Source organism: Alistipes sp. AF48-12 (assembly GCF_003477565.1).
Lineage (GTDB): Bacteria > Bacteroidota > Bacteroidia > Bacteroidales > Rikenellaceae > Alistipes_A > Alistipes_A hominis.
This window is the reverse complement of record NZ_QUDJ01000004.1, coordinates 1-57,671: the sequence shown is the minus strand read 5'-3', so window position 1 is coordinate 57,671 and position 57,671 is coordinate 1. Positions and strand designations below refer to the sequence as shown.

Sequence of the window (57,671 nt, the reverse complement as noted above, 5' to 3'; positions counted from 1 at the left end):
ATAATATAATACTGTAAGAACAAGAATTTATCATCAGTCTTACACCACGGAACTTACTAATGACCCGATTGTACCCGCATTCGTAATGTCCCCGGATACAGGCTCGTACTTCCGGTCGCACATCACAGGGGAATATAAATATGTCTGGATAGTTCCCGACAACACTTAAACACACGGAGTTATAAATAAAGCATTATATTTGCAGCCAGAAACAAGTGAAAAATATGGAAACAACAAAAATAAAGTCGTTGCGTACGTTGCAACCAACAGTGAAAATGAAAACTGTAGTAAGGAACTATGGTGATGGTCGGATTGCCGAATTCTCTGAGGCGCCCGATTTTGAGGGGCCTCGTATTCATTTGTCGGGAGCAAATAGCACTGAATTCTGGGAAAAATATCCTAATAATGGATACCGGATGCAGATGGAAATGGCTTCAAGAGAATTATACAGCAAGTGTACGGATGATCCGAAATTGTGTGAGGATCACAATCTCTCGCAGAAAGATATCGACGATCTTCGAAGGGGAAGGACTCCAGAGGGTCGTACTTGGCATCATGACCATAGTCCGAAGGACGACTGCAATATGGTATTGACAGACAAAAAAGTACATGACGAGAATAAACATTGTGGAGGAAGTCTTACGTCGAACAACGACAGAATGAAGACCCTAATTCCCAGGCAGAAGTCTTCGTTGGTACGCATAAAAAACACAACTGAATTTGTTATGCATAAGCATCCAATGGCTGTGAGTGTTGCTTCAGGGGTGGCAACAGCAGGTGTTACTACGGCATTGTACTATTATGGATGCAAAAAAACAGGGCATAAACCCTCCAAATGGGGATATGGTATGTGCGCGATAATAGGCTGTGTGGTTTCGGTACTGGTTCACACAAAACTGAATGATGGGAAAATATACCTTTAATACACGAAACAATTAACAAGAAAATAAAAAACGAAACACATGGAAATCGAACTTACGGCATAAGGGAAAAGTCTTCTTAGATGATAACTGTTCGTTTACCATTTTTGTGTTGATATAAGAGATGAAAATAAGTGAAACGTAAACAACGGTCAGATGTCCTATTTTCAGATTTTCAACATCTTTTTGTCCGTTCGAACGGATAGTCCGCATCCAGTGTACGGGTCTGAGCCACTGGATAAATCGCGTAAATGACATACTCTTATGCCGAAACAGCGCCGCATACAAACAGGCGGCCGCAAAACTCCGTACCCGTCTTTGCGGGAACCGGAAAATCGTGATATGAAGGGAAGACACGAATCAGAAATAGTCCATGTCGGGGAAAGGAAATGGACTATTTGCTTCGGTCCATGCACCTGTCTGCACACCGGTCGCTGTAGGCAAATAAACGATCCATAATTTTAAATTCGTGACTACTGATTCAACGTTGTAAACGATCTGATTTGCATTCTTCTATATTAGTAACATCCGACAAAAGAATGACAAAGGTAATAAAACAGGTACATCCTAACTTTTGTGTCTTAACACCTGCCGACTATCTAAACTACTTATAACAGTTTGTCTCAAATAAAATGGCACATGGGAAATCGATCTCCCGTGTGCCATTAATATTGCTCAACATATGCAAGCAGAATTGTCCACCTATGTGGCTTCCACCTCGATGATGCCTACGAGTTGGTCTGTGATTGTCACAGCAGTAACATTTACCTTAGTTTTACTCCCCCAACACGGGAATCTGCACCTTTGCTTCGTCCCAGTCGCTGACCGTAACGGTAATTTCGGAGGATGTGACGTCGATGTGGATCGGAATTATCACCTCTTTACCGCAGAGATAATCGATCCGTTCGCCGTACCGGGCCAGGTAGTCGGACAAAGAAATTTCTCCGACAGTCTCTTCTTTCGATCGCAGGGTCATCCGCACCTTGTTCTGCCGTCCGAAACAGAATACGTCGAATATGCCTTTCATCGTTCCCGTTTCGTCCTTTTCCAGCAGCGGCGTGAACCGTATCGTTTCCTGCAAAGGTTCTCCCCGGTAGTCGATCCCCGCAGGGATTCCGTCGAACAGCACCCGGAAATCGTCCGCGCTTCCGGAGAGCTTATCGGCGCCGGTTACGCTCAGTTCGATACGGAAATATTTCTTGTTAAGATCTATCCGGCGCACCTGCGGCCGGCCCCGCTGTACGGTAAAGCGCGTGAGAGCGTGGAAAAGACGCACGGCGGTGCGGTTGTCCCCCGTGTCTTTCTTTTTGCACAGCAACTCCGTAATTCCCGACACTCCGGGCGTTAGTACGGGACGTTCCATGCCGTCCGCGTTGGCGAACGACACGACCGTATATTCTCCGGCGGGAACGCCGCTGAGCAGGGTCATCGAGTCTGTAAAGCGTTCCCCGAAAGCGGTTATTTCCCGCAGAAACACTCCCGCAGGGTCGAACAGCAGGGAGGCCGTATGCCCGACCTCTTCATGCGTCGTGTTATTTCCCTTTTTATCGGTGTACCGGTATTCCACCACGAGGGTCGGTTTGGGATTGATCTCGATGTCGGTATCCTCTTTCAGCGAACAGCCGCACACCATAAACCCCAACAGGGGCATTATCAGCATTTTCTTCATAGTATAAGAGCGTTAGTCGTCGTTAAACATTCCTGCGAACTCGGGATCGAGTTTCGCTCTGTACTTCATTCTGGGTTCGGCCGCCGCGGCCCGGCGGTAGTACCTGTCCGCTTCTTCCCGTTTTCCCAGACGCAGTGCGGATACGGCACGCAGGTAATCGTTTTCCGCCCCTTCGGGCAGATGTTTCAGCGTTTCGTAAGCCAACGTGTCGTATCCGAGCGAAAGCAGAGCGATCGCGCTGTTACGGTCCTTGTATTCATCCAGATAATAGAGCGCCTTCGAGTAGCGTCTGTTTTTCAGCAATTCCAATCCGCGGGCATAGAGCGTGTCGGGTTCCAATGTATGTACGGTATCTTTTATCATTCCCACCCTACGGAGCGAATAGGTGAAATCCACCGTGCGGAGCAACGGATACAGTTTGCGGCGCATCAGTGCATAGTCTTCCGGATAACGCTCCCTGATCCGGGTTTCCGTCCGGTCGGGATCTCGCATTTGCCCGATCGTCTCGATGATGGCTTCCCGGTTTCCGATGCTATCCTCTTCGGCCACCAGTCCCGAGAGTTCGCTCCATCTTTCCGCAATCCATCGTACATGGAGCATCGTATCGATCCCCCGTCCGAAACGACTCTCCAGATAGTCGCTCAGGGCATGGGCCCGTCCCCGTGATAGGCGATCGTTCAGCGAGAACCGCCCCTCGGGAGAAGCTCCGGCGCACAGGGCGATGCTGTCGATGTAAAATTCATTCTGATTCAAAAGGCTGTCCATCAGTCCGGTAATCCGTTCCAACTGCCGGCGGTTGTCGCCCAGAGTGTCGATAATAGCCGTGCCGTTCACTTTGAAACGGATGTAATTCCGGTCTTTGACCTCGACGAATTTGTCGATCACCTTAACCATATACCGGGTGGTCGTATCGACGAATGTCAGCATCGAAGAGATCGTATATCCGATCGTATCCGAGGCCGGCAGTTCGTAACTGCTCCCGTCGAGCGCCTGCACCCTTCCCCGAAGCGTTACGTTCAATCGTTTGCCGCTTTCTTCCGTATTCACATCCTGCGTATAATAGTAGATCAACCGTTCTTTGTTTTTAACGATGGAATCCAGCCGCGCCCCGGAGGTATGTGGAAAGCGGATGATCCGGCGGTAAGCCCTGCCGAGCACGGATTCACGAACGGAGTCCGGCATATTTTGCATCAGGGCCGTCATGCGCTCCCGGAATCTGTCGTATTGCCATAAATCCCGGTCCTGTACCCTGCTGTAGAATCCGCCCCGGATAACCATATCCTCAAGGGCTGTCGTTTTTCCGTTATTCTCCAGCCAGGGCGTTATGACGATACCCAGACAATTCCCCTGAAGTTGCTCGGGTACTGTGATTTGGAAATCTATCGTCACCTTTCCCATACGTTCTACCACGACTTTGCTGCGTGCCACGACCTCGACCTCCTGCAAATCGATCGACATGATTCGTTTGCCCCGATCGTCGGTCACGGTTTCGCCCCAGCATACGGAGTCTCCATGAGCGGGACGTTTGACCCACTGGTAATTCGGCTTGTACGGTTCGGACAGAGTCGTATCGGCGCTTTTACGGATCAGTGCGATTCCCGCCGCCGCTCCCCGGCGCTCCATCCTGCGGGTCAGCGTGCAGGAGAGCGCCGAGACCGACAGCACGGTCAGAAATAATATATTACGGATTTTCATAACGTAACGTTTTTAAAACAGACAGGAAAAACCAATTTCGGCTTTCGAGGGCAGAAGCATCAGTCGCCGGCTGCGGCGGATGATCTCGTCCTCGCTCCACGGGGTGAAGTATTCCCTGCGGGTATCCCTCACGTAATAGAGCCCTGCTCCGATCTCGGCGATCAGGCTCCAGCGCCTGCCGAGCATCCAACTATATCCGTAGGATGCGCCTGCTCCGGCCAGAATGCCTTTGTGATGCCGGCGACGGTTTCCCATATCGTAGCGTCCGGCTGCGGCGTAAGCGCCGAAGAACGGTCCGGCGTGGGGTTCGAAACGCCAGAAACGCACACCGGCCTGACCGATCAGCAGCTTGGAGCGGAAGGCGTCGAATTTCATCGGATTCCAATAGAGGGAGGCATCCAGCGAGAGCTTTTTATCGAGCGTAAAGTCCACGCCTGCGTGAAGCGTTCCGGTCATCAGGGCTAAGGCATCGATCCGCACGGCCTGAAATTGGGCCGAAAGGGGCGTCGTCGAAGACGCGAGCAGTACGGCAAAAAATATAATAATCCGGTTCATAGTCTATGTAATGTTTTTTATTACAGGGAACACCTCCCTTGGAAATCCGATTCCCTTTGTTTTACCAAATGGTCGCGATCAATAAACACGCTTGCTTATTTATTTGGGAGGATCATTTATAATGTATTCGATGGAACGGTCCGTATCGCTCGTAATCCGGCATGTGGTGATTGCAGCATCCTGCTCGTGTTCGTTCGGACCGTAATTATTTTTCCGGAGCACATAATAACCCGGATAAATGATCTTGGAACCCATGCCCGCATTGTAACCGATACAGCTTGCCGGATAAGTCGTAAGATCGGCGCTTCCTGTCCGGTTTCCAATTTCAATAGTTACGTCGCCTGTTTCGGTACGTGTGGACACTGTAGGAACCGGCGAAGTTTCGTACCGACCGAGCCGGTATTGCAAAGTAATGCCAAGAGTAACCGGCTTTACGAGTTCCCTGTTTGCGGAGACGAGCAGTCGAAGTGTGAAATTTTTGTAATAGATGCCCGAATACCCGTCGGATGAAACGATCGTTCCAGCCGGACGAATTTCGGCGAAATCCGGTGTCAGGAATACTTGATACGGTATAATGCGGTCGATTTCTTTTTCAACGACGGAGGTTTGTCCGTCGGTTCCGATGAAGGTCAGGCGAATGCGTGCGGTACCGATGTCTGTCGGCGTAAAACGGAACGGACATTCCCGGCCGGTGTCGGGATCGCTCGCTCCGGTGCGGATGGTCGTTCCCGGCGCGACCGGCGTCCCGTCGTAAAACATCTCTGCGGAGCCTTGCAGCAGTTCGTAACGGACGGTAAAACCTGCGGTATTGTCCTGCTGTGCGGCATGGATGGAGAATTCGAGCGGCGTGTGGGCCTCTCTGTCCCACGGTTGTTCGGAATAGGAGGTTATGACCGGATAACTCTTTTCCACAAAGAGCGCGGTCGCCTCGCGCGAAAGCGAATATCCGTAGCTGTCGCCGAGCGTAAAACGTATCCGTCCCTGTCCGGGATCATCCTGCAATAAAGCCACGCGGGCCGTACGGCTTTCGTTTCCCGTACAGAACAGGATCGGTGTGCCTTCGGGGTACGTTATTCCGTCGATTTGCAGCGTCCCGCCCCCTTCGGGAACGCTTGGGGTCAGATACAGCAGATTATCCGGATCGTTCGTCGCTGTGACTTTGAGTTCCGTATATGCCGGGGCGGAGACTTCGTATTCCGTCTCGGGGAACGGAGTCAGTTCCATCTCGACGGTCGATACCCGGGTATCCACATCGTTGTCGCCCATGATCCGGACGTCCATAATGTAGCGTCCGTTGCGGCGGACGTTGAAATCCGAGGTGGTATTTTCTCCCAGGTAGATAAAATAGTCCGCCTTGCCGTTCAGTCCGGAACCCTGCACATGCAGGTATGTGGCGGCTTTAGGCGCGTTCTGCCGGTTTTTGTCTTTCGGATCGGTAATGGAACCGTTCACGCCCTGCATGTTTTCCGCCGTATAAAAACTGTAAGAGAGGGCATTTCCCGTAATACCGGTTCGGGAATAATTGCACAGAGCCTCCGTTGCAGGCCGGTTTTCGGAAAAGGCGCTAACCGAAGCGGGCGCGTTTATGAGTTGTAAGGATTCGAGCGTAAAACGGTCCGAAAACCCGGCATCGACCGAAAGATTCAGATCGATTCGTGCCACGCAGCGGATCAGTCCGATCCGGATGTCCGTATTACCCCGTACCGATATGCTTTGCGAAGCGGACATAGGCAGATGGTTTTCTGGATTTTCCGCTTCCGTTGCCGAGAATGTAAAACGGTACTTTTCGAGATCGGTTTTGTCCTGTTCGCCCAGATCGCGCCCCGCATTGGCCAACGCATACAAATCGTAGTCTCCGGAAAAGAGCGACACCACGACCTGATCGGTCGAGCCTTTGCTGTAAATATGCCGGGCGATGTCGAGCGTCTTGTGATAAAAATAGATATTGAGGTCGGCGATGCGCTTCTCCTGCGAGGGATCGAGCGCCCGGGTACGCAGTTCCATTTCGGGACAGGTTACGTGCAGGGATACTATGTATTCGCCTTGACTGTTTCCGCCCGTCGCCTCCCGTTCCTTTACGGGAGCGATGCAGGAGCCGAAACACACGAGCCCGACAATTGCGGTGTGAATCAAAAAACGTTTCATAATGAATTTTTGCAGAATAAATGAAACAGAGAATGCCTTGCAGAAGCATTACAGGCAGGCGGATCGGTCCTGCCCGTAACACCGCTGCACCGACAGGCTACGCTCCGAGATTTACGCTTTGCGTAAGGGGTGTTTCCCAATCGGCGACCGATACGCTGACCGAAGCGTCGCTTCCGGTCAGACCGTCTAGCCCCACCTGAATGCGGTAATATCCGTTACGGAGGATCTGTCCCGATCCGCCGCCGCTGAGTTCGATCTCGTAGGTTACTTCCGCCTGATCGGATTCCGTGGCAAAATTCCCGTCCCGGTCGTAGGTGCCCTTGAGCGTCAGCAACACCCTGCTGCCCGAAGTGAGATTCCCGTTCTCGAATCCGTAAAACAGATTATCGAATTTTCCCGACGTTTCCGATGCCGCCTGCGTATGGGTAAAGGTCATGGGCCCCGTGTTCGGGGCCTGCTGTGCGATCAGGTTGCTCCGGGAGGCGGCTTTCGAGAGCACGGCTGTGTTAATCCGTATCTTCCCCTGATAACGCTGGGAAAATTCGGCCGTAGCGGACGTCTGCACGGCGATTTTGGCGACAGTGCGTTTGAGCGTTACGGAGACGTCCGTTCGCTGCCCCTGCGCGGCGATGGCTTTGGTAGCCGAACCCGTCATGACGAAACCTCCGGAACGACGGGCCGAAGCGGATACCTGGCGAAGGTGCCGTTATAATCCGCAGGCGAGTTTTCCAGCAGATTCAAAAGCTGCGTTTTGGTGTCGATTCCCGTAACCGGTCTGTTGGCTACCACATAAAATTCGCAAGTATTTCCCGCCAGTGAATTGGGTATGGCGAACGTGGCTTTTTTGGCCGACAGTTCCGACGGGGTAAAATCCCGTTGTACGAGCAATCCGCCGTCCGCATTAAAAACAAGGGCGCTTACCGAGGTTAACGATTTCTCCCATGCTTCGGCAGTGGCTGTCGGGTCGAAAAAGGTTTTGGTCGCATCCTGCGTTTTCGCTTCTCCGAACGAGAGAACGACGGCGGATGTATTCTCTGTAACCGGCCCCTCCGGTTCTACGGTCTGGAAATTGTCTTTGTCGCAAGAGCAAAGCAGGGCTGCGGCGGCAGCCGTAAAAAACAATGTTTTCATCGTGATAAATTTTAATGGATTATGCCTTTGCAGGCAGTGTCGATCATTTTAATACAGGCATTCCCCGATATGCCTGCGGACGACCCCGATCAGATCGAGAATCAGGTGGTTGTATTCCGGGCTCGCGAGCAGGCTGTCGCCGAGGTCGTAGCGCATGAACGTCTCCTTGCACAGAGGGAGCAGCCGCACCACGCACTCATGCCGTTCGGATTCGGGAACTTCGGGAAACTCCGCGGCGAGAACGCACCTGAGCGTATCGTACCCGGAGAAGAGCAGTCCTTTATAAAGCACGCTGTCCGCTTTTTGCAGGGCCGTGCGCACGCTGTCGCCCGATTGCAGGGCGTCCCATGCCGAGACCCACGCCCTGCGGCTCCGCTCACGGACCATTTCCTCGGTCTTTTCGAGCAGGGGGTGATGTTCCCGCAGGAATGCCCCGAGCCTTCGGGCGAAGTACGCCGGATCGGGAATCTTCTTTCTGGCAGCCATCGTTAGACGCTCATCCCCTGCGATCGGGTCTTTTCCTCGAATACGGCCTGCTGGCGTTCCGCCGTCTGCTCCTGCGCTTTGGCCTGTTCCTGCTCCTTATTCTGCTCCTGAGAACGGTTGATGCGGGAGTAATAGGGCGCATTGGTCGAACGGTCGATTCCCATGATCGAAAGGCTGCGGCCGGTAGAGGATTTGACGTTGCGGGCGTCGATCTCCTCGTAACGCTTCAACGCTTCGATCTGCTGTTCGGTCAACTGCTCGGCGATCCGGGGCGGAATGTACGGCTTGGCATAACTGGGATTGATCGGCACGAAATCCATCCGCGTGACGTCGAACTGGAACACGGAGCTGAACTCGTTGTCCTTGTCCCTGAGCTTGCAGTGTTCGAGCCGGATACCGCGGCCCAGCGCCAGTTCGTTCTGCTGGGTCTGACTGATCCGGTTGCCGTAGATGAACTCGGGTTTGGCGACGGCCCGCACGGGTACGGTAATCATCCGGTTGGTGTCGGTGCGGAATCCTGCGTAGCACCACTCCTGCTTGCCGTGGTTATCGACCATAATGGCGCGGGGCAGAGCCCGGCCGTAGGCGATCCGGGCCTCGTCGTCGGCGCTGATGTGCATCTTGTACTTTTCGTCCTTGTACTCCGGATGCGGCAGAGGGCCTTTGACGTCGAGCCGGGGACGGTCGTCCAGATCGCGGTACATTTGCAGCGAGCATTTGTCCGCCGAGATTTGCGTGTCCTGTCCTACTTTGTAAACGACGTCGAACAGCGCAGGGGTCTCTCCTCCTTCGCGGAGCCGCTGAATATCCTGCGCGGAGAGCTGGTTGCGGTCGATCCCGATCGAAGCGAGTTCGCCCCACGGAATGTCGTACAGGTTATAGCGGAGCCGGTCGAGCTGGTTGGAACCGGTGCGGCACTCGGCGAGGATGGCGGCGCTGATCTCGTCTTTGGGATCGTTGCGAAGCGCATAGTAGGCATTCACGACCTCGGGAACGCGCTCCACCGGACAGAGGAAAAACTCACGCTCCACGGCCGGCGTCTCGGGATTGTCGCGGTGGGTCACGAAATCCTGATAGCGCAGATCGGAGATCGCTTTGGCCGCATCGCTGCCGAACATCAGCGTATAGTAGGACGCGCGGTTTTTGGTTTCGGGCGTGACGGTAACTACCGAAATCCGGTTGTTGTCGTTCGGGTCGCGCCGGAACTCGCTGATAACGTCCAGCCGGCCGTTGGCTTTGTCGGCCATCAGAATGGTTTCACGGTTGGGGTCGGGGCGGTACGCTTCCGTTCCCGCATTCTCTTTTTTTGCCATAATTGAAATAGAATTAAGAAGTTGAACAATGATTACAGGACGAATATACAGAGCCGTTCGACGCCTGATACCGGGCGGCCGCCGCAGGCCGCGCATGGCCGGCGATACGCTGTGGACAGCGGCGTTTTTACGGTGGATCGGGATGTTCTACCGTTTCATGCCGGCTCGCTGCTTCGGCAGACCGGGCTCTTCGGACAGCGACGGGTTCCGCCCGTTCGAAACGCCCCGGTATCCGGAAAATGCATGATCGAGGATTTCTCCCGCAAGGGTCTTCATCTTTTCGTCGATTCCGGCGCACTGTTCCGGGCTCTTGCCCGCTTTGGCGGCATCGAGCCGGTCGAATTCTTCCTGACGGAAAAACGGTCGAGACAGATCGGCGTAGAATCCTCCGCGAGGGCAGCCGTTTTGTCGAATGAGAAGCAGCGCGGCGATGTCGTAATTTTCGTCCGATAAGGTCGGGCTGTTCCAATAGTCGAGATGAACGAATCTGTCGAAATTCTCCAGCGTCGGATGCATATCGTAACGCTCGTTGCAAAATCCGTAACGGGTCGTCTCCGGCGGGCAATATATTTCGGCAGGTACGGGCTGAAAATCGTTGCAGTCCGTATGATGTTCATAATTCATTTCAGCAAAACGGTCGATCTGCCGAGAGGGAATTTCGGGTAAATGAAGCAGACTGTGCACTCGCAGAAAGGTCGTCCCGTTCTGCGCCTTGAAAAACTGATCTGCCTGGTACTGGAGGTAATCGGCCTGTGCCGTTCGTCCTTTTTCCGTATTGCTGAACAGCAGTACCCCGCGGTCCGTTTCAAAGCCCGTTATCTTCGGGAAAGAAGGATTGAGTCTCCGCAGCCGGTAAATCTGCGGAATGTATCCTATGGTTTTGCAAAGGTTTTCGTGTTCCGATTCTTTCGTAAGCAGACCGATGCGGTTCCGTTTGCAGTACGCCACATCGAGCAGCGATACGATTTTCTTCGGATACGCCTGTTGTTCGGTCGTCACGGCCGTCAGTTCGTGCAGGTAGGCCGAGTTGTCGTCCCGCCTCAGAGGGGGAATTTTCGAGGCGTCCGGAAAGTCGTAGCGGATCATGTAGTTGTCCGGTACGCTTTTGGAGTCGTCCAGATCGTCGTAATTGTTGTGCAGGAACCGTAAAAATCCCTGCGGATCGGTCGGAATGTCGATGCAGATGTGGCGGATCTGCATCGCGGGCGTCAGCGTCAGATATACGCTGCCCCGGAAGGTTCGTTCGATTTTCATGGAAAGGATTTATGTTGATTCGGTTATATCGAATGACGTTTTACGGACCGTACCGGTAGCGTATCGGAAAGACGCTCCGCGCGGAGCGACTGCCGCGGCGCCGTATCTTCGGCGGAGGGCTTCCTGCGGTCGGGATAGCGGCTTTCGAGCAGGGCCCGGGCCCGCCGCCGCGCTTCACGCTCCAATAATACATCCGGCCTCCGGGGATCGTACCGGGCCGCTATGTCGGCGAAGTCCCTGAGGCTCCCCGCTTTCCGTTTCCACATTTCGGGGACATCTTTCACCGGATAGCCTTGTCCTGCGATCCGCAGCAGAACGGTCATGTCGTAATTGGGCGACCACGCCTCCGGGTGCAGCTCCTCCCGCCCGCAAAAGCGCAGGTAGTTGTCCGCCGTCGGACGCATGTCGTAGCTCCGCAGGGGAACTCCTTCGAGAATCGAAGAGCGGTCGAGGATATACGCTCCGGGAAGGGAGGTGATAAGAAAATCCCGGTTGCGGTAGCCGCAGTGGAAGTTCAGCGCCCCGGCCCGGCCTTCGAGCAGGAACTCCGCGCTGAGCCGGGGAATGTCGTACACGCCGAGCCGATCGAGGGAGAGCCCCGGATCGTAAAAGCGGTCGCAGCAGTGCTGCATCAAAGCCTTGAAAGCGTCCCCTCCGAGAAGGCGTTCCGTATCGAATAGCAGTACCCCGTCGGGCAGTTCTACGGCACGGACGCTGCGGAACGCATCGGGGCCGCCGGGTCTTCCGAATCCCTGAGCCGCGCAGTACGGTCCGTACCCGTCGAGCCGGATCAGCCGCTCGTGCGTCCCCTGCGGGGAGAGCGGATCGATCCCGGACTCCGCGCAGAACATCAGATCGCGCAGCGGTATGATACAACAGGGACGGATGCGGCTTTCATGCGCCCGGCGCAGAAGCGAGCGTGCATAATCTTCCGTGCGGTTCTCCCCGATCCGGGGAATCTTCCGCTGGTCAGCAAAGTCGTAACGCACGATCCATGCGTCCTGAGGTCCGTCGGGATCGTTTCGCGCGTCGGAAATATCGGCGGCGGCATACCGGTCGAAATCCTTCCGGGTAAAACCGTCCGTGTAGATCTGCACGCGGCTCGCCGTCTGGTCCGGAGCGAGGGTCAGCAGGACCGTCGCCGGAATGGGATGTGTATTCATAGGCGTTTATCGTTTTCGTATCCGGAGCGTTCTCTCTTCGCTGTCGCCCATAAAAGAGCGGCTTTCCACGCATTCGGGACCGGCCGGTTCCTTCGGTCTCCCGCCCTCCCGGAACCGCTCCCACAGTTCCCGGAAGGAGCGGTCGGCAAGTCTCTTTTTCTTTTCCCCGGCCGGTTCGTCCCGCAGCAAAAAGGCGTAATAGTTTTCCGTCGAGCGGCGCATGTCGAACTCCCGGCGGAGGTTTCCCTGCCGGAGTAGTTCCCGGTCGGCGTACGCCTCCGCGAAACGGTTTCTGCGCTCCTGTCCGTCCTCCGCTTCGGCAAAGCACCGGTCCGTTATCGGGACCATATCCGCAGGCCGGGCGATCACGTCGTAGATCTTCAGCGAGGGCGTCCGCTGCTCCGGATTGAAAAAGTTCGACGCATGGTAGTCCATGTATTTTTCGAACTGCATCTTCCCGTGCTGCGTATCGCTGAAAAATACGACGCCGGGAGCCGTCTCGACAGCGGTATAGGCCCTGTATTCCGGAATGTCGATCCCCGGAGAGGGCAGTTCCACGCCGAGGTGCCGAGCGGATCGGGGTAGTCCGTCCGCAGGGCCAGCTTTGCGGGATCGGCCTCGGGCGTCAGCGGAACGATGCTGTGCCGCAGGCAGTAGAGCATATCAGTCATGGCGATCTGGTGCTCGGCCCGTATGCCGGCGGAACGTGCCGCACGGGAAAGGCGTTCCAGATAGTCGTCGTTGCTCTGCGGACGGATTTCGGGAATCTGCCTGCGGTCCGGAAATCGGTAATGGCACATCCACAGGTTCGGATCGTAGCCCTGTCGCAGCACTTCGGCCGTATCTTCCCGCATAAAGGCGAGAAAGCCGGACAGCCCGCTCTCTTTGATGCTGATATGCACCGGGCGTTTCATGCTGTCGTAGGTAACGTACAGGCTCGCGCCTTCCTTTTTTCTTTCTTGCATATTCTCCGGTATTTAACTATCCGCAGGCTAAGATACCCGGCTTCGGAGCGGATGATACCGCACGGCCGTCCGGGGCCGGGTATGGCCGTCAGTAAGCAGTGAAACGGAGCTATTTCGCAGCCTGCTGCTTAGGTTTTGGGATCAGCTTGCGTAGTTCCGGATCGTCCTCGATGCGTTTCATCTCCGTTTTGACGATCCGCTCCACGTCGGCTCTGATCCGTTCGTAATTGGCCTGAATGATCTCTTTCATGTGATCTTGTCCGTCCGCTCCCATAAAGGAGGATATTTCGGGAATCGGAACGTAGGCGGCCGTTTCGCGCTTTACCCGTTCGTTGTCCACGACGATCTGGGCATGGAAGATCTTCTGCTCTATTTTTTCATCGAAGTTGTCGGCTACGGCCCCCACGAACATACCCTGAGAGAGGTTGCCGATCTTCGATGGCGGGATCAGCGAATCCATCTGCGTATTGGTCGAAAGGGTCGTGCTTCCCTGAGCGAACGATACGGATTTGCGCTGTTGGAGAATCTTGCCGAAGCGTTTGGAAAGCGTCTCGGCCGTGTCGCCTACGACCTGTCCGGAAAAGATATTGCCTACGGTATTCTGGATCACCTTGCTTTCCTTATCTCCGTAGTCCCGCGTCAGTTGGCTGAAGTCCTGAAAGCCGAGGCAGACGGCCACCTTGTTCGAGCGGGCCGTGGCGATCAGGTTGTCCAGTCCGCGGAAGTAGATCGTGGGCAGTTCGTCGATGATGACCGCCGATTTGAGCTTGCCCTTCTTGTTTATCAGGCGCACGATGCGGGAGTTGTAGAGCCCGAGGGCTGCCGAGTAGATGTTCTGCCGGTCGGGGTTGTTCCCCACGCAGAGGATCTTGGGCGCATCGGGGTTGTTGATGTCGAGGGTGAAGTCGTCCCCGGTCATCACCCAGTAGAGCTGCGGGGAGATCATGCGCGAAAGGGGAATCTTGGCCGAGGCGATCTGTCCCTGCAACTGGTCCTGCGCCCCGCCTTTCCATGCGTCCATAAAGGGACTGAGGTAGTTTTCGAGCTCCGGGTGGGAGGTCAGGATGACGAAGACGTCGGCATATCTTTTATTTAGCAGCTCGATGGCGTGCGGAAAGGTGCAGTAGCGGCCTCCGTCGTAGATCTTCAGGAACCAGATGATCGCGGCCAGCAGGATGATGGGACTTTCTACGAAGAAATCGCCCTGTTTGGTGATCCACGTCTTATTGAGGTTTAGCATGATCGTATAAGCGGACTCGTAAGCGTCCGAGATGTCGGTCATAAAATCCCGGTGGATCGGGTTGCAGCGATGCGAGCGGCGCGGGTCGTCGAAGTTGATGACGTAGAATTTAGGCGGAACCTTATAGCCCTGCATGTGGGTACGCAGGTGGTTGTAGGCGATGACGGAGAGGTCGTCGAACTTGAAGTCGTAGATATACATCGAAAATCCCTTCTCGATCTGCTGCTTGATGAACTGATTGACTACGGCATAGGATTTTCCCGAACCGGGCGTTCCCAGCACGACCGTCGCGCGGAAGGGATTGACGACGTTGATCCAACCCGGATGCCATTGTCTTTTGTAATAGAACAGCGTAGGTAAGTTTACCGAGTAGTCGTTGGTCATCAGGCGGGTCTCCTGCATGAAGGATTCGTTTTCGTCGTTGAACGGGTCCTCGAAGACGCGCTCTTTGATCAGCCGTCCGAGCCAGACCCCGGCGGCCAGCATCAGGCAATAGCCGGCCAGCAGCGTCAGACCGTAGAGCGGGCCGAGAGTTCGTACCGGCAGGGGAAGGCGCAGCAGCCAGCCGCCGCAAAAGAACAGCAGTATGCCGGCGGCTCCGCAAAGCGCGATCCGGCGGCGGGAGATCTTCTCGCTGCGGACGCTTCGCGTACCGAGGCACGAGAGGGCCAGAAACAACAGACAGAACAGTTTGGTGTAAAGGGGCGACGAGAAGAGTCCCGACGTCCGCTGGAAGTTCATCAGGATCTTATCGACGAGGGCCGTGTTCCAACCTACGGCCGTAATCCACGAATAGGCGTACCAGTAAAAATGAATGAGCGCGAACAGCAGGCTGAGCGCCCGCATGAACTGCATGACTTTGGCGAGACCCCGCAGGTCGTCTTCCTGTTGCATGGTTTTCCGGGTTTACGTTCGTCCGTCCAACGGAAAATCCTGCGGGATATGTCGGTGCGGCCGTCCGGGGCCGGGTATGGCCGGAAAAAAGAGCGCAATGAGCCGATTTTTCGAAAAAACAATATGATCGTCAACTTCAAGAAAATCCGTATCGATTGAGATTTTCAAAGTATCTTTGGGTTCAGATAATAGAAATCCGTAATTTTATCGTTGAAAATAAATAAATTCAATGAACAGGGTTATCGTCATAGGCAACGGCTTCGATAAAGCACATGGTCTGAAAACCGGCTACAGGGATTTTATCGATGGTTATTGGGATCAGGTCGCTTTGAGCATATACAATGGGTATAAACTACACTTATTACAACAATGGGGCGTATGGAACGATCCTGCTCCCTATGAAGATGAATTTGTTAAATCGTATGTGACTTATTCGAGAACCTCTGAAAAAGGTTGTCAAGAACAAATCGAGCGTCCCTATGGCAATGATTCGTACAGCGATTTATGCGATTTCGTTATCAAATTCAATAGCAATAACCTTACGGGGAACACCCTCCATGTAACTTTTAAAAACGAATTTTTCAAACATATATCCGAGCGATGTTCCTTAATGAACTGGTTAGATATCGAGAATGAGTATTACGCTCAGTTGAAGGAATTGCTTGCAGAGAACAATGCGATGCTCCGCCATGAAAAGGTCCGGAAATTGAACCTCGATTTCGATGCTGTAAAGAAACGGCTCGTGAGTTATTTGTCGGAGATCGTCCCTGAAATAGAATTAAAGCCTTTCCCTTCGATACAAGACGTTTTTTCCAGTCAAATACAGCCCATAGAGGTCGCTTGCGGAAAACAACGACTTTTTATCGACTCCATCATCAGCGGTATAATTCAGTTAGGAAAAGGAGATGATGGCATAGTTAAAACAGACGTTGTTTCCGAAGATAAAAAAGAAGATCCGGACTATTTATTCTGTCGTTCAAAAGAAGAAGAAAACAGACTTTATGTCCTAAAACGATTGAAGGACGATTATTTAAGACGTGACCATTGCACACCGGTCCATACCCTAATACTGAATTTCAATTACACACGAACGGCAGAAAAACTCTATGCCAGAAAAAAGGATGAGATAATCAACATCCACGGAGAGCTCGATAACCCCCGTAATCCGATCATTTTCGGCTATGGCGATGAGCTGGACGAAGACTATAAACGGATCGAAAAATTGCAGGATAACGATTTTTTAGAGAACATCAAATCCGTCCGTTATCACGAAACGAGCAATTATAAAAAGTTATTGGATTTTATCGAATCCGATCCGTATCAGGTAATTACGATGGGACATTCGTGCGGGAACTCGGACCGTACCCTGCTCAATACGCTATTTGAGCATCCGAACTGCATTTCCGTAAAAGTCTATTACCACCAGCGTGAGGACGGTACGGACGATTACACCGATCTGATCCGAAACCTTTCGCGTAATTTCAACGACAAAGCCGCCATGCGCGATAAAGTTGTCAGTAAAGAAAAATGTTCTCCGTTGGTTCCTCTTTTATAAATAAAGAATGGAACCGGCCCGCAAATTGCGCGCATCGGACAATTATGTGGATTAGCAAACCGTTCTTTATAAGAAATTTGCTACTTTTGTAATATGGATGTCCGGAATCAAATAATAGACAAACTGATAAAGGCCGGCGGGTTTTGGTCATACGACGAACGATCCGTCCGCCGGGCTGTTTCGGATGACCAGTTGATCGAAGCCACGCTCATAAAACTGGATCTCGACGACATAGACCGGCTTTTCGAGATCTTTTCTGTCCGGAAAATAAAGAGTGTCTGGTTGAAATCGATGGTCGTACAGGGAGACTATTACTACTCCCTGAACCGGTTTTTCGCATGGTATTATTTCGACATCCGCTGTCCCGATCGCTATCTTAAGTCAATGGTAACACGCCATCTTTCCCGACTGAACGCATGAAAGGAATCGCACGACATACGGAAGCGATCATCGGGCCTGTTTCCCGTCTCGACTGCCTGAACGGTTGGGTACTGGCCGGAGGCACTGCTCTTGCGGTTCAACTGGGTCACAGGCTGAGCGAGGACTTGGATTTCATGCGCTGGCAAACCTATAAAAATGAGCGTATGGATGTGGATTGGCCGGTAATTCGCAGACAGTTGGAAACGGTCGGAGAGATACAGTCGATGGATATTCTCGATCATAATCATGTCGAGTTCGTCGTATCGGGCGTGAAACTTTCTTTTTATGCCCGGGAAAGCAAAGCCCCTGTTATGAGGACGATTCCGTTTATGAACCATATCGTATTGGCGGATATGGGATCGATTGCGGCCATGAAAATGGAAGTGATGCTGCGGCGCAGTAAGTTCCGGGACTATTACGATCTGTATTGTATCTTCCGGAACGATGGCGACGTCATGAAATTTGTCAAAGCGGCCGGAGATTATTCCGGACATCTGCTTAAAAGTAAAAATATTCTTGCTATGCTAACCGATCACAGGCGTTTCGGCGAGGATCGTAATTTCGATCAGTTGGAGCCGGTCTATACCGTTACCCCGGAAGAGATTGAGACATACATCAAAAAATTATTGAAAAAATAAAAAGCTGCATACTTCTATTCCCCCCAAAAGAGCCTAAATAAAATCGTCCTGCAAAAATCATATTTACTTGCAGGACGATTTTGTTTTGCCTGTTTTTTTACTTAACCTGGGCAGAGAAACTTTTGGAAGGTTTGAAAGCCGGAATTTTGTGGGCGGGGACGATAAGGGTCGTGTTGGCCGAAATATTACGTGCGGTCTTTTCTGCCCGTTGTTTAAGTAAAAAAGTTCCGAATCCTCTCAAATAAACGGATTCCCCTTCTATCAGGGAGTTCCTGACCTGTTCCATGAAATTCTCCACTACTTCAAGAGCGGTGCTCTTATCTATGCCGGTCTGCTCAGAGATCCGACTAACGAGTTCTGCTTTCGTCATATCGCTTGTAATTTATATGTTTCGAATATTTCGTATCGTTCATATTTTCATTCAAATATACTCAATTATTTCATCTCGCTGACAACTATCGGGAAAATCAGTTTTCTCACCTCTTTTTCGGTTGTTTATATTTTGAGGATAACTTTTCCGGATATTCATCTCTTTACATATTATCATTCAATATCTTATAATATATAAATCATGTTTATACAGCATTAACCATCCGGAACTTTAATGGCTCCGGACTTTTTATTTAATCTAAAACCAACTGCTATGTACACATTACTGAAGACAGGCTTGTTGCTGTTCTTTCGTGAAAGTGACCTGCCGACCGGAACCGTTTCCGAAGCGCATCTCTCGGAACTGTTCGAAGAATTTATCCAAGAACTTACAGCTTATTCTTCCGATGACCGCAGAAGCATTATCGAGCGTTTGCGTTGCATGAGTTTTACACTCGGGCAGGTTTCCCTGCTCGAAAAACGAAAAAACAGAATTTCCGAATCTTTACTAACCGACTATATGGTAAGAACCTTGTTTCTGATCGACACGGAAGTCCGGTTGCTTCATCTCCGTCTGCGATACCCTCAATCCGGCATCGTGCCGGAAGTGAAAATCGAGTCCCCGTTGTATTTGTCGAAAGACTTGACCGTTACGGATCTGGTCGAACTGCTGTACGCTTTGCACCTGATCGGGGCTTTTCGTAAAAGCGACGGTTCGCGGATCGAGTTCTCGGTCGTTATCCACACCTTCGAAGAGGTGCTGCATATCCGGATAAAGAATTATGAGCGTTTCAAAAACGCAGCCGTCAACCGTAAAATTCGTCTTACCGGTTTTCTCGATCAACTCAAAGCGGCACTGACCGAGCGCAGCCAGCGATAGCATCGGTCCGCGTCTATAATCTACAAAACGAGGATCATAGAGATCTTCGTTTTTTCCGGCGCTTTCTCTCCGGACGGAAATCTTCCTCATAAGGTTCCGGATATTGCCCTTCCTCCAACGCCGTAGAGAAAATATCCAACGTATCGACAGCCTGCCCGATCAGCCGGGATTCGGCCTCCGTATCCATCGGATTCGGTTTCGGTATTTCCGTCGGCGAATCGGTTGCAGAAGACTCCGAAGATTCGCTGTCTGCAACGGGCCGTTCGTCGTTTTGTCCGGATACTTCCCGTTCCAGTTCATCGGCCGTATGCGCCCCGAACAGTTCATGGAAACGGTTTGCAGCGAACTCTTTGTTCCGTCCCAGTTTGGAGCCGTTAACGATCAATCCCCCGTTGTGTCGATGAACGTAATCCCGTAGATATGCCCTTGCGTATTTTGCCGGACGATGACCTGTACGCCCTCGGCCGATAGCGCCGCCGCAAATTCCGGCAGGCTCCGGGATTGTCGCATGGCGTCCCGGACGATCCCGCGCAGTCCTTCCATCCCGTCCGTATTCTTTTTGAGCCATTCGGCGCTTTTCGCATAGTGTTTTTCGATAGACCCGATTCCCGTATCGCGTCCGATCGCGCTCGATTTGATCGGTACTCCGACTTTGTCGCCGTTCTCGTCCAACGCGCTGTAAAGCATTCCGGCATACGGACGGCCGCCGATCTCGCCGCGCACTTCCTCCGCTTCGACTCGAAATAATTGCAATATATTGTTGTACTCCTTCAGAGTGCAAAACTTATAGCGGTCCGTAACGTTGCGGACGACGGATGCGATCTGGGCCTTCAGGCCGCTGCGCCGGTACTCCACTTTTCTCAGCGGTACGGTTCCTTCCCGTTCCTGCCGCTTCGTAGCACGACGCAGCCCGTATTCCTTTTCGATGGAACGGGTAATCGCTTTCGAGCGATACCGCTCGTTGCCGTCGTCGATCTTCTGTCCGTCCGGCCCGACGCGCACCGATACGATATGCAGGTGGGCCCGTGCGATGTCCCGGTGCAGGTAAACCACATAGGGCTGGTCGCCGTAGCCCATCCGCTGCATGTACTCCTCGGCGATGTCGGCCAACTGCTGTTCCGAAAGCCGGTCCTCGGGATGCGGGTTCAGCGAAGCGTGGAAGATCGTCTCCACGAAACGGCTGTTCTTTTTCGCATCGAGCCATGTCTGCATGACCCGTCTGCAATGTGCGGCGGTAAGCCGGGCGGGGTCTCCTCCCGGCGGAAGCATCCGGTTGCAGAAGATCACGCGGGCCCGCCCTCCGTCTATCTTGAGACGGTTGTACGCCAGTACGCCGTAAAGCGATTTTCCGGATGTTATTCGTCCGACCATCGTTTCTCGAACTCTTCGGCGAGTGTCAGAATTTGCTGCTGTAACTCCGTCATTTTCCTTGTTTCCTGCTCCAGCCGCCACAGCATACGGGCCGCAGAAGCGGCATCGTAGTTGTGATGGATGGCCTTCACGACCTGATTGTAATTGAGCCCGACTTTACGGATTTGGAAATGCAGATCGCCCAGCCGGGCGCAGAAATCCTGCGTCGCGGGATCGGTCTTTACGACCCGGAGCTCTCACCCGAAAAGCCGGGAGAGGATGAATCTGGATTTGTTGTCCGTACATCCCGACCGCTCCAGCATGTCCAGAAACCGTTTGTTCTGTGCCTCGTTGAGCTTGAAATTGTAGTGATACCTGCATGGATCGGCACTGCGGGGCCGTCCTTTGATCTTCTTTGCCATCGCATTTTTGATTTTGAGGTTTGACGACTTCGGAGTCGAACCCATCCCGGCCTCGTAGAAAGGGCGGAGGTTTCGGGGGCCGGATTTTCCGGCATACCGAAACACACCTTGCTATCGGCAGGCGCCGATAAAATCCGCCGGATGGCGGATTTGCCCGCGCGAGACCGACAGTCTCGCTTCCACGAAAGCGGCAGTAGGTTCGACCCGTGCAATGTTAGGCAGATTATCGGAGCCGGACAAGGATTCCGATCCGGCCATAGACGGCCTGCAACGGCCTCTACGAAGAACCTTTCGGGATTTCCGTTTTCTTCGCGTGCATGGCACGGATGCCATAACTGCCAGTCATGGTATGCATGACAGTCATGGTATGCAGTGCGGTCATGGAATACATGGCTGCCACGGTATAGATGGTATGCGTGGCAGCGAAGGCGTCTATGCCGAATATGGTATTGGTGGCATAGATGCTATGGATGGCAGAAACAACACCTCCGGCATAAACGGCGTATCCGGTATGGATGGTATTATTGGCATATCTGCTGTTTCCGGCACGGATGGCAGAACTGCCGGAGAAGGAAACGACATTCTTTTAACCGATCATAGTTATGGAACGGAAACCTGTTTTTATCTCCGTCTGCAATCAGAAAGGCGGAATCGGCAAATCGACCTTTACGGTACTGCTCGCCGACATCTTGCATTACATGGAAGGATACCGCGTATTGGTAGCCGACTGCGACTATCCTCAGAAAAGCATTTTCGACCAGCGCAAAAGGGAACTGGCCCTGCTCGACCGAAGCCCTCGTTACAAATCGTTGCTTGTCCGTCAGTTCGGAGTGACACACAGAGAGATCTGGCCGGTGATCGCCTCCGCCTCGGAAAGGGCTCTTACGGATGTGGACAGGCAGCTCGGTATGCTGAGAGAGCCGGTCGATTTCGTACTGTTCGACCTTCCGGGTACGGTCGGCACCCCGGGCGTCCTGCGGACGCTCTCCGCCATCGACCGGATATTCGTGCCGATGAAGGCGGACCGCTACGTGATGGAAAGCACGCTCGCGTTCGCCAAATCGGTCAATGACCATCTGGTCCGCAATTCGGACGTGCAGACCGCAGGCGTCCACCTGTTTTGGACGATGATCGACCGAAGGGAGCGGACTCCGCTGTACGACCTTTATGACAAGGCGTTGGAGAAACTCGGACTGCACCGGATGGAGACCCATATTCCCTACAGAAGCCGGTTCAGCAAGGAGCTCTCGGCGGAGGAAGGACCCGTCTTCCGTTCGACGATCCTGCTCCCTGAGAAAAGCTTTATCCGGGAATGCTGTCTCGACAGCCTGACCCATGAAATCGTCGAACTATCAGAACATAGCGCACATGGAAAGCAGGAAAAGAAATAGGAATTTTCCCGTCATAGACGAAGATATGCTGCGGGAAGCGGTCGGCGGACAGAGCGCCGAAGGCTCCATGCTGGAGATAGCGGAGCGAATACCTGCCGGGAATGAGGAACAGCCGGAGCTTCCTGCGATTCGCAGGCGGAGAATGACCCTGCCCGATTACGAAGCGACGTTTCTGAAACCGGTCCGGGTAAAAGTCCGGTCAGCACTGTATATCAGCGAAGAGACGCGCTGCAAGATCTCGGAGGTGGCACGGAAGATCGGCACGGGCAGAGTGTCCGTAATCGGATATGTGGAAAACATCCTCCGCAACCATCTGGAACTTTACAAAGAGGAGATCAACCGGCTGCACAGGGAAATAAACAAAGACGATCTTCTGTAGAAAAGGTGATACAAGATTAGATAACGGAAACGTTGGTCAATCGAATGACATCATGAACAGTGCAAGGTTAAGGCAGATTCGAAATTACGTTGTAAATTAATTATTTTTGTATTATCAGATTTCAGTATAAATTCGATATGAACGTACATGCTTTAATAATAGGAAATAATGAAATTATATTGCGCCTGCGGACTGTCCGTTAGCGGCCGAGATCGGAGTAACTGCACACATTATTTTTTAAGTTAAAGAAATTATTGACATATTTAACAAGTCAAAATGTTCTGTTAAAATTATTATTTTAGAACGCTTTATTAAAAACTGTAGTGTTCGGCATTTGCGGTTAAACGTTCTAATTGTTTTTTTCTGATGGATTGGCTCAGCCATGCATGTGCGTATTCGTTGTATATGTTCGTTGCAAAAATGCCCGCATCGTCACTTCCGATAATAACGTCCAGACCCTCATCAAGCCATTTTCGTAAATGGTGCTCAGCATGATTTTTATAGATGCCGATCCGTACGTTGCTGGTAGGGAGTGTCTCCAATGCTATCTTCCGATCCCTAACGATCTGTTTAAGGCTGTTCTGTATAAAATCGACAATCCCGTAAAAGCCCTCGTCCAAATCTACGAGGATATGTTTGTCATAATAATTGCTTCCCGAACGACTCTCCCGCTGTATCCAATAGTCCTCCATGATATCTGTGACAGTAGGGGGAATGTTCGCATTTTGGAAATTCTCCCATTCATCCGCATCGAAAGTCTCTTTTCCAGATAGGTCGCTAAACGAAGAATTTTGAATAAAAATGGGGTTCCATTTCCGATTCAACCATGCTGCAACGGCATCGTCTATATTGAGTTTTCTTCGGGGATAGACTTTCGAGAAATATTTGTTTAAGTCTGTTGCGATATTGGCTGGTATTTCCCGATGGTCTTCTCGGTATAAATGATAAATAAATAGCAGATTATCCAACCATTCTCCCTGTTTTATCCATATTTGGTTGCCTATACGTTCGCGCCATAAGGCATAATCCACACCCAACGCCACCGCATGTCCGATCCGGTCTTTATCGTTTAATGTTAAAAATTGAATGGCTTCATAAATGGCTCGCAAGCCACTGATAATATGGGAAAAATCCTCTCCGGCATGGAATGTAAAATGGCATTTATCAGGCAATGTTCTGCAAATTTTTCCATATGCAGACGCGAATACTTCCGGCGGAGCATCAAATTCACTGGCGGCAGCATCGATGCCTACCAACTTCTGCAAGTATAATGATTGATCTAAAGATTCTCCTGAATGTTCGCAAACCGGGCATCGTTGCCATATTGAATCCTTCCAAAGGCTCAATAGAGCTTGGGTTTGTCTCCATAATTTGTTTCGCAAAGATTCGTGGTAAAACGAATCGTCTTTATTTATCGGTTTTTTAATAAAATGTGCCACCAAACGCAATTCAGGATTGTGAGCCCTTTCTATCTTCCCGTCCTGCGTGAATAGCTGCCATCCCGTTCTGATTTTCCCGATCAACCGATTGATCTCTTTAGGAGTCTTTTTCGGAGCGAAACGTCCTTCCAGAATCTTGAAATGAGGTTCCCCGAGACGATTGCCGCATAGTTGGAAAAATCGTTGACGATAATCCGATTCCGAAAGTTTCCGTAAGTCGTTGTCTGCAATTTTTTGAAATTGCTGGAATCCGTTTTGCCGGATCTGCTGTACCAGAAAACGGTTCATGGTGCCTAAAATCAGCAGATAATGATGAAAACCCTGTGCCAGTTGCGGATATTTTTCTGCACTCTGTTTATTAGCTAACAGATTCAGTATTCGGACATACAACTGACATTCGTATTCTGTATCCGTATACTGTGTATCCCTACATGGCGCCAATGGGTGTTGTCCTCGAATAAGGTTCGATTCGTATTGTTCGATCCGAATATCAGAATCAGGATGAGACGGCTTTCTGGTAGCTTTATGATCGTGGTGAGCGATAATTTGGGTGAAATAATAACGCAATGCCCGGGCCTGCCTTAACAGTTGCGATAATTCATCTGCATTCCTGAATACGGATTCCTGCTCATTTTGCTCTTTGACAAGCACATGTTTAAGCGATTGCTTATAATGTTTTCGAAAAGCGTGAGGATCATTCAGAGCATCTTGCCAGACGATATCCGTTTCCGTCGATCCGTTCAGATGAATATGCAAGTCATTGAATCCTCCCGACCGTTTCTTTTGCTCGCGTAATTCCGATATGTCCGGCGATAGTAAAGCTGTATATTTGACATTTTGGAAACAAGAAGACGGAATAGCTATACCTTTATATTTGTTCCAAAGGAAGGCTGCAATTAACGGTAAAGGCGGACAAAAGGTGAGCAACTCCTGCCATTGGCCGAAACACTCGCTTGCGATATACATTTTAGAGTTTTTTTCCTGTATATAAATGGACGCAAGATTGCCGAGTCCTTGGGTCAACAGTTTGGGAAGCGAGTCGATCCCGCGCTCATCCAACTGTGCATCGAGCGCAGCCCGATACAGATGATCAGGCAATGTCGGATTGACTTCACGTTCATTCAGCAGCAAACGACGACGAATATCCGCCCATGACACAGAAGACCGTTCCTCGTAGTCACGGAGAGTCAACTTATCCATCAGGATCTGTCGTAAACACAAATCTACCATTTGTTACTGTTTTTTACTGCATTCAACACATCCGTAACGACCCGGTCGTATACCATCTTATTTGTGAAAATCTTTTTGATAGCCCTTTTTGTCTGTTCGAAATCCAGCTGGTCTTTGGTTAATCCTGTATGTTGGAAATATTGTATTAAAGCGTCGATATGTCCCTGATTATTAGCCCGAACACGGGTCTCAATCCTAATGGTGTTCTTGGTTTTCTTGGTTTCGCTGACACCTAAAATATTGAGTTGTTGAAGGTCGTTATATACGGAATATGCCGGTTGTATTCCTATTTGTTCCAATAAAGCAGGATCGAGATAGGCTTGGATGAAGGGGCAAGCCAACATAAACTCAAACAACGGACAGGATGTCGTTGTTTCAATATAGTTGTCAAAGAATATCTTGTCTGACCCGGTAGGGTTAGTCAGTGTTATGTGGGTTGTCGCATCTCGTTCCATGACTTCTTCCACCAATACGGCATTAAGGAAAACGACCAGTAATCTGTGAAATAGTTCAGCGACTTTCTGATTGGACTGGGGTTGGATGCGCATAAAGGAATAAGCGGTTCTGACCATGATTCTACCCAGCAAATAGGGCGGCAAAATATTTTTTTCACGACTATGCCAATTCCCTTTCCACCGGCTTATCAGAGATACAAATTCCCCGATTGTATTGTCTCTGCCCATATGCTCAGGGTCATCGTAATCTCCATCATCCGTAATGTCGTCGCGATTATTCTGATTGTGAGCCATGGGAAATTCCCGTAATTGGGCCAGACGGATCAATTCGTTTTGCATATCCTGCTCATTCTCACACTGGATAATCTCACCGATAGCTCCGATAAGATTGTAAAAAGAATAGAAAAGACGATTACGCCCCAATGGATCCTGCGCCCCGAAAGCCGGAAGCAGGCCTAATAGCCGGACGATTTCACGCTCGTTATTTCGATTAAAAACCTCATCCAGAGCAAGATCGTTCTCGTCACGTCTTTCTTTGGATCTGCTCCGCAACGATCTGAGCGGAATCAATCCGTTATGTGCTGCATCCTCATCATCGAACGACATGATATAGGCACTTTGTAAGGAAGCTATCTTTTTCAATCCATAATCGAACAGGCTACGGCTGTGCTTCACGAAATCCTGTATATTGGGAGATGTGCCGACCATCGGCCACCTTGTCGCTTTAGTAACGACATTGGAGACGCGTACGATGTGGTCGAACAACTCATAGGGATCGAGTGTCAGTTTCTCAGACAACACCGCTCCCAAAGCGACTACGGCTCCGTCCAGTGAAGGGTTGTTCAGTTTGGGGAAGAATTGACTGGCTTCGTCGAGTACATTATTATCCAGCAGGAAGCGTAAAAGATAAATATTGGCTAATCCGTATTCGTTCAGAAGCCCCCAGATATCTACCTTAGTGTAGCGAAGTTCATTATAAAACACATCGGATATTCCTTTTGCCAGGTTCTGCAATTTTATTCTGAGATCTTGTTCCTGATTTTGGGCCGGGGAGAAAAGCTGCAAGAGCGATAATTGTGTACGTAATGGCAGGCTGGTAAAAAATCGCACATATGATAATTGGGTGGTGTTACCTGAAATTCCCCATATGTCTTCCAGTTGCTTCGAATAATATTTTTCCAGTTCATTATCAGCATCGACACTGTCGATATAAATCTGAATTCTTTTAGTCGCCAGTTTTGAAGCCAAAGTCGATAAGGTAATGCGGTATTCCGGCTTCAGAAGTTTCATCATATACTGGCTCTCCAACTGCTCTACCAATTCCGGATATTTAACGGCATAGATGTTTTCCGGCTTGTCATATTCGTTTTTGAGCAATGCTTTCCCGAAATTTTTCCACTGTTTTTTCCGAACCAGAAAAGAATACAAGTCCAAATCGCCGCTGATGAATGTCAGTATATTGGGAGCTGTCAGATATTTGCGTAGAGTTTCCAATACAGGCCATCCTTTGGCAAAATCCGTATCAACATCATCGAAAGCTATTAGCAAAAAACGCTTTTCGAGTAATTGTAGAGAGTAAGTAATATATTTCCGAAAATATTCTTCCAACCGATTCGCCCCGCTGACCCGCCTTAATCCGTCGCGCATCACGAATGTGGTATCGTTCCAGTCGCTTGGATCCAGTCCTCCGTTGATGCCGTCCAACATAGGAAGACCTGCAGCCAGACTGTTCAGGCTTTCTTCCCATTGTTTATACTCCGCACTCTGCCTGAAAGAGGTCTCTTTATCTTGAATCTTTTTGTCCACCAACGCATCGATACGCTCCTTGACACGAGCTACAATATTGAGAAATATATGTCCTTTTTCCTCGATCAACGTCGGATCGACGATCTCCAAAACTGCGATTTTGGAATCCGAGTTATTTTCAATTTCAGCGATTAAAGTCTTTAAAAAAGATGTTTTTCCACTTCCTCGACTACCGGACAACGTTATGGTATGATGAACCCGTCGTTTGTCGATTGCAGGCTCTGTCTTGGGCGTTGACTCTGATTTGTTTTCTTGTTTAACTTCTTCTGTGAATCGATCTATCAAGCCCATACCTGCCGGAACTCCGCCCGATGTACCACATTCTTTTCTGTGAAGACTTGCTCGTGAATATCCTTCTCAGGCCGTAAAATAATTTGTTCGTCTGCCATAACTAAAAGCTACTTGTTGTGCAATAAATATAATTATTAATATTCAATTTCACAATAAGTTGAATGTAAAAACAAACATATTTTAGATGCTTGCAGGAATAATCCTTTTGAAGATGATGACAGAGGTGAGGGGATATTAGTCTTGTTCCTATTAATGTTACAAAAGATTATATAATCACATATTCGACTTCTCCGGGTCGGACTGCAAGTGATTCTCTTAAAAGGCAAAATAGCATAATATTATTGCCAAAATTGCTATCGGGGCAAAGGATATTACGAATGTCATAAAGCATAGATTCTACATTCAGAACGCAACAAAAGATGTTTTGACAAATGCAATAGCATCGCACATAGCAGCATTATCGAATGACATTCAATATAATCCAGATATTCCTGACGATAATCTATATGTGAATAAGTAAAATAGCCGCCGGCGGGCGGAATTCAGTCTCTTTTGCTGTTCCGAACCATTGCGCCTTTTCCTTCGAGGACATTTAATCTGACTATATAATCTTTTTCCGGCCATAGACGGCCTACCCCGGCCGGGGTGTACCAAATCCTCCGAAAGGTTGTTTCTTTGTCAGCGGAGCCGGCGATCCGTCTATCCGAACGAACGGACAGAACGGATTTCGCCCTCCGACACGAGTCATGAAAGCCATGCTGATCCTGTTGTTCGGTTATCTGTTTCTGGAACGTTTCCTGTTCCGGGGTAGTCTCGGACGGCTGTTCGTTCAGGGATGGCGGCGACTGCTCCGTAACGGATGGGACGCCCTGAGCAGGGCGTTACGGCTTCCGGCCGGAAGAAGGGAGAAGCAGACACAGTTAACGTGCCGCGATTGCCCTAAGCTTCTCCCTGACTCCGGTTCTCTGGTTCCGCATGTAAGCTATGCGGTCGGGTCCGAACCTCCGTACCACGAACGCACGGAGTGGAAGATGCCGTCCAAGCAGCGTCTTCGCACGAAGCGTCCCGAAGGTACGGACGAGATGATCGTCGGCACGTTCGACCCCGAAACGGGCGAGGAGATCGAACAGCGAAAAATCTCGCTGGCGGGATCGCAGTCCGTAAAGGAGGAGGTATCCCGGACGCTGGACGCTCTGTTCGAACAGGAGTTCATGCCTGAACCGCCCGATACGGACCCCGTTTCTGCAAATGCTCCGAAAGAAAGCATGCCATAGCTTATACACTGATAGTTTTCCTCTTTTCATCATCCGCCGCCGACCTTTTCCAATTTCCTGTACGCTGCTATCTCTACTGTTTTCTATTCTGCCCGCACTTTTTCTTCTCTTTTATTTCCTTATTCTTTCCCATTCATTCCCTTATTCGATTACAGCAATCCGATCCGTCCGGCCTTCGGCCTGAGGACGGCATGTCAAACCTTCAAATTTTTGCTCCAATGCAAAAACAAGTTGTTTTCAAGCGGCTCGCCGCGCTGTATTTTTTCGTGTCGTACGCCTGCCTGTGTCTGGCGCAGGGGAACGGCACTTCCGGCATCATGCAGGCCACTTCGATGGTGTCGTCCTACTTCGATCCGCTGACCAAGCTGATCTATGCCGTAGGGGCCGTCGTGGGACTGATCGGCGGCATAAAAGTGTACCAGAAGTTCAGCTCGGGAGATCCGGATACGTCAAAGACAGCGGCTTCGTGGTTCGGAGCCTGCATCTTCCTCGTTATCGCGGGAACCGTCCTGCGCTCCTTTTTCCTGTAAAACTATGACGGCTTACAACATCAACAAAGGCATCGGCCGCGAGGTCGAGTTCCATGGCGCGCACGTAATGGTTCTTTGGCAAATGCGTCGATAGCAAGACGTTAGGCAAGTGTTCGATAGCCTATCATCGATCGGCTTATCCGAAAGGGAAACCGGACGGGGAGTATAGCCTGCCGATAAACTGATAAGTCATACAGTTACCAAGTATGCGACTGAATCAGGAGATGAAAGATAGATACGAGGATAAAGTCTGGATTGATTGAACGATAGTCCAAGTGGCACAACTCGAAACTGTGGCGGAAGGTAACTACAGACGCCATACTGTAACACACTCGATTCGACCTTGGAGGGTTGGGTGCAGAACAGGTTACAGCACAACTGCGATAAGCAGAAACGGGCGAAAGTCGTATCCGACAATCTATCAAAGCTATGTTGCCGAAGAATTAAACGTGGATTGCCTAACCCGGAATGCCGAAAGCTATTAGGTTTCAGACCTATGAAAATCCGGTATGGCAACGGAGCCACCGTAGTAGTCCGAGCGAGGGAAAGCCTCGTACATGGCGAAGGGTGGCAGCTAACATTTTTAATACAAATTAACGGATAATGTGTGAGACATTATGAGAAATCCAGAGAGAGTATTAAACAGTCTGTCAGAGCACAGCAAAGTTTCGAGCTACAAGTTTGAACGGCTCTACAGGGTTCTATTCAATTCGGAGATGTTTCTCCTCGCCTACCATAATATACAAGGTAGGCAGGGAAATATGACGGAAGGTTCCGACGGTAAAACTATCGACGGAATGAGCCTGAAACGGATTGAAAATTTGATTGATGCGCTCAAAGATGAGTCGTACCAACCAAAACCGGCAAGAAGGATGTACATCCCGAAGAAAAACGGGAACATGCGACCTCTCGGCATACCGTCTATCGACGACAAATTAGTGCAGGAGGTATTGCGAATGCTGTTGGAAGCAATTTATGAAGGTAGTTTTGAGAACACCTCGCACGGCTTCCGACCCAAACGCAGCTGCCACACCGCACTGATACAGGTGCAGAAGAATTTTACTGCGGCCAAGTGGTTTATCGAGGGCGACATTGAAGGATTCTTCGATAACATCAACCATGATGTACTTATCGGAATCTTGAAAGAACGTATCGCAGACGACCGCTTTATCCGGCTAATGTGGAAATTTTTGAAAGCTGGCTACATCGAAGATTGGACATTTCATAGAACATACAGCGGAACACCGCAAGGTGGCATCATTAGCCCGATACTGGCTAATATCTATCTCGACAAGCTGGATAAGTACATGAAAGAGTATGCCTGTCAATTCGATAGAGGCGACAGACGGGCAATGAACCTTGAGTACAAACGGTATTCCAGGAAAATTTGGTGGCTCGGCACAAAGCTGAAGCAAACCAAGGATAAAGATACTCGGAAGGAACTGATTGACGCGATTAAGCAACATCAGAAAAACAGGATGCACTTACCCTCTGTCGATGAAATGGACGAGGGATATAGACGGATTAAGTATGTGAGGTATGCCGATGATTTTATTATCGGAGTGATTGGCAGTAAATCGGACTGTGAGGCCATCAAAGAGGATATTAAGAATTTCCTCGGCGAGAAACTGAAATTGACGCTCTCCGAAGAAAAGACCTTAATCACGCACGGCAATAGAAAGGCAAAATTCCTCGGCTATGAAATCTATGTCCGACCATTCACGGATAAGACGTTAAGAGGCGAGAAATCGGGAGTACTTATTAAGGCTTACGGCAAAAAGGTAGTGTTGGAAGTGCCAATGTTCACAATGCGGGATAAACTTCTCTACTACGAGGCGATGGAAATTCATCAATTCGAGGGTAAAGCGAAATGGAAACCCACAAGCCGGACAAAGTTGCTACATCTGGACGACCTCGAAATACTGGATGCCTATAACAGAGAAATCCGAGGTTTTGCAAACTATTTTTCTATCGCAAATAACAGTTCACACCTGAATTCTTTCAAGTACATCATGCAATACAGTCTGTATAAGACTTTTGCACGAAAGTACAGTACGACAGCCCGAAAGATTATCGCAAAGTATCGACATCACAAAGATTTTGCGGTTTTCTATGAGGACAAGAAAGGAGGAAAGAAGATGCGGGTATTCTTCAACGGGAGCTTTAAGCGTAAAACAACCGCGATGGACGCGAGTTGTGATTATGTAGCCAACACGATTTTCAATACCACTGTATCAAGCCTTATACAAAGGTTAAAAGCGGGTAAGTGTGAATTGTGTGGCGCAACGGAAAACATTGAAATACACCACGTCAAAAGACTCAAAGACTTAAAAGGCAAAGAGCCATGGAAAATCCAAATGATTGGACGTCAGAGAAAGACGTTAGCTGTATGTATTCCCTGTCACAACAAGATACATCACGGGATAATAGACTGAATATGTTAGTGGAGAGCCGTGTGCGCCGAGAGGTGCAAGCACGGTTCGGAGGCGAGTTCTTGGAAACCTACCGTAGAAATACGGCAAGGCACCGGGTTCTTAGCCTACGCCTGAAGGCCCAGTACCTGTTCTACTTCGCGGGTGGACTGCTCGGGGATTTTCTGCTGGTGATCGTGCTCTACATGATGAACGTCGGTCAGTTGTTCTGCATCCTGCTCGGCGTCGCGCTGGGCGCTGCGCTCGTGGCGCTCACCTTCCGGCTCAATGCCCGTTACGGCAGCTTCGGACTGCTCAAGGAGGCGGCCCGCAGACGCAGGCCCCGACGGATCGTCCACCGCAGGGATGTACGCCGGCTGCTTGTCCGCCCTTCCGTTCCGTTTCACCTTTAATTTCCGGACTTACGATGCGAAGCATACTGAAAACCGCAACATTGGAGAACAAATTCCCGATCCTCTCCGTCGAGAAGGGGTGCATCCTCAGCAAGGAGGCCGACGTTACGGTCGCCTTCCGGATAACGCTCCCGGAGCTCTTTACGGTCACGTCCGCCGAATACGAGGCGATGCACTCCTGCTGGGTCAAGGCGCTGAAGATTCTGCCGCCGCACACCGTCGTACACAAGCAGGATTGGTTCATCGGGGAGCGTTACCGCGCGGAGTCGGACGACATGCCGGAGAGCTTTCTTTCGCGCAGCTTCGAACGGCACTTTTTCGAACGTCCCTATCTGCACCACGACTGCTATCTTTTCGTTACGAAGACCACGCGCGAGCGGATGCGTACCCGGAGCGACTTCTCGACGCTCTGCCGGGGATTCCTCGTTCCCAAAGAGGTCCGCGACCCGGAAACCGTAACCCGCTTTCTCGACGCCGTAAGTCAGGCCGTCGGTATTCTGAACGAGAGCGGCCTGTTCCATCTGGAGCGTCTCACGACCGACGAGATCGCAGGAACTCCGCAATGTACGGGCCTTCTCGGCCGCTACCTGGCCCTGAGCCGGAGCCCGCGGGCCGTACTCGAAGACATGCGCCTCGATCCGGGAGAGATGCGCGTGGGCGACAAGCGCCTCTGCCTGCATACGCTGAGCGATCTGGACGATTTGCCTCAAGGCGTCGATACGGACGTCCGCTACGAGCGGCTTTCCACCGACCGGTCGGACTGCCGGCTCTCGTTCGCCGCACCTGTAGGGCTGTTGCTCGGATGCAATCATATCTATAACCAGTTCGTGTTTCTGGACGATGCGGACGAGACCCTCCGCCGTTTCGAGCGGACGGCCCGCAACATGAACTCCCTGTCGCGTTACAGCCGGGCCAATGCGCTCAACAAGGAGTGGATCGACGCCTTTCTGAACGAGGCGCACGACGAGAGCCTGCTCCCAGTACGCTGTCATTGCCATGTGCTGTCGTGGTCGGAAAGTGCGGAGGAACTCAAGCGCGTCCGCAACGAGGTCGGGGCCCAGCTCGCCCTGATGGGCTGTACGCCGCATCACAATACGGTGGACGTGCCTACGCTGTTCTGGGCTGCGATTCCGGGCAACGAGGCGGATTTCCCGGCCGAAGAATCGTTCCACACCTTCCTCGAACAGGCCCTTTGCTTCTTTACGGCCGAAACGAACTACCGCAGCAGCCCCTCACCATTCGGCATCAAGATGGTGGACCGCCTGACGGGGGTACCCATTCATCTGGATATTTCAGATTTGCCTATGAAACAGGGCGTTACGACGAATCGGAATAAATTCTGTCTCGGACCGTCGGGCAGCGGTAAGAGTTTCATCCTCAATCATATAGTTCGTCAGTATTACGAGCAGGGTGCCCATATGGTGATCGTCGATGTGGGAAATTCCTACAAGGGTCTCTGCGAGCTGGTCAACAAGAAGACGGGAGGCCGGGACGGGATCTATTTCACCTACACGGACGAAGAACCGATCTGTTTCAATCCCTTTTATACCAACGACGGGGTGTTCGACATCGAGAAGCGGGAGAGCATCAAGACGCTGATCCTGACCTTGTGGAAACGGGACGACGAACCGCCGTCGCGTTCCGAGGAAGTCGCCCTGTCGAATGCCGTAAACCTCTATCTGGAGCATATCGGCCGACACCCCGAACACAAGCCCTCCTTCAACGGTTTCTACCGATTCGTAGGACGGGACTACCGCCGCCTGCTGCGCCAGAAAAACGTCCGGGAAAAGGATTTCGACATCGACAACTTCCTGACGGTGCTCGAACCTTACTACGAAGGCGGAGAGTACGACTACCTGCTCAACTCGGACAAGGAGCTGGATTTGCTTCATAAACGATTCATCGTCTTCGAGTTGGATAATATCAAAGATCACAAAATCCTGCTTCCGATCGTGACGATCATCATCATGGAAACTTATATCGGCAAGATGCGGAGGCTCAAAGGCGTGCGTAAGGTGATTCTGATCGAAGAGTGCTGGAAAGCCCTCACCTCGGCCAATATGAGCGAGTATATTCGCTACCTCTATAAAACCGTCCGTAAGTATTTCGGCGAGGCGGTCATCGTTACGCAGGAAGTGGACGACATCATCTCGTCGCCCATCGTCAAGGAGACGATCATCAACAACGCCGACTGCAAGATCCTGCTGGACCAGCGCAAATACATCAACAAATTCGATCAGATTCAGACCTTGCTGGGCCTGACGGAGAAGGAGAAGGCGCAAATACTCTCGATCAACCTTTCGAACGACCCTTCCCGACACTACAAGGAGGTGTGGATCGGATTGGGAGGCGTACAGTCGGCCGTCTATGCCACCGAGGTCTCGGACGAAGAATACTTATGTTACACCACTGAAGAGAGCGAAAAGGCCGAGGTGTTCGCTTTGGCCGAAAAGCTGGACGGCAATCTGGAGGCTGCGATCCGTCAGTTGGCCCGAAAACGCCGAATGAAATCCGATCCGCTATGAGAACCGTTCGTATAACTCTCTATGCGCTCTGCCTGTGCGCGTTTGCAGCGGCCGTCGTGTTCCTCGTGCGGGAATACCGGAAGACCGAACGCCTCGATGCGGTATGCGGGGTATGGATCGCCGCGGATAACCGTTCCACCCTCCGGATCGAGCGGTACGGACGCAAGCACCTGATCGTCGTAAAACGCCTCGACGGACGCGGCCGTATCCGGGAAGCGTGTCACGAACTTTTCTACCGGGGCTGTATCGGTTATCGAAACGCCTCGGGCCGGCGCGTCGATCTGTTCACTACGCCCCGCAAGGATGCGCTGCTGATGATTCCCGGCGGCAGTTACCGTCGCCTGTCTCTCGAAACGAACCCTTAAAACCCTTATAATCCATGGCAAAAAGAAAAAACGAAGCCGGGGAGTTTCCCGGACTGTTGGCCCTGATGCGTCGGGGCATAGACTTCGGAAATTTGTTCGTCGATACGGCGGCTTCCCTGTGCGACGAGACGCAGAACGACCGGATCTGCGGCAGTTGGATCGCCCGCGAGGGCAACCGCGGTCTGTTGATCCGCAAGCAGGGGGCGGGCTATACGGCCCTGCTGTGCGACACCTCGCGCTGTTACAAGCAGATCGAGCGGGAGCTATACGTCGTCTTCCGGCGCGGCCGTCTGACAGTGCTCGCCGACGACGGTTCCCCGGGCAGCGAACAGTTCTGTTACGATTCCCACACCGGGCTGCTGAGAGCCGGTACGCTCGGCCTGTTCGAAGCCGAGGACGAGGTATTGCGCCGCGCGGCATGTGAAACCGATTTTAACCGATTCTCCTATGACGAAATCTAAGAAATACGGCCAGATCCTTCATGCCATCGACTCGATGCTCAGTATGTTGAGCACTCCCCGGCACGAGTTCGTGCGAATGGAAGCCTCCGATCGGGAGGCCCTGTGCGGCGTGTGGAAACAGACCGAAGAGGGTTCCGTGAGTCAGGTATGCGAACAGCAGGGCCGTTTTTACTGGGTGAGGCGCAGCGGCAATCCGCTCAATGGACATCGGCGTACGCGAAGTATCGAAATCATGCAGGACGCCGAAGGAAACCTCTTCTTAGACGACTTTCGTGAAAGCGCCCTGCTGCTCGACCGGGACGAAGACCGGATGCAGATCGAGGGATACGGCACATTCAAACGACAAAACGGATAACCATGAAAAAGAGAACCGAACGCGTGCTCCTCTGCCTTTTCGTTCTGCTGTGCGGCACGAAGGCGAGCGCCCAATGGACCGTATTCGACCCGTCTAATCTGGTGCAGAGCATCATCAACTCGACCAACGAGATGGTCGAGACCTCCTCTACGGCGGCCACGATGCTTAAGAACTTCGAGGAGACCGCCCGCATTTACCAACAGGGCAAGCAATATTACGACAAACTCAAAAGCGTCAGCAACCTGGTCAAAAACGCCCGCAAGGCACAGCAGTGCGTTCTGCTGGTCGGTGAGATATCAGACATCTACATGGACGGCTACCGACGGATGCTCTCCGACGATAACTTTTCGCAGAAGGAACTTTCGGCGATCGCCTACGGATACACCCGGCTGTTGCAGGAGAGCACCCATGCCTTGCAGGATCTGAAGGAGATTGTCAATCCAACGGAGATGAGTATGACCGACAAGGACCGCCTCGACGTCATCGAACGGGTTCATGCCGGGCTGCTGCGCTGCCGGAGCCTCACGGCCTACTATACGCGCAAAAACATCTCGGTATCCCTGCTGCGCTCGCGCAAAAAGGATAATACGGAGCGTATCATGGCCCTTTACGGAGGCAGCGAAGGAGAAAAGTATTGGTAAGAACGCTTGATAACGAACGGATATGCTTTTACCGCTTTCGATTCCCGACAATATGCATGCCTTGTTGCGGATGCTTTACGACGATATGATGCCTCTGTGCGGTCACATGACCCGCATCGCCTCGGCGATCGCCGGACTCGGCGCTCTGCTCTACATCTCCTACCGCGTCTGGCAGTCGATGGCCCGGGGCGAAGCCATCGACCTTTTTCCGCTGCTGAGGCCCTTCGCGCTGGGGCTGTGCATCATGCTCTTTCAGCCGCTCGTGCTGGGCGGACTGAACGGAATACTCAGCCCCGTCGTGACGGGAGCGCACCAGTTGCTGACCGACCGCACGCTCGACATGCGGCGATACCAGCGGCAAAAGGACGATCTGGAACGGGAAAGCCTCGCGCGAAATCCCTCTACGGCCTATTACGTCTCCGACGAGGAGTTCGACCGGCAGATCGGAGAACTGGGATGGTCTCCCGAAGACCTGAACGCGATGGAGAATATGTACGAAGAACGCGCCTCTTTCAGCCTGCGCTCGCTATGCGTAAGCGCATTCCGCTGGCTGCTCGAACAACTGTTCGAGATCGCGTCGGTCATCGTCGATATTATCCGGACGTTCTACCTGATCGTGCTTTCGATTCTCGGACCGCTGGTGTTCGCCGTATCGGTCTTCGACGGCTTCCGGGACTCGCTGGTACACTGGTTCGCCAAGTACGTCAGCGTATATCTCTGGCTGCCCGTCGCCGATATTTTCGGCGCGGTGCTGGCCCGTATCCAGACGCTTTCGCTGCAACAGGATATGGACCGTATGCTCGTCGATCCTTTCTATTTCGTGGACTCCAACAACTCGATCTACATTCTGTTCATGGTCGTGGGGATCATCGGCTACTTCACCATTCCTTCGGTGGCGGGATGGGTCGTACAGGCTTCCGGCTTCGGAGCCTACAACCGCAAGCTCAACGCCGCCGGCATGAAAGCCAAGAACCTCGTTACGGGAACCGCCGGATACGCATGGGGCAAGACGGCTCATCTGTGGAAATCCATGACGGCCAAGCCCCCGTCCGCCGCCTCCCGAAAATCTTAAATTTATGGAATTCAAAAGTCTGAAAAACATCGAAACCGGGTTCCGGCAGATCCGCCTGTTCACGCTGGTCTTCCTCGCGCTGTGTGCGGCCGTAACCCTTTGCGCCGTATGGATGTCGTACCGCTATGCCGAGGCCCAGCGCGAGAAGATCTACGTGCTGGATCAGGGCAAGAGCCTGATGCTGGCCCTTTCGCAGGATCTCCGGCAAAACCGGCCCGTCGAAGCCCGCGAGCATGTGCGCCGCTTTCACGAGCTTTTCTTCACCTACGGTCCCGAAAAGTCGGCGATCGAAGGCAACGTCAACCGCGCCCTGCTGATGGCCGACCGCAGCGCGATGAACTACTACAAGGTACTGATGGAGAAAGGCTATTTCAACCGCCTGATCGCGGGAGGCATTCTCCAGACCACGCAGGTAGACAGCGTAGTGTGCGACATGAATGCGTATCCCTACCGGGCCCGCGCCTATGCCACGCAGAAGATCGTGCGCGAGAGCACCGTTACCGAACGGTCGCTCGTAACTACTTGTACGCTGATCGACGCCGTGCGTTCGGACGCCAATCCGCAGGGATTCCTGATCGGAAACCTGACGGTCGTCGAAAACAAAGACCTCCGCACCTATGACCGCTAAAGAATGGATGAAAGTGCCGCGTGCGCTTCGGGATCATGCCATAGGAAAGTGCGCCTCCCTGCTCGAAGAGCTTTCGCCCCGGAAACGTACGGCCGCAGCCGCAGCGATGATACTCGTATTGGCCGGACTCTGCCTGTCCATGTTCTTGGGCGGAACGGAGCCGGAGGCCGGGACTCCTTCTATGGGCACGGCAATCGAAACGGTAAGATAACCTTTGAAAATATCGAATGATGAACGAGAAAACGGAAGAACGTCCCGAGAGCCGCACGCAGACGGCCGGGACGGAAAATAAAGAGCGAAAGCGCACCGATCCGCAGCGGCAGGCGCAAAAGAGAACCGCCGTGGCCGCCCTGCTGATGCTCATTCCCTTTTGCGCTTTCATGTACCTGATCTTCGGAGGCACGGACGCCGGGGAGGAACCCGGCACGGGCGGGATCAATACGACGATTCCGGACGGGAAGGTGCAGCGGATCGAAGCCAGCCGGCAGAAAGCCGCCGAAAAGGTGGAAGCCGAGGCGCTCGCCGGGAATAAGATACAGTCTCTCGGAGAGGCGGTATCGCTTCCCGAACCGGACAGCGCGTTACGGATAACGACGTCGCTGCCTGCGGGCGGTATCGACCGTTCGCAGGACGCCCATCGGGAGATGGCCCGGCAGATCGAATCGTTTTACAGCGATCCGGCTCCGGCGCCGCGCACCGCAGATCTGGAGCGGGAGCTCGAACGGCTGCGCGGAGAGTTGGCCGCGAAAGAGGCCGCCGAGAGCCTTGCCCGCCCCGATCCGATGGAACTGGTCGAAAGGCAGTACGCTTTGGCCACGAAGTATTTCGAGACGCCCGAAAAGGCGCGGACGGAAATGCCGGCGGCAAGAGGCGATCGGGTTCCGGTCACGAAAGTGCGGCGTCCCCCGAGTCGGATCGTATCGACGCTGGCCCGTCCTTCGGAGGATTCCGCGGCCGCCGCAGAGAACACCCCGCCGCATAATACCGGATTCCACACCCCGGTAGGCGCTTCGGACGCCTTGCCTGCGAACGCCATTCGGACCTGCATCGCCGAGGACCAGACCGTAAACGGAGACGCGCGGCTGAAACTGCGGCTGCTCGAACCCCTGATGGCCGGAGAAACGGAAGTGCCGGAAAACACGGTACTTTATGCCGCAGGAAGGATCGACGGGCAGCGCCTGTCGGTCGTCGTCACCTCGATCGAATACGGGGGCAGCATCATTCCGGTCGCTCTTACGGCCTACGATACGGACGGGCAGGCCGGGCTCTATATTCCCAATACGGCGGAACGCACGGCGCTCAAGGAGGGAGCCGCCAGTATCGGGGCCGGTCTGGGCACGAGCATATCCTTCGCCCGCAGCGCGGGACAGCAGGTCGCAATGGACGTCGTGCGCGGCGTGATGAGCGGCGGATCGCAGTACCTCGCCTCGAAGATGCGGGAAGCGAAAGTATCGGTCAAAGCCGGGTACGGCGTTCTTCTGATTTCCGAACAGTAAACTGAATCGATATTATGAAACATCTATCGTTTGCAGCGGCGCTGGCACTCCTCTCCTTTGCGGAAGCACAGGCACAGGATACCGTCCGCACGTTTTCACAGCGGCAGGTCGTGGAGCCCTGCCGGGTAGAGGTCGCTTTCAGCAAAACGCTCCACATCCTTTTCCCCTCGGAGGCGGTTTATGTCGATCTGGGGAGTCTCGACCTGATCGCGGACAAGGCGGACGGGGCGCGGAACGTCGTGCGCGTCAAAGCCGCGAAACAGGGCTTCGAGGGAGAGACGAACTTTTCGGTCATTACAGCCGATGGATGCTTTTACTCTTTCACGGCAGTCTACTCCGAGAATCCGTCCCGACTCAATATCGAGATGGAAGACTGGTTGCACAAAGATCCCTACTCGGATTTTGCGAACCGGCAAATGTATATACGTCTCGATGAATTATCCGGGGAGACGCCCCTTACGGTCAACCGGATCATGTACACGATTCTCAGGCGGAACGTCCGGGATATCAAAAGTGTCGGCAGTAACCGTTTCGGCATAGAAGTTCTGTTGCGCGGAGTTTATGTACACGGCGATCTGTTCTATTTGCACGTGTCGATGCGGAATCGTTCGAAGGTGGCTTTCGACATCGATTACATACGTTTTAAGATTTGCGACAAGAAAACCGCACGCCGTACAGCCGTACAGGAAACTTTTGTAAATCCGGTACGGGTATTCGACGAGATTATGCGCGTGGATGCGGAAGCCATGATACGAAACGTATTTGTATTCCGCAAGTTTACGATTCCGGATGATAAAGTGTTGGTCATGGAAGTTTATGAGCGGAATGGCGGACGGCATCAGCGTTTCGAAATCGAAAACAGTCGTTTGGTCGGAGCACGAGAAATGGATGAACTGAAAATCGAATAGATGATACGAAAGATGTTATTCATTTTGCTGGCCGCAGCGGGACTGCAGGGGCCGGCGACCGAACTCTCCGCACAGCGGTGTCTGCCCGGACAGACGGGCGTTCAGCTCGGCGGGGGCGCTTGCGGCGGTTTCCTGCTGCGTGACGGATACGGAGCGTGGAGCTTTCATGCGGAACTGTCGGTAGTCCGCTATGTCCGGAAAACACGTTACTGGGAGTTCGGAGTCGGGTATCTGAGAAAGGACTACCCGTACCGGGAAGCGATGCTGCCTAAAGAGCAGTTTACGGCTGGGGCAGGATATTTTGTTCCTATTGTGCATGACCGCCGGGATAATTTTATGGCAATGACGGGAGTTTCCGGGCTATTGGGATATGAAACGGTCAATCGGGGCGAAAAGCGACTCTATGATGGAGCTGCATTGAAAAATAGGAACAATTTCATTTATGGCGGAGAAATCACTTTGAGCGGCGAAGCGTATCTGTGTGATCGGGCGGTGTTGCTGTTGATGCTAAGAGAGCGGATAATGGGTGGATCATCCGTTTCTTGTTTCCATACGTTGTTGGGTGTGGGACTTAGGATTATGATTTATTAAAAACGAAAAATATGGAAACCGTTATGGTAAAGACGATAGCGGCCGGCTGTACGGTCTTGCTGACCGCGCTGGCACTTTGGGCCTGCAACGATAAAATCGACGTGAAGCAGGCTTATCCCTTCCGGCTGACCTCGTGGCATCTGCCCGAAGAAATCGCCGAAGGGGAAAACGTGGAGATCCGCCTGACACTGACAAGGGAGGGAGATTTCCACGATGCGGAGTATTACATCGGGTACATCCAGATGAAAGGCAAAGGCGAAGTGACGGACGACGAGGGGACGCTGCTGGTAAACCGCGAGCTCCATGCGCTGAACGATATGGCCGGGATCGACCGGAGCGATCCGATGCGGCAGGTGTTCACCCTGTGGTACCGCAGCCTGTCGGACAAAAACGCCGAAGTACGGTTCATCGTCCGGGACAATTTCGGACAGCAGACCGAGCTGGCCGTGAGTTTCGACATCGGGCGGAAAGAACCGCAGACGGAATAAAAGCAAGTGCAGGGAAACTGTCGAATGGCGGAAGAAAATTCTTCCGCCATTATTGCTTTAAATATTTAGTTCTTTGTGTTTTAATATTTTATCGTTATATTTAGGGTGTATAACCAATCCTATTCAAAATGAAATACAATATTATCATCTGCGCCATCCTGAAAGACGAAACGCCTTATCTGGTCGAATGGGTGGAGCATCACCTCGGCATCGGGGTCGAGCATTTCGTCCTGTACGACAACAACAGCGTGATCCCTGCCAAACAAACCCTCGAAGCGTATGTCCGGAAAGGAGTCGTGGAGGTTATCGACTGTCCGATAACCAATACCCCGCAATTGAAGGCATATACGCATTGTTTATATAACATGCACGGCCGAACGAAATGGATTGCCTATATCGATCTCGATGAATTCATTATCCTGAAAAAGCACCGGGACATCCACGCTTTTCTGGCCGATTACGACGAATATGCGGGAGTCTGCATGAACTGGGTGATCCATACGGCCAACGGCCATATCGAAAAACCCGAAGGACCGGTCATGCAGAATTATACGGAACCGCTACCCTATGATTTTCCGGCGAACCGTCATGTGAAAAGTATCGTCCGTCCTGATTATGTGAATACAGTCGATAGTTCACACTATCCACGCTATGACGAAGAATATTACGCCGTCAATGAAAAATTCAGATACGTTCCCCAGGCTTTCTGCGACTTTTCGAACGAAACGATTCAACTCAACCACTATTTCACCAAAAGTTTCGAAGAATGGCTCGGGAAAATCGGGAAAGGTATTTCGGATACGTTGCACACCCGCGCGGTAGAAGAATTTTGGGAGTACAATCCCGGAATGCTTCCACGAAAAGATGAAATCGAACTGAAATACAAAGAAACGATCGATACTTATAACCGGTTCAGGATCGCCAGAGAGTCAAATTACTGAGTCTTTATCTGTTGAATTCTTTATCGTAAATAAAACAATAAGATTGGCAGGAATTGCCTAATATTAACCTTCTTGAAAATCCTGAATTATGCAGGTACTTGGCCAAGAACGGACGGAAAAGATTTCTATTTCATTACGAAAGTGTTACATTTAAATCTTCAATGATGAATATTTATGGATAACACAAAAATTTTATTGGTCACTGATGTTCTGATGGTTTGAAATTTGGGAACTAGAAAATCAGATGATTTCTAATATCATTGAGGATTGCTGTCTGTTTTTCGGGGGCGACCTCTCCTTTTGTTTGTATTAGCTTGCAGAGGAGGGACAGGAGCTTGGTCATCGGATACTGCAAATTGAAGGATTTGATTGTATTTTTTTTCAATCGCTTTAAGGCGCTTTAGTTCCTCCTTCATTAAATTGATATCATATTTTGCTTGTTTTTTTGTATTTATTTTTATCGCTTTCAATTCGTTTCTCGTAGCAAAAAGTTCTTCAATAATCGAACTGATTGGCTTCTGGATATAGATCGCTGTAAAATCACTCAGATTTTCAGGAAGTTTTGTTCGTGACATAATATTATTTTTAGTCAATCGTTATCAATAACTTTTAAAGGTAAGAATAAATTTGGGGTTTAAATTATTTTTTTTCAAAAATTGAATGTGGTATACCAAAAATTATGCTTTTTAATAAATATTACATATTCCAACGCCGGCAATTCCTTCCAGCAATCCGAAACAATTGGCGGGAACGATAGTCCCCTGACGATCCCCTGTCGAATTTTCGGAACTTTCAAACTCAGTCAATCTGAAAAACAATTTTTGTTTTAGCTCCAGAAAGTCGCAGGAGGAGGTTAGCAGTTTTAGTATAAATAGGATACCTGCAACTCCGTTTTTCAGAGAAGGGTTATTGATCAATTCCCACATTCGCGGGGGCAGATCAAACGATACATGATATCCTCCGTTAAGCAACACTAAATACAGAAAAAAGCGATTGCAGAAATGTATTTCTCTATTTTGTTGTATAAGTTCAACTTGCGGTAAAAACGACGAAATTAATTTTTCAGATAAACTGTGAGCAACATCTAATTGTTTCAATTGAATTAGGCCCCATAGTAACCAAGGGAAATACCATGTAATATCGAAATCCTTTAGACCATCTTGTTTAATCGAAAAATGATGTTTGTTACTCAATAACAAAAGATTATACACTTGTAATTGAATGGACTCGATTAAAGCCATTTTGGTTTTCTGACGTATATGTTTCACAGATGGATTAATGCGTCCAATTCCATAAAGTAAATAACCTACAATTATATCAAAATTATAACTTTGTAATCTGAGAATACGGATGGCGATTTTATCCATATCTTTCAGAATACTTTTATCCGAACATCGAATGCCGCCATCTAAAATCAGCCGATTTATCGCCCATCCGATTCCGCTCAATCCTTGCGTAAAATCCCAGGATATATTTTCTTTGGCAATACTATCTATAACAGTATTGAATAATTCATCTGCAACATTTTCCAAATATTGATCATTGACTACTTTATTCAACCGATACAAATAAAGAGCCACCCCCATTTTGCCATTAGCCAATCCTAAATCGGTCAATGCATCCAAATTGCGAAGCAAAACATTCGTAATCTTTTGCAATCGTTCCGGATAAAAAAATACGGTTCGGTCTGAGGCGTCGATAACATCAGATATCTGTGTCCAATTGTAAATATGCATAAACTCATCTCTGTGAAATAAAAAATGAGCATAGTCCATATCAAGCCGTTCCGGGACGACAAAATCCGTGTCGTCCGTATATTCAATAATTCCTACTCCCCAATCCGTATCGATTACCTTGACATTACAAGGTGTATATAATGTATATTTTACGATAGAACGCCAAACCGTTCCGACCCAGTCTCCTGTCGGGTTTTCTTCCGATTGAGATTGCGGAGTTGTAGGAAGACAATCGTGTACAATAACCACTCCACCCGGATTCAGATGTTTTAAAGCATTGAATATATCCCTATCTACCTGATTTTCGAGATGTAACCCATCGATAAATATCACATCGTATTTTTTCTGAGGATAAACTTCAAAAAACTGGTCCGAAGTCATACGATATGTTAGAAAAGGAAGATACTCTTTTAACTTTTCCTGTGTCCAGTCTGTACAATACCTGCTATTCGGATCATACGGATCGACCGATTCTTTCTCCGCGCATCGAACCTTCTGAAAATTGACAGCCGGGTTATCCATTCCTATCTCAAGATAGGAGGTGTAATGACGGGCTTTTATCAGATAATTGATTATATCTAAGCGTGTTGCCAAAATCTTATTAATTAATTGTTTGCAAATCTTTCTTGTGCGTAAAAATCCAAAATCTTACAATTGAATATAACTTCATATTTTGCCTGTACCATATCGGATTCGGATTTTTCCATTTTAGTTTTAACGTTATTATAATCCAGCATGGTAGATCTCCCGACTTTCATTTTTTCATTTTCATATCGGAACGATTCCGAAGCGGCTTTGTAAGACTCCTGTGCAGACAAATATTTTTGATAGGCATTTTCTGCATTCTGTAAAGCGGTTTCGATCTCTTTACGCAAAGCCATTTTAGTTTCATCCAAGACCACCTCCTGGAACTTGATATTGATACGTGAGGCCCGAATCTGATTCCGTGTTGCTAGTCCATTAAATATCGGTATGGAAAGATTTATACCCACATACTCACTTCCGTTATTTTTAAGTTGTTGCCGGAATGCCGCGTTATTATACCCTGTAACAAACGAATAGTAGTAACTGTTACTATAACCTCCGGATAAAGATACCGATGGATATCTGGCCGCTTGAGCAATGCGAAGGTTATGCCAACTGCTTTGAAGGTTTAACGATGCGGAGCGAATTTCAGGACGATTGTCTATTCGTGAAAACAGCAAAGTCGTATCGTATGCCTGTAAGCTATGCAGTGCGGTTTTTAACAGTTCATCGCCGGATGGTTCTATAACATCGAAACCCACCGATGATGTTCTGTTTAATGCCTGGCTTAACTCCAAAAGAGCCGTTGACAAGTTGTTATTGTTTTGAGTCAGGTTCAATTTATCCTGCGCCCATAAAGCCTTGCTTTCCAACAATTCCGACTCCAGCATTTTCCCGTTATCTACGAATAGCTGGCTTCTGTCCACCTGCAAGCGGCTCAGTTCTACCTGAGAAGCTGCTATCCGAACCAACTCCTTGTATTGGAGAACTTGCAGGTAATAAGCCGTAATATTCAATATTACATCGTTCTTTGCTTTTTGAAGATCTTCCAATGTCGCCTCGAAACCGGCTGCCAGACTTTTGATCTGGTGTTTTATACGCATTCCGTTGAAAATTGTCATGCTTCCTGAAATGCTCCCGCTCGTAGACATTTGGTTGTTATCTTGATATGTCCCGTCACGGGAAGGTCCCCGTCCGAAATAGTTCGTATGCCCTAAACTCCCGGACACGGATGGCAAACGGCTGTTTTTAGCCGTATTAAGGTCCAATTCGGATAGTTGGCTGTTGAATTCGGCCTTTTTGATAGACACGTTATTTCGCAGAGCATAATCGATACATTGCTGAAGCGACCATTTTTCCTGTGCAGGACATTTTATACACAGGAACAAAAATCCGCATATGCAAACAATTATTTTTCTCATAATGAACATAGTCTATGACAATAGTAACGATTCATCCCAAGCGGATTCTTTTTCGGAAACCGCCGCCAGAAGTGCCAAGCCGATTCCAGCCAGACCACCCAGCAATCCATAATGCACTCCATATACGCCATTGATTCCCGTGTACCATAACCTATAACCCGTCTTTTTGTCCGTATAATTCGCATGACTTAATCCTCGGCACAAAAAATCGGACGATAATTCCCGAAATTCCGAACAACCAGACAAACGATATATTCGGTTAAACAGATGGCCGAGACTGAAACAGCCTCCGTACAATCCGGCTTCCAGATATTCATGATCGTGCTCATGATGCAATTTTCCATATTGTACCCATTGTTCCAGCGCCCTATCTCTTGTTTCCGGAATGTGTAAAAGGCTCCATAGTACGCCGACTTCCGACTGGCTCCAACCGGGAAGCGTATTCAACGTATTTTCCAGTGAGATAGCCTGACATTTCAACTGATTTTCGAGATTGTCCGCAAGCTCTGCTATATAATCCATATCCGGATATTTCAGCCGTATTTTCCGAACCAGCAAATAAAGTCCCGATAAGCCGGATGGGATACTATAATCCTGAATATCGTTCAATTTGCCGAGCGTCATTCTTTTATACAGTTCCGCAACGAATCTATTTAAATATTCACGGGAGAATCTTTCGTTGCGGTTCACGCAATACAATGCGATACCTACAGCACCTTGCAGCAGATCGTATCGATCTTCCTGCACATCGTAAATCATTCGCCGAAATACTTTCGGATCGGCACTTCCCATCACCTCAAAAAGGTCGGCATCGATCATAGGATACCGAATCATATAATCGAGCATCCATCCTATACCGCTCAATCCACCGGCTAAACCGGCATTGCATTTTTGAGGATCGTTTATATATAAAGTTTTCTTATGAATATTATCAATTCGCTGACCATATCTATCTGAAATTTTCACATAATTTTCTTCATCATCCAGTTCAAAACAGCGATGAAATAAAAACAACTGGATGCCGCTTCGCCGCACATCAAAAACGGATCATAATCCTGATCAAATCTCATCAACACGAGAGCTATCTCGTCTATCTTCTGCCAAATATTTTTTTGATTCGCTTCGGTAAATATTAGTGTCTTATTCATCGGATATTCGTTTTATGTTTTCCACAGGATGGGTTATTTCGGACCAAGACGAGATTCTGATTATTTCCTTAGCAAATTCAAAAGTTTGCTTCTCGTTTTCGGTTCCGGCATCCCGAAAAACTTTCCAAGAGAGTTTTATCCCATATGGATCATCGGGGTCATCGGGATATTTTCTCAACCCGGTTTTCAACCCACCTTCAAAATGGGCATCGATCCAACTATGCGCGAAGTAGGCATCGATTCCGTCGCAAACCTCCATTTTTTTCCATGCATAAGCCAATCCTGCGGCTTGTTCCTGTAATGCCTCATCTGTATAGTCCATTGAATTGGGATTCTGTTCCGACAATAACAATGTCCGTTTTTTCCCTTCATAGGTAGAGGCCGTATGCTTGATCCAGTCATCCAATACTTCCAGATTTTTAAACGTGATATAAGGCGTATCAGTCGCATAAGTGGCTTTTTTATCCAGCCATGCTTTGGGGTCGAGCAAATTTTCCGGATAAGGGTGAATCGCTACTCCCCATTTAAAATCTCCTTCTGCTTTACAGTAAGCCATTAATGTATCCATAACTTTAGCTCCCGGATAACAATTCGGCTCTACATACTCTTCATTCCAGCAATGGTCCAACGAGATAAAGACTTCAGCATCCGCATCGTATTTCCGAGCCGTATAATAAACCATCCGCATGGACTTGACGTAAATATCCATAAATTCGACAAGTTTTTTGTTACCGGCGTTCGTCCATACGTTTCCGGAGTTGACTTCATTATGTACGATCCATCTATGAATTCGACCATACTTTCCATCCGGACGATTATAACGGGCTGCTAAAAAATCCAAAGCGGCGGCATACAAATTAACTGAGTCAATATTAGTCAAATTCGGCATGGTATAAGCTCCGCAACGTTTATATTCCGGATGTTCCAATATACGTCCTACCTGAGAATCCCGACTCCATAGTTCCGGGTAAACCAAAATAATTGCAGATACATTGATACCATGTTCGGCAGCACAACGAATCGTTCTGTCGTATTTCTCGATTTTTCGTTTATCTGCATAGTATGTTTTGCCATTATATTCGAACGGAATATGATCAGGGGAGGAAGTAAGACGCAAAAAATTATTGATCCGGATATTGAATGAAATATAGGATATCCCGAGGTCTTTCAGATCCGTATATAAATGGTTGTATTTAAAATCGCCCAGCCCTTTTTTCGTTTGGGGAGTGAGTGGAGGGAAATGGTGTCCTATGTAAGTTTTTGTGACATATCGACCGTATGAACACATATAAAGTTCGTCGTTACTGCGATAAGCCAAAAACCAACGGGAATAGATTCGATCGTAAAACGTTTCGTTATATTTTGCAATGCGAGGAACTAATATTTCGAATTGTCCATTTTCCGGTTTGAGTTCAATGATTTCTGTCATATTGCATATTGCCAAATCTTTGAAAATAGGCAATTCGCATAAAAAAACAGCCAGAGATGGATTTGCAACGATCTGCCCCTGTATCCTGATTTCTTTTTCATTTGTTTCGATCCGGTCGATCTCGTTAGGAAAGACAAAATCATATAAATAACGTTTTTGTTGAATCTTTTTTTTATCAGATTGCTTTTTAGAAGCTTCCTTGTCTGCCGCTTTTTTCTGCTCTTCGGGAGTTCTGGCACGTAATCGTATATTTTTAATCTGAAACACAATAGCTTCAGAAGCTATTATCGGAGCTATAGTTATTTGTAAAGATGTCTTTAAAGTCAATATATACTGCAAGAACCAGTCTTTATAATCCGTTAAATCGAATGAAAAGGTTTTCCAATTTCGAGCCACCTCGATATTACGGACTATTATCTCTTTAGATCTTATCTGAATTCCGATATGGGAAATAAAAGAAGTGCATTTATAATCGAACGTTAATACACATTGATCTACATCCCAATGCTTCCGTTTGATCCGGAGAGGCAAAGTACTTATATCTGTCAAAAAAAACTCATACCTATTTTTCCCTGCTTGGGTTAACGGAACATAAGTATGTTCAGAAATTATTTCAAGTATAGATGAATTTGCCATATTTTCATGTTCGTTTTAAATTAAGCTGAAGCACTTTTAAATTATCCAATGAATTTTATTTTACGCTTCATTCTAAAAAACACAGTTCTGACATCCCACCAAAATACGGCTTCCGCATTAGTATAATATTTTTTATACCAACCGGACAGATACATCCGGATAATTCTAAGCAACGCCCAAGATGAACGCAGGGTCCAAAAACGTCGGTAAATAAAATGTAAGTGTCCGTGGGCATTCTCGTCATTCTTTTCTATTAAGGCATCATGCCACATCATAATATTCGAAGTATATTCCCATTTTTCTCCGGGATGTCTGATTGCCATTCTCAAACCGATGGTTTGTTTTCCGTGCTGTCTGTATTTGATCAAACATTGATTGATATATGCTATCTTATTTCGAAAAGCAGATGTCATAGCAATCATTTCGTCATGAGCGACGATATTGGATAAAGGAATGCAATAGGGCATTGCGGAAGCGCGTAAGGCGCATGTAGCCCCAGTTACACGGCAATACACACTTAACATTTCGAGCGCATACCCTTTATCGAATAAATCGAGAGTTTTCTTGTCCAAACCCAACACATCGAAAAGCGTTTGATTATAACTCGGTATTCCTGCCGTATTAACAAGTACGGCATTGGTAAAAACGAATTCCTTATCCGGGTTACTGTTAAAATAGCTGATAATAGTTTCGACCTTTGTAGGCAACCAAATATCGTCCTGATCCGACAAAAAGATAATATCGCCAGAACAACGACAAATAGCCTGTTCGAAATTTCTTCGATAACCGTGATTCCATGTATTGATATGTAATTGAATCGGCAAGTTGTACTGACAAATTAAATTCTCGATTATTTCAACGGTATCATCTTTAGAACAATCGTCACAAATGATGATTTCATCGACTTGTAACGTTTGATTTCGAATAGACATCAATTGCTCCCAGATATATTGTTCTCCGTTATAAGTGCACATAGCAACAGAAAGACGCATAATGATATTGTATTTACTGATTGTTAAATAAAGATTCTATGGGTTGGACAAACCGTTCGATTAAACGGGTATCTTTTGTGATAATTTCTGCCGTTCCATCCATTTGCTGAATAAAACGGAATTTATTTTTATAGCTGGATACCATCCCCTGGGGAAATGCGACTTCGCCTATATAACCTATTTCCGTTTGATTGATCGTTTCCGGGACAGAAGATATGGAAATCAAACGTCCTTTCAGCAAGCCGTACTCCATATACGGAAATCCGTTCAGCTTGACATTGACCTGTTGTCCGATTTCGACTTTACCGAGCCCTGAAGACGGAATGGTTATCCTTCCGATAATCTGCGTAGAATCCTTGGGTACAATTGTTGCCAAGCGATCTCCTGTGGTAATATTTTGATTTTCGGCCCAATATTTTGTAAATGTGATTTTCCCTGCGATTGGAGTCTCCAATATATATTTGTCTTTCCATAATTTGATTTGGGCCAATAACTGAGCGTGTTGTTCATCGAATTGTAGTTGGAATTCATTTTGCTCGTTGTCATATTGGATGGTTAGGTCCGTCAATAGTTTTTGTTGACTCAGAATATTCGTTTTTGTTGAAATAATGGAATTTTGTTGAGATGTAACGGATAATTCCTTTTGAAGCAGTTTCTGAAGGCTCGCATCGTAATCAGCTTCCGTCAATGCATGTGAATGGAATAATACGGAATCCCGCTTTTGATTGTTTTGTTCGAACCGGAGGTCTCTTTGAAGAATCGCCAACTGTTTTTCCTGTGCCTGTAAACCTGCATACAGCATTTTTATTTGTTGTTCGATCTGATTTTTTTGTTGGGGGATCGCTCCTGTTTGCGTATAATGGTCATAAGATTTACAGGTCTTTTCCAACGCTGTGTAATAGGGTTGTAATTCACCTAATTGATTTGTTTCATTTTCGAAATACGCGTTTCCTGTAACCAAAGAAAACAAGGAATCAGACAATATCTTTTCCAATTGAAGGACAGATCGGTAATCGGCCGTATTGAACAATACGGCGATTAATTCGTTCGGCAGAACAAACTGGCCGTTCTCGACTAATATATGTTCCACCTTCCCTGTCGAACGAGCGATCAGATCGGTTGGAGGATTCGTCGTGGTCAGCACAATAGAAGATGTGACGACTTTCGGATATTTAAAAAAATAAGTGACGCCAAGTAGTACAATGAATATAGAAAAAATCACTGATAGTCCCCATCGGACGACCCATCCGGGAATACGCCCCATGATTTCCTGCACTTCGTCGCTGTATATAGGTCTTGGCATAATTTCTTTGTTTTTTAATTTCCTAATTCTAACTGGTCTTTTACCAGATTAAAATAAGCCCCTTTTTTTGCTATCAGTTCTGTATGATTACCTTGCTCCACGATTTTCCCTTTTTCCAGCACAACGATTGTATCGGCATTTTTTACTGTGCTTAAACGATGGGCCACGACGACTACGGTTCTATCTTTAAAAAACAGTTTCATATTATTCATAATCGTTTTCTCATTGTTGGCATCCAAAGAATTGGTCGCTTCGTCGAAAAATATATATGCAGGGTCTTTATAAACTGCACGGGCTATCAGTAGACGTTGTTTTTGGCCCGTGCTTAAACCTTGGCCGTCTGCTCCGATTTTGGTGTTATATCTCAATGGAAGACCTTCCACATAATCTTCGATATTGGCTGTTTTTACTGCATTCTGAACTTTTCCGAGGTCCGGGATTTCATCAACGACTCCAATATTGCATTCTAAAGAATCGGAAAAAATATATCCTTCCTGCATAACGACACCGCAGTTACGCCTCCACTTCGAATCGCTGTACCGTTTGATCGGAATGCCATCCAAAGTAATTTCGCCTTCGACCGGTTGGTAAAAGCCTAACATCAATTTTAACAGAGTCGTTTTCCCGCTACCGCTTATCCCTACTATCGCAGTCACTTTATTCGCTTCTATGGTCAGATTGATACCGTCCAACACTTTTTCAGAATGGGGACCTTCGTATTGAAACATTACATCTTTCAATACGATATTTTTGTGAGGGGGAATATTCTGTATTTTATCTTCGTCAGCGGGTTCTTCGTCATCCATGTCGTTGATCTCGTTCAATCGTTCCGTACTGATTTTTGCATCCTGCGCCTCCTGAATGAATCCGATAAACTGAGAAATGGGACCGTTCAACTGCCCCAATATGTATTGCATGGCCATCATCATACCTAACGTCATGTTTCCGTCAACTACCGCTTTGGCAGCCAAAAACGAAACGAAAACATTTTTTGTCTGGTCGATGAATAATCCTCCGACCTGCTGGGTTTGTCCTAAAGTCATCGATTGAATGGATATTTTATAAAGTTTAGCCTGAATCCGTTCCCATTCCCAGCGCTTTTGCTTTTCGCAGTTATTGAGTTTGATCTCCTGCATTCCATTGATCATCTGTACGATACTGCTTTGGTTGTCCGCCGCCTGCTGGAAACGTTTATAATCCAATTTTCGACGCTGTTTCAAAAAGACTAGTACCCAACAAGCATACAACAAACTTCCGGTAAGAAATATAGCCAGTATGCCTGCATGATAACCTGCCATAATAACAGAATATATCACAAATGTGAAAACAGAGAAGACCATGCTGATTAAAGTCCCTGTTAAAAAAGACTGTATTCGACCGTTATCTCCGATTCGCTGCATGATATCTCCCAACATCTTCACATCAAAAAATGAAATGGGCAGTCGCATAAGTTTGCTTAAAAAATCGGAAATAAATGCAATACTTATCCGGGTCGTGACATGAAGGGATAACCAGCTTTGCACCAAGCCATTCGCGGTTTGTCCAAAAGTCAGTACGACCTGAGCGATCAAAGCCGCGATAATGAAATTCAGGTTGCTGTTATTGATACCGAAATCGACGACGGATTGCGTGATAAAAGGGAAAATCAGGCTGATGACACTACCTGTCAGCATGGCTAAAAATAGCTGAAAAATAAAACGCCTGTAAGGCCGTAAATAACCAAGCAAATACTTTAATCGGAGTCCCGGTTCTTTCTCCTCCTCGTTATTATAAAATTTGGGAGTCGGTTCAAATAACAAAGCCGTTCCTTGTTTTTGGGAACCCTCTTTTGACTCAGTGGAATACCAGCATTTTAGAAATTCTTCTCGGCGATAAACAAGATTACTTTGTGCAGGATCGGATACATAAATTAACTCTTCGTTGTTTCTCCATTTTTTCTTTTTAATATCATACACAACAACGAAATGCTGCTGATTCCAATGGACTACACAAGGTAAAGGAACTTCATCGCGCAATTGTTCCCATGTAATCTTAACGCCTTTTGTTCTGAAACCTAATGACTCCGCTGCATCACTTATCCCCAGCATGGATACTCCGGCACGGGTAATGTGGCATTTAGTACGTAATGACCTCAATGAATAATTTTTACCATAAAATTTGGCAATCATTCTGAGGCACGTAGGACCGCAATCCATTGCATCCAGCTGCAAATAATGAGGAAACTTCATTTATACAAAACCTTTTTTCTCTTGAGTTTATATAATACATATATCATTGAACATTTTGGGAGCTTCGGGGCATCGAGGATCAGGATAATCCCAGTTTTGTTTCCCATAAGCATACATTACCATTTTCCAACAAACTCCGCGTCCTTGACGACAATTATCAAATTGATCACATTTTTTACATGCACTTTCTTCACTTATAAATTGTTTGGACAAGAAAAAAAGATTTTTTGCTTTATCCGAATTCCAAACCTCATTGATTGTGTTTTTTGTTAAGTCACCAATTATAAAATCAGGATGATCATATAATTCTTCGCATATAGTAACGCGCCCATCGGGAAGAATCACCATACTATGCATATTTCCTGTACAAGTAGCACGTTCCGGAAAATTCTTTTTACGACATTCATAATGGTAATCTTCTGGAAAATCTGCTTCGCTGAGGTTAAATGTGATTTTGGGATGTTGTTCACGAAACTCCTCTATTTTTTTAGATATTCGTTCCATAAATACCTTAGGAGGACGAAATTGCTCGTATAGCCCTTCTTTGTATAATGAATATCCTGCTGGTGTAAACTGCAAACTTTTCAAATTTGAAAAGTTAGAAAGAAAATTTACAAGAGTTTCAATCTCTTCATCAGAACAATTGTGAGAATTTATTATAGAATGCACTCTAAGTTCCAGTCCTACCTCTTCTGTAAATCTGACGGTATCTTTTATTGCATCTGCATAATTTGAAGATACATTTAGAATTTTGGAAAGCGTTTCAGGATTTATTGAGTCTAATGAAATTTGTATTTCTTTTACACCTATATTTTTCAATGTCTGTAATTTATCCTTTTTAACAGGAACTTTAGTAGAAATAAATGGAGTATAACCATTTATAAGCAACTCAGATATAACTTCCTTATAATGCGGATGTAATAATACCTCTCCTCCGCTAATGTCAAAATTTACGACACCTATTTTTTTAGCCTGTCTTATTATAGAAAGCACCATTTCCAGTGGCATTTCTTTGTTGTGCATTTTTCTATTTGCATAACAATAAATACAATCCGTATGGCATTTCATTGTTAGCTCTAGATTAATAGATAACGGAAATGAAGTTCTTCGGGTAGTTAGATCAGCTTCTCCATTCAAAATAAAATCTTCCACGCAGTATGTTTTGTATTTATTTTGGATTTTAGTTTTATTTACCAGCACATTGACGGGAAAATGCATGTAATTTGTGTTATAGGATATGGCAAATGATTTTTCGTTCTCAATATATCCAGTCACTATTTTTTCTATTTCATTAATCGTAAGTCCAAAAAAATCGGATGCTTTCACAATAACCTCTTCTAATGTATTCTTCCCATTAAAAAATGCAAGTAATTGTGCATTAAATGGATGAATGTAACTAGTCCAATTATCATCATGTTTAACTCCAGGATCAACATTATCCTGACTTACGAATAAAACTCTAGTTCCATCAGGTACAAGCATGTATCCAGGATTCATTACATATTGTCTTTTCATCACATTAAAAGTTTGAAAGTAAATTTATTCAAGCCAATAGTTTATCCATTTTTCAACCTGTTCACGGGAAAGGTCATTTCCCTCATAATTATCTCTTATTTTAAGAGTATTGCAATAAGGTATGTCGAATCTTAAAATATTTCTCACTTCAGCGTTTGGGAATTGAAGTTTGTAACGTCGTATATACTCTGACTTAAAATCCTCATCTACAAATCCGGGTATTCCGGTCATGAGTATCCATTCCGATATCGGCTTATAAAAGATAAATCCTGTAAAAACATCTTTATACCTGATTTCATGAGGTGAATCGTAATACTCCAATATTGCCTCTCCAAACGGTGAATCAATCATGTCAAACCCGATTCTGGGATTGCCCACGTGTTTAAATGCAGCGTCCCATTGGCCCTGTTCGATTAGATAATCTGGGCCGTCGATAACATCAGTGAAGTTTGTGGTATTAATCATAACATTGGCAACTCGTTCGGGATAGTGTTCAAAAAGAACCGAAGCTGCTGATTTCCGCCAAGTAGCTTTGGAATGATCCCTGAAACTGTGGCGACTGTTAAAAATGACTAAAGCCTTCTTTCTTGGTTCATCTTGGTTTTGCAATATTTTGTCGAATTCATTGATGAAATTGCACCCCATGATACTGTCTCGGCTATATATATCCGTATAAGCATTTATATCGAAGTAGTTATTCCAATCGAAATTTATATCGGTAAAATGGAGGGTAAGATTTTGATTGTCATTCAATGAAGTGTTGATCCTGTATATTGCTGAAAGTAAATACCAATAATTATATTTTTCCCATATATAACTCGAGCTCAAATCTCTGTATAACTCCATTAAATCTTTTTCAAAATCCAGATAACTCTCGTATTCACTCCCAAGTATATTATTCGCTCTTTCTGTTTGATTAGTTGCTCCAATTTCAGTAAAAATGTGACCCACATTTTGAATGAAACGCCGATCCGAAATAATTTCGGAGACAAATTGATATTGAGACATGTCACGATGATCTCTTTCTCCCAAAATTATAATATCATATTTTTCAAAAAGTTCAAATACATAGTCTACAGCTGATGTATTTTGACATTGAAGAAAATCTATATAAGGTTTCAGTGCGCTTTTTTGTGAAAAACAATTGAATGTCACAAAAAAAGCAATGAGTAGAAAACAAATTTTTAGAATTTTAACATTTCTTATCATACTGAAGTTTTATTAAGAAGAGGATATGTCACAATAGCAACATATCCTCAATAAAGAGTTTAATTTATTACTTTTTCCCTGTCTGACAATTTTTCTTACAATTGTCTTTGCACCCCTCTTTACATCCATCTTGACAGGGCGAAGCCCCATCGCATTGATAGTCTGCTAGCATTATATCATCCGAAAAACCTCCAAGAAGATGCTTCAATTTTTCTTTGGGGATTGTTGTTGCTTCATTCAGGGTGAGCTTTTTTTAATTCTCTCATTCCTTTTCAGATTTTAAGTTAATAAAAAAACAGTGTAATATTTGTCGTTTATATCATTTCAACGACAAGGAATAATGTATTCCTTTCAAATACTCTTTTAGATCATAAG

53 protein-coding genes and 1 pseudogene are annotated in these 57,671 nt (G+C 48.4%); 24 read left to right on the top strand and 30 right to left on the bottom strand.

The features are described from left to right. Nucleotides 1–224 precede the first annotated feature (224 nt). Nucleotides 225–923, top strand: a complete 699-nt coding sequence (locus DW082_RS03560) for an HNH endonuclease (RefSeq protein WP_118457390.1) — start codon at nt 225–227, stop codon at nt 921–923. A gap of 772 nt (nt 924–1,695) precedes the next feature. Here the strand turns inward: DW082_RS03560 and DW082_RS03555 are convergent. From DW082_RS03555 to mobC, 13 genes are all read right to left on the bottom strand, one after another. Continuing rightward, nucleotides 1,696–2,580, bottom strand: a complete 885-nt coding sequence (locus DW082_RS03555) for a FimB/Mfa2 family fimbrial subunit (protein WP_220452633.1) — start codon at nt 2,578–2,580, stop codon at nt 1,696–1,698. 21 nt (nt 2,581–2,601) lie between these two features. After that, nucleotides 2,602–4,284, bottom strand: coding sequence for a hypothetical protein (locus DW082_RS03550; protein ID WP_118457386.1), 1,683 nt, complete (start codon nt 4,282–4,284; stop codon nt 2,602–2,604). Nucleotides 4,285–4,296: 12 nt separating this feature from the next. Then, on the bottom strand, nt 4,297–4,839 hold the full coding sequence (locus DW082_RS03545; RefSeq protein ID WP_118457384.1) for a DUF3575 domain-containing protein: 543 nt from the start codon (nt 4,837–4,839) through the stop codon (nt 4,297–4,299). A gap of 99 nt (nt 4,840–4,938) precedes the next feature. Next, nucleotides 4,939–6,984 (bottom strand): DUF4906 domain-containing protein, encoded by a 2,046-nt coding sequence (locus DW082_RS03540; protein WP_118457382.1) that lies wholly within the window; start codon nt 6,982–6,984, stop codon nt 4,939–4,941. 97 nt (nt 6,985–7,081) lie between these two features. Further along, nucleotides 7,082–7,639: a hypothetical protein gene (locus tag DW082_RS14915; protein WP_259335493.1), complete on the bottom strand. Its 558-nt coding sequence runs from the start codon at nt 7,637–7,639 to the stop codon at nt 7,082–7,084. Beyond that, nucleotides 7,636–8,115: a fimbrial protein gene (locus DW082_RS14910; protein ID WP_259335492.1), complete on the bottom strand. Its 480-nt coding sequence runs from the start codon at nt 8,113–8,115 to the stop codon at nt 7,636–7,638. The genes DW082_RS14915 and DW082_RS14910 overlap by 4 nt, the downstream gene beginning before the upstream one ends. A gap of 48 nt (nt 8,116–8,163) precedes the next feature. After that, nucleotides 8,164–8,601, bottom strand: coding sequence for a DUF1896 family protein (locus DW082_RS03530; protein WP_118457381.1), 438 nt, complete (start codon nt 8,599–8,601; stop codon nt 8,164–8,166). Nucleotides 8,602–8,603: 2 nt separating this feature from the next. Beyond that, the gene (locus DW082_RS03525; RefSeq protein WP_182424081.1) at nt 8,604–9,914 is read right to left on the bottom strand and encodes a DUF3945 domain-containing protein; all 1,311 of its coding nucleotides are present in this window, start codon (nt 9,912–9,914) and stop codon (nt 8,604–8,606) included. 147 nt (nt 9,915–10,061) lie between these two features. Next, nucleotides 10,062–11,168 carry a DUF6047 family protein gene (locus DW082_RS03520; protein ID WP_118457377.1) on the bottom strand — a complete coding sequence of 369 codons (1,107 nt, stop codon included), beginning with the start codon at nt 11,166–11,168 and terminating at the stop codon, nt 10,062–10,064. Between the two features lie 23 nt (nt 11,169–11,191). After that, complete coding sequence (locus DW082_RS03515) at nt 11,192–12,331, bottom strand: DUF6047 family protein (protein ID WP_118457375.1); 1,140 nt, start codon at nt 12,329–12,331, stop codon at nt 11,192–11,194. Nucleotides 12,332–12,337: 6 nt separating this feature from the next. Then, a complete protein-coding gene (locus DW082_RS03510) occupies nt 12,338–12,784 on the bottom strand; it encodes a DUF6047 family protein (protein ID WP_147386954.1) in 447 nt (148 codons plus the stop codon). Further along, complete coding sequence (locus tag DW082_RS14905) at nt 12,712–13,296, bottom strand: hypothetical protein (RefSeq protein WP_118457372.1); 585 nt, start codon at nt 13,294–13,296, stop codon at nt 12,712–12,714. Before DW082_RS14905 ends, DW082_RS03510 begins: the two co-directional genes overlap by 73 nt. A 109-nt stretch (nt 13,297–13,405) precedes the next feature. Beyond that, nucleotides 13,406–15,430, bottom strand: coding sequence for a conjugal transfer protein MobC (gene mobC, locus DW082_RS03500; RefSeq protein ID WP_118457370.1), 2,025 nt, complete (start codon nt 15,428–15,430; stop codon nt 13,406–13,408). Nucleotides 15,431–15,659: 229 nt separating this feature from the next. Here mobC and DW082_RS03495 point away from each other — a divergent pair, with 229 nt between their 5' ends. From DW082_RS03495 to DW082_RS03485, 3 genes are all read left to right on the top strand, one after another. Beyond that, nucleotides 15,660–16,985 carry an AbiH family protein gene (locus tag DW082_RS03495; protein WP_118457369.1) on the top strand — a complete coding sequence of 442 codons (1,326 nt, stop codon included), beginning with the start codon at nt 15,660–15,662 and terminating at the stop codon, nt 16,983–16,985. A gap of 93 nt (nt 16,986–17,078) precedes the next feature. Next, the gene (locus DW082_RS03490; protein ID WP_118457367.1) at nt 17,079–17,405 is read left to right on the top strand and encodes a hypothetical protein; all 327 of its coding nucleotides are present in this window, start codon (nt 17,079–17,081) and stop codon (nt 17,403–17,405) included. Continuing rightward, a complete protein-coding gene (locus DW082_RS03485) occupies nt 17,402–18,043 on the top strand; it encodes a nucleotidyl transferase AbiEii/AbiGii toxin family protein (protein WP_118457365.1) in 642 nt (213 codons plus the stop codon). Before DW082_RS03490 ends, DW082_RS03485 begins: the two co-directional genes overlap by 4 nt. Nucleotides 18,044–18,140: 97 nt before the next feature. Here the strand turns inward: DW082_RS03485 and DW082_RS03480 are convergent, their stop codons facing one another. After that, nucleotides 18,141–18,413, bottom strand: a complete 273-nt coding sequence (locus DW082_RS03480) for an HU family DNA-binding protein (RefSeq protein ID WP_118457363.1) — start codon at nt 18,411–18,413, stop codon at nt 18,141–18,143. Between the two features lie 273 nt (nt 18,414–18,686). Here DW082_RS03480 and DW082_RS03475 point away from each other — a divergent pair, with 273 nt between their 5' ends. Continuing rightward, on the top strand, nt 18,687–19,292 hold the full coding sequence (locus DW082_RS03475) for an RteC domain-containing protein (RefSeq protein WP_182424080.1): 606 nt from the start codon (nt 18,687–18,689) through the stop codon (nt 19,290–19,292). Nucleotides 19,293–19,326: 34 nt separating this feature from the next. On the opposite strand, the gene DW082_RS03470 is transcribed toward DW082_RS03475, so the two are convergent. The 3 genes and pseudogenes from DW082_RS03470 to DW082_RS14900 all read right to left on the bottom strand — a co-directional run bounded on the left by DW082_RS03470 (nt 19,327) and on the right by DW082_RS14900 (nt 21,064). Beyond that, nucleotides 19,327–19,677, bottom strand: coding sequence for a hypothetical protein (locus DW082_RS03470; protein ID WP_118457359.1), 351 nt, complete (start codon nt 19,675–19,677; stop codon nt 19,327–19,329). After that, entirely contained in the window at nt 19,674–20,663 is a 990-nt protein-coding gene (locus DW082_RS03465; protein ID WP_118457357.1) for a relaxase/mobilization nuclease domain-containing protein, read from the bottom strand. The genes DW082_RS03470 and DW082_RS03465 overlap by 4 nt, the downstream gene beginning before the upstream one ends. Continuing rightward, nucleotides 20,648–21,064: pseudogene (locus tag DW082_RS14900) on the bottom strand (hypothetical protein). Before DW082_RS14900 ends, DW082_RS03465 begins: the two are co-directional and overlap by 16 nt. Before the next feature lie 602 nt (nt 21,065–21,666). On the opposite strand from DW082_RS14900, the gene DW082_RS03455 reads away from it, so the two are divergent. Together DW082_RS03455 and DW082_RS03450 are read left to right on the top strand one after the other, a co-directional pair. Continuing rightward, on the top strand, nt 21,667–22,455 hold the full coding sequence (locus DW082_RS03455) for a ParA family protein (protein ID WP_118457353.1): 789 nt from the start codon (nt 21,667–21,669) through the stop codon (nt 22,453–22,455). Continuing rightward, nucleotides 22,433–22,834 (top strand): DUF3408 domain-containing protein, encoded by a 402-nt coding sequence (locus DW082_RS03450; protein WP_182424078.1) that lies wholly within the window; start codon nt 22,433–22,435, stop codon nt 22,832–22,834. The genes DW082_RS03455 and DW082_RS03450 overlap by 23 nt, the downstream gene beginning before the upstream one ends. 311 nt (nt 22,835–23,145) lie before the next feature. On the opposite strand, the gene DW082_RS03445 is transcribed toward DW082_RS03450, so the two are convergent. After that, nucleotides 23,146–25,503, bottom strand: coding sequence for a hypothetical protein (locus DW082_RS03445; RefSeq protein WP_118457349.1), 2,358 nt, complete (start codon nt 25,501–25,503; stop codon nt 23,146–23,148). Next, entirely contained in the window at nt 25,497–28,055 is a 2,559-nt protein-coding gene (locus tag DW082_RS03440) for a hypothetical protein (RefSeq protein WP_118457347.1), read from the bottom strand. Before DW082_RS03440 ends, DW082_RS03445 begins: the two co-directional genes overlap by 7 nt. 755 nt (nt 28,056–28,810) lie before the next feature. Here DW082_RS03440 and DW082_RS03435 point away from each other — a divergent pair. From DW082_RS03435 to DW082_RS03355, 17 genes are all read left to right on the top strand, one after another. Continuing rightward, the gene (locus DW082_RS03435) at nt 28,811–29,329 is read left to right on the top strand and encodes a hypothetical protein (RefSeq protein WP_147386953.1); all 519 of its coding nucleotides are present in this window, start codon (nt 28,811–28,813) and stop codon (nt 29,327–29,329) included. 218 nt (nt 29,330–29,547) lie between these two features. Next, the gene (locus tag DW082_RS03430; protein WP_118457343.1) at nt 29,548–29,859 is read left to right on the top strand and encodes a DUF4134 domain-containing protein; all 312 of its coding nucleotides are present in this window, start codon (nt 29,548–29,550) and stop codon (nt 29,857–29,859) included. Nucleotides 29,860–30,476: 617 nt separating this feature from the next. Then, nucleotides 30,477–32,294 carry a group II intron reverse transcriptase/maturase gene (gene ltrA / locus DW082_RS03425; protein ID WP_061436652.1) on the top strand — a complete coding sequence of 606 codons (1,818 nt, stop codon included), beginning with the start codon at nt 30,477–30,479 and terminating at the stop codon, nt 32,292–32,294. A 2-nt stretch (nt 32,295–32,296) separates the two neighbouring features. Further along, on the top strand, nt 32,297–32,683 hold the full coding sequence (locus tag DW082_RS03420) for a DUF4133 domain-containing protein (RefSeq protein ID WP_118457341.1): 387 nt from the start codon (nt 32,297–32,299) through the stop codon (nt 32,681–32,683). Nucleotides 32,684–32,697: 14 nt separating this feature from the next. Further along, on the top strand, nt 32,698–35,208 hold the full coding sequence (locus tag DW082_RS03415) for a TraG family conjugative transposon ATPase (protein WP_118457339.1): 2,511 nt from the start codon (nt 32,698–32,700) through the stop codon (nt 35,206–35,208). Continuing rightward, nucleotides 35,205–35,573: a hypothetical protein gene (locus tag DW082_RS03410; protein ID WP_101573000.1), complete on the top strand. Its 369-nt coding sequence runs from the start codon at nt 35,205–35,207 to the stop codon at nt 35,571–35,573. Before DW082_RS03415 ends, DW082_RS03410 begins: the two co-directional genes overlap by 4 nt. A gap of 14 nt (nt 35,574–35,587) precedes the next feature. Next, complete coding sequence (locus DW082_RS03405) at nt 35,588–36,034, top strand: hypothetical protein (RefSeq protein ID WP_101573002.1); 447 nt, start codon at nt 35,588–35,590, stop codon at nt 36,032–36,034. Beyond that, the gene (locus DW082_RS03400) at nt 36,021–36,389 is read left to right on the top strand and encodes a hypothetical protein (RefSeq protein ID WP_101573004.1); all 369 of its coding nucleotides are present in this window, start codon (nt 36,021–36,023) and stop codon (nt 36,387–36,389) included. The genes DW082_RS03405 and DW082_RS03400 overlap by 14 nt, the downstream gene beginning before the upstream one ends. Before the next feature lie 2 nt (nt 36,390–36,391). Beyond that, nucleotides 36,392–37,030, top strand: coding sequence for a DUF4141 domain-containing protein (locus DW082_RS03395; protein ID WP_118457337.1), 639 nt, complete (start codon nt 36,392–36,394; stop codon nt 37,028–37,030). A 22-nt stretch (nt 37,031–37,052) separates the two neighbouring features. Continuing rightward, nucleotides 37,053–38,102, top strand: a complete 1,050-nt coding sequence (gene traJ / locus DW082_RS03390; protein WP_101573007.1) for a conjugative transposon protein TraJ — start codon at nt 37,053–37,055, stop codon at nt 38,100–38,102. A 4-nt stretch (nt 38,103–38,106) separates the two neighbouring features. Then, nucleotides 38,107–38,730 (top strand): conjugative transposon protein TraK, encoded by a 624-nt coding sequence (traK, locus tag DW082_RS03385; RefSeq protein ID WP_101573009.1) that lies wholly within the window; start codon nt 38,107–38,109, stop codon nt 38,728–38,730. Next, complete coding sequence (locus DW082_RS03380; protein ID WP_118457335.1) at nt 38,720–38,941, top strand: hypothetical protein; 222 nt, start codon at nt 38,720–38,722, stop codon at nt 38,939–38,941. Before traK ends, DW082_RS03380 begins: the two co-directional genes overlap by 11 nt. A gap of 16 nt (nt 38,942–38,957) precedes the next feature. Further along, the gene (gene traM, locus DW082_RS03375) at nt 38,958–40,226 is read left to right on the top strand and encodes a conjugative transposon protein TraM (protein WP_118457333.1); all 1,269 of its coding nucleotides are present in this window, start codon (nt 38,958–38,960) and stop codon (nt 40,224–40,226) included. A 14-nt stretch (nt 40,227–40,240) separates the two neighbouring features. Next, complete coding sequence (traN, locus tag DW082_RS03370; RefSeq protein WP_118457331.1) at nt 40,241–41,134, top strand: conjugative transposon protein TraN; 894 nt, start codon at nt 40,241–40,243, stop codon at nt 41,132–41,134. Beyond that, complete coding sequence (locus DW082_RS03365) at nt 41,135–41,725, top strand: conjugal transfer protein TraO (RefSeq protein WP_118457329.1); 591 nt, start codon at nt 41,135–41,137, stop codon at nt 41,723–41,725. An 11-nt stretch (nt 41,726–41,736) separates the two neighbouring features. Beyond that, nucleotides 41,737–42,213, top strand: coding sequence for a TraQ conjugal transfer family protein (locus DW082_RS03360; RefSeq protein ID WP_118457327.1), 477 nt, complete (start codon nt 41,737–41,739; stop codon nt 42,211–42,213). Nucleotides 42,214–42,341: 128 nt separating this feature from the next. After that, the gene (locus DW082_RS03355; protein WP_118457325.1) at nt 42,342–43,154 is read left to right on the top strand and encodes a glycosyltransferase family 92 protein; all 813 of its coding nucleotides are present in this window, start codon (nt 42,342–42,344) and stop codon (nt 43,152–43,154) included. Between the two features lie 257 nt (nt 43,155–43,411). On the opposite strand, the gene DW082_RS03350 is transcribed toward DW082_RS03355, so the two are convergent. The 11 genes from DW082_RS03350 to DW082_RS03305 form a co-directional block, all read right to left on the bottom strand. Next, nucleotides 43,412–43,729: a hypothetical protein gene (locus DW082_RS03350; protein WP_118457323.1), complete on the bottom strand. Its 318-nt coding sequence runs from the start codon at nt 43,727–43,729 to the stop codon at nt 43,412–43,414. A gap of 111 nt (nt 43,730–43,840) precedes the next feature. Next, nucleotides 43,841–45,484, bottom strand: a complete 1,644-nt coding sequence (locus tag DW082_RS03345) for a class I SAM-dependent methyltransferase (RefSeq protein ID WP_147386952.1) — start codon at nt 45,482–45,484, stop codon at nt 43,841–43,843. Nucleotides 45,485–45,495: 11 nt separating this feature from the next. Further along, nucleotides 45,496–46,836 carry a TolC family protein gene (locus tag DW082_RS03340; protein ID WP_118457494.1) on the bottom strand — a complete coding sequence of 447 codons (1,341 nt, stop codon included), beginning with the start codon at nt 46,834–46,836 and terminating at the stop codon, nt 45,496–45,498. Between the two features lie 12 nt (nt 46,837–46,848). Next, the gene (locus DW082_RS03335) at nt 46,849–47,802 is read right to left on the bottom strand and encodes a lanthionine synthetase LanC family protein (RefSeq protein ID WP_259335491.1); all 954 of its coding nucleotides are present in this window, start codon (nt 47,800–47,802) and stop codon (nt 46,849–46,851) included. Continuing rightward, a complete protein-coding gene (locus DW082_RS14445; RefSeq protein WP_182424087.1) occupies nt 47,799–47,984 on the bottom strand; it encodes a hypothetical protein in 186 nt (61 codons plus the stop codon). Before DW082_RS14445 ends, DW082_RS03335 begins: the two co-directional genes overlap by 4 nt. Then, nucleotides 47,977–50,049, bottom strand: coding sequence for a DUF5722 domain-containing protein (locus DW082_RS03330; protein WP_118457317.1), 2,073 nt, complete (start codon nt 50,047–50,049; stop codon nt 47,977–47,979). The genes DW082_RS14445 and DW082_RS03330 overlap by 8 nt, the downstream gene beginning before the upstream one ends. 41 nt (nt 50,050–50,090) lie before the next feature. Further along, nucleotides 50,091–51,041: a glycosyltransferase family 2 protein gene (locus DW082_RS03325; RefSeq protein ID WP_118457315.1), complete on the bottom strand. Its 951-nt coding sequence runs from the start codon at nt 51,039–51,041 to the stop codon at nt 50,091–50,093. Between the two features lie 13 nt (nt 51,042–51,054). Continuing rightward, nucleotides 51,055–52,344 (bottom strand): HlyD family secretion protein, encoded by a 1,290-nt coding sequence (locus DW082_RS03320; RefSeq protein ID WP_118457314.1) that lies wholly within the window; start codon nt 52,342–52,344, stop codon nt 51,055–51,057. A gap of 14 nt (nt 52,345–52,358) precedes the next feature. Then, a complete protein-coding gene (locus DW082_RS03315) occupies nt 52,359–54,572 on the bottom strand; it encodes a peptidase domain-containing ABC transporter (RefSeq protein ID WP_118457312.1) in 2,214 nt (737 codons plus the stop codon). Between the two features lie 27 nt (nt 54,573–54,599). Further along, on the bottom strand, nt 54,600–56,087 hold the full coding sequence (locus tag DW082_RS03310) for a radical SAM/SPASM domain-containing protein (RefSeq protein WP_118457310.1): 1,488 nt from the start codon (nt 56,085–56,087) through the stop codon (nt 54,600–54,602). A 24-nt stretch (nt 56,088–56,111) separates the two neighbouring features. Further along, the gene (locus DW082_RS03305; RefSeq protein ID WP_147386951.1) at nt 56,112–57,296 is read right to left on the bottom strand and encodes a hypothetical protein; all 1,185 of its coding nucleotides are present in this window, start codon (nt 57,294–57,296) and stop codon (nt 56,112–56,114) included. Nucleotides 57,297–57,671 lie beyond the last annotated feature (375 nt).

What these genes read in the sequence shown, in the direction of transcription:
- DW082_RS14915 (WP_259335493.1), bottom strand. Translation starts at nt 7,639, where the DNA reads ATGACGGGTTCGGCTACCAAAGCCATCGCCGCGCAGGGGCAGCGAACG.
- DW082_RS03475 (WP_182424080.1), top strand. Translation starts at nt 18,687, where the DNA reads ATGTACACATTACTGAAGACAGGCTTGTTGCTGTTCTTTCGTGAAAGT.
- traJ (WP_101573007.1), top strand. Translation starts at nt 37,053, where the DNA reads ATGCTTTTACCGCTTTCGATTCCCGACAATATGCATGCCTTGTTGCGG.
- DW082_RS03330 (WP_118457317.1), bottom strand. Translation starts at nt 50,049, where the DNA reads ATGGCAAATTCATCTATACTTGAAATAATTTCTGAACATACTTATGTT.
- DW082_RS03380 (WP_118457335.1), top strand. Translation starts at nt 38,720, where the DNA reads ATGACCGCTAAAGAATGGATGAAAGTGCCGCGTGCGCTTCGGGATCAT.
- DW082_RS03545 (WP_118457384.1), bottom strand. Translation starts at nt 4,839, where the DNA reads ATGAACCGGATTATTATATTTTTTGCCGTACTGCTCGCGTCTTCGACG.
- DW082_RS03340 (WP_118457494.1), bottom strand. Translation starts at nt 46,836, where the DNA reads ATGAGAAAAATAATTGTTTGCATATGCGGATTTTTGTTCCTGTGTATA.
- DW082_RS03515 (WP_118457375.1), bottom strand. Translation starts at nt 12,331, where the DNA reads ATGAATACACATCCCATTCCGGCGACGGTCCTGCTGACCCTCGCTCCG.
- DW082_RS03410 (WP_101573000.1), top strand. Translation starts at nt 35,205, where the DNA reads ATGAGAACCGTTCGTATAACTCTCTATGCGCTCTGCCTGTGCGCGTTT.
- DW082_RS03530 (WP_118457381.1), bottom strand. Translation starts at nt 8,601, where the DNA reads ATGGCTGCCAGAAAGAAGATTCCCGATCCGGCGTACTTCGCCCGAAGG.
- DW082_RS03350 (WP_118457323.1), bottom strand. Translation starts at nt 43,729, where the DNA reads ATGTCACGAACAAAACTTCCTGAAAATCTGAGTGATTTTACAGCGATC.
- DW082_RS03465 (WP_118457357.1), bottom strand. Translation starts at nt 20,663, where the DNA reads ATGGTCGGACGAATAACATCCGGAAAATCGCTTTACGGCGTACTGGCG.
- DW082_RS03365 (WP_118457329.1), top strand. Translation starts at nt 41,135, where the DNA reads ATGATACGAAAGATGTTATTCATTTTGCTGGCCGCAGCGGGACTGCAG.
- DW082_RS03320 (WP_118457314.1), bottom strand. Translation starts at nt 52,344, where the DNA reads ATGCCAAGACCTATATACAGCGACGAAGTGCAGGAAATCATGGGGCGT.
- DW082_RS03355 (WP_118457325.1), top strand. Translation starts at nt 42,342, where the DNA reads ATGAAATACAATATTATCATCTGCGCCATCCTGAAAGACGAAACGCCT.
- ltrA (WP_061436652.1), top strand. Translation starts at nt 30,477, where the DNA reads ATGAGAAATCCAGAGAGAGTATTAAACAGTCTGTCAGAGCACAGCAAA.
- DW082_RS03405 (WP_101573002.1), top strand. Translation starts at nt 35,588, where the DNA reads ATGGCAAAAAGAAAAAACGAAGCCGGGGAGTTTCCCGGACTGTTGGCC.
- DW082_RS03420 (WP_118457341.1), top strand. Translation starts at nt 32,297, where the DNA reads ATGTTAGTGGAGAGCCGTGTGCGCCGAGAGGTGCAAGCACGGTTCGGA.
- DW082_RS03415 (WP_118457339.1), top strand. Translation starts at nt 32,698, where the DNA reads ATGCGAAGCATACTGAAAACCGCAACATTGGAGAACAAATTCCCGATC.
- DW082_RS14445 (WP_182424087.1), bottom strand. Translation starts at nt 47,984, where the DNA reads ATGAATAAGACACTAATATTTACCGAAGCGAATCAAAAAAATATTTGG.
- DW082_RS03455 (WP_118457353.1), top strand. Translation starts at nt 21,667, where the DNA reads ATGGAACGGAAACCTGTTTTTATCTCCGTCTGCAATCAGAAAGGCGGA.
- DW082_RS14910 (WP_259335492.1), bottom strand. Translation starts at nt 8,115, where the DNA reads ATGAAAACATTGTTTTTTACGGCTGCCGCCGCAGCCCTGCTTTGCTCT.
- traN (WP_118457331.1), top strand. Translation starts at nt 40,241, where the DNA reads ATGAAACATCTATCGTTTGCAGCGGCGCTGGCACTCCTCTCCTTTGCG.
- DW082_RS03400 (WP_101573004.1), top strand. Translation starts at nt 36,021, where the DNA reads ATGACGAAATCTAAGAAATACGGCCAGATCCTTCATGCCATCGACTCG.
- DW082_RS03430 (WP_118457343.1), top strand. Translation starts at nt 29,548, where the DNA reads ATGCAAAAACAAGTTGTTTTCAAGCGGCTCGCCGCGCTGTATTTTTTC.
- DW082_RS03450 (WP_182424078.1), top strand. Translation starts at nt 22,433, where the DNA reads ATGGAAAGCAGGAAAAGAAATAGGAATTTTCCCGTCATAGACGAAGAT.
- DW082_RS03540 (WP_118457382.1), bottom strand. Translation starts at nt 6,984, where the DNA reads ATGAAACGTTTTTTGATTCACACCGCAATTGTCGGGCTCGTGTGTTTC.
- DW082_RS03445 (WP_118457349.1), bottom strand. Translation starts at nt 25,503, where the DNA reads ATGGTAGATTTGTGTTTACGACAGATCCTGATGGATAAGTTGACTCTC.
- DW082_RS14905 (WP_118457372.1), bottom strand. Translation starts at nt 13,296, where the DNA reads ATGCAAGAAAGAAAAAAGGAAGGCGCGAGCCTGTACGTTACCTACGAC.
- traK (WP_101573009.1), top strand. Translation starts at nt 38,107, where the DNA reads ATGGAATTCAAAAGTCTGAAAAACATCGAAACCGGGTTCCGGCAGATC.
- DW082_RS03305 (WP_147386951.1), bottom strand. Translation starts at nt 57,296, where the DNA reads ATGATAAGAAATGTTAAAATTCTAAAAATTTGTTTTCTACTCATTGCT.
- DW082_RS03510 (WP_147386954.1), bottom strand. Translation starts at nt 12,784, where the DNA reads ATGCAGTTCGAAAAATACATGGACTACCATGCGTCGAACTTTTTCAAT.
- DW082_RS03495 (WP_118457369.1), top strand. Translation starts at nt 15,660, where the DNA reads ATGAACAGGGTTATCGTCATAGGCAACGGCTTCGATAAAGCACATGGT.
- mobC (WP_118457370.1), bottom strand. Translation starts at nt 15,430, where the DNA reads ATGCAACAGGAAGACGACCTGCGGGGTCTCGCCAAAGTCATGCAGTTC.
- DW082_RS03360 (WP_118457327.1), top strand. Translation starts at nt 41,737, where the DNA reads ATGGAAACCGTTATGGTAAAGACGATAGCGGCCGGCTGTACGGTCTTG.
- DW082_RS03395 (WP_118457337.1), top strand. Translation starts at nt 36,392, where the DNA reads ATGAAAAAGAGAACCGAACGCGTGCTCCTCTGCCTTTTCGTTCTGCTG.
- DW082_RS03485 (WP_118457365.1), top strand. Translation starts at nt 17,402, where the DNA reads ATGAAAGGAATCGCACGACATACGGAAGCGATCATCGGGCCTGTTTCC.
- DW082_RS03440 (WP_118457347.1), bottom strand. Translation starts at nt 28,055, where the DNA reads ATGGGCTTGATAGATCGATTCACAGAAGAAGTTAAACAAGAAAACAAA.
- DW082_RS03560 (WP_118457390.1), top strand. Translation starts at nt 225, where the DNA reads ATGGAAACAACAAAAATAAAGTCGTTGCGTACGTTGCAACCAACAGTG.
- DW082_RS03525 (WP_182424081.1), bottom strand. Translation starts at nt 9,914, where the DNA reads ATGGCAAAAAAAGAGAATGCGGGAACGGAAGCGTACCGCCCCGACCCC.
- DW082_RS03315 (WP_118457312.1), bottom strand. Translation starts at nt 54,572, where the DNA reads ATGAAGTTTCCTCATTATTTGCAGCTGGATGCAATGGATTGCGGTCCT.
- DW082_RS03435 (WP_147386953.1), top strand. Translation starts at nt 28,811, where the DNA reads ATGCTGATCCTGTTGTTCGGTTATCTGTTTCTGGAACGTTTCCTGTTC.
- DW082_RS03550 (WP_118457386.1), bottom strand. Translation starts at nt 4,284, where the DNA reads ATGAAAATCCGTAATATATTATTTCTGACCGTGCTGTCGGTCTCGGCG.
- traM (WP_118457333.1), top strand. Translation starts at nt 38,958, where the DNA reads ATGATGAACGAGAAAACGGAAGAACGTCCCGAGAGCCGCACGCAGACG.
- DW082_RS03310 (WP_118457310.1), bottom strand. Translation starts at nt 56,087, where the DNA reads ATGAAAAGACAATATGTAATGAATCCTGGATACATGCTTGTACCTGAT.
- DW082_RS03555 (WP_220452633.1), bottom strand. Translation starts at nt 2,580, where the DNA reads ATGCTGATAATGCCCCTGTTGGGGTTTATGGTGTGCGGCTGTTCGCTG.
- DW082_RS03480 (WP_118457363.1), bottom strand. Translation starts at nt 18,413, where the DNA reads ATGACGAAAGCAGAACTCGTTAGTCGGATCTCTGAGCAGACCGGCATA.
- DW082_RS03490 (WP_118457367.1), top strand. Translation starts at nt 17,079, where the DNA reads ATGGATGTCCGGAATCAAATAATAGACAAACTGATAAAGGCCGGCGGG.
- DW082_RS03325 (WP_118457315.1), bottom strand. Translation starts at nt 51,041, where the DNA reads ATGCGTCTTTCTGTTGCTATGTGCACTTATAACGGAGAACAATATATC.
- DW082_RS03520 (WP_118457377.1), bottom strand. Translation starts at nt 11,168, where the DNA reads ATGAAAATCGAACGAACCTTCCGGGGCAGCGTATATCTGACGCTGACG.